This is a genomic window from Xanthobacter tagetidis, assembly GCF_003667445.1.
GTDB lineage: Bacteria > Pseudomonadota > Alphaproteobacteria > Rhizobiales > Xanthobacteraceae > Xanthobacter > Xanthobacter tagetidis.
In genome coordinates, this window is record NZ_RCTF01000006.1 from 55,536 (window position 1) to 112,772 (window position 57,237).

The window sequence follows — 57,237 nt, forward strand, 5'->3', positions numbered from 1 at the left end:
CCTTCTCCCACTGGATGGCACGGGCGCTGTAGTTCGCCGAGATCCAGATCTCCTCGGCCTTGAACGCCGCCGCGAGTGCCTGGTGGGAGGGATAGAGGCGGGGCTGAACCTGCTTCTTCATCTCCAGCAGGGCGGGAAAGGCCTTGCTCACGTCACCCATCGACCCGCCGTGGGCGAGCGCGGCCGCGTAGATATAGTTGAAGTAGAGCTGGTCGATGATGCCGACGCGGCCGGCATATTTGGGGTTCCAGAGGTCCGCGAAGCTTGTCGGCGCCTGCGGAATCCTGGCCGGATTGTAGAGCAGGACCACGCCGCCATAGGCTGCGGGGATGAAATAGGGCCGGCGCAGCTTCTCGATGATGTGGCCGGCGCTGGGAATGCGCGACATGTCGAGGGTTTCGAGCACGCCCTGGGCGCTCATCTCATAGGCGTCGGCATCGCTCAGCCAGGTCACGTCGACGCTGGAGCGGGGCAGGCGGCGCTCCGCCAGCATCTTCGCCTTGCGCTCCGGCACCGGGGCGAGGTCGTGGATGATGCGCATGGCCGAGGCGGCGAAGGCCGGTTCCTCGAACCCCTTGGCGATGCGCTCGTTCCAGTCGCCGCCCCAGTTGGAGACGACGAGCTCGCCGCTCTGCGCGCGCCCGGCGCCGGGCAGCAGGGAGGCGGCGCCGAGGGCGGCGGCGCCGGCGAGGAGGCGCCTGCGATCCAGCGCAGGGCCCAGGATGGTTTGATTGGTCACGAAGTTCCCCTCACTTCTTCTCTGGATTGTGGCAGGAGGCCGCGCGCGTGTCTCCGCGCTTCGGCCGGTTGTGGAAAGAACGCGCCGGTCCCGGCGCGGGTCATCAGGCCGGTTCTGCGGCCGCGGCCAGCAGTTGGGGCCGCAGCGAGGGCAGCATTCCGCCGGTGTCGGCCGGATAGCCCGCCGCCGCCATGGCCCGCGCCTTGGCCTCGAAATAGGCGCGCGACCAGATCGGCCGGGGGCCGCCATCCTGGCCCACCGTCCTGGCGATGGATTCCAGGCTGATGGGCTGGCCGCCGTCGCCCCAATTGCCCTCGGTCACCTCATTGATGACGGTGAGCAGGCTGCCGGCCGGATCGGAGCAGCCGGTCGCCCCGGCGATCTCTTCCGCCACCCAGGCATGAACCTCGTTCTTGTGCGCGACGTTCATGTAGCCTTCGGGGATGAACACATTGACCAGGAACTTGCCCGGACCGGTCACGTAGGTCCCATCGGTTCGGCCGCCGATCCACCAGTCGTCCGCGGCGAAGGCGGTGAAGAATACCCAGGCGAACGCCCGCCCGCCGGGCGTGTTGGCGCCGCCTTCCATTTTGATGAGCACGTCGGTGAGGCGGGCGGCAAGATCGGCTTTCGCCGCAGCATCGAGCGTCCCGGCGGCATAGCGCACGTCCATGATCGGCATTGTCGACTCCCTTGGGATGGATCGCCGGGCACGCCCTCAGTCGAGGAGGTCGGCTCCGTGGGCCTTTTCCCAGGCACGGATGCGGGCATCGTCGAGCATGGCGGTCTCGACGAAGAAGATGTCGGAGCTGTCGGCAGCCTCGATCGCGAGGGTCTCGACCCCGCTGATGCCCAAGCTGTCGCGACGCCCGAGCGCAACCTCGTTCACGGTGGCGCTGCCCTCCGCGACGAACACGTAGACGCCGTGCTCCGGCGTGCGCGGGGTGTAGGTGAAGCCGCCGGCGCGGTCGGTCACCAGACGCGAGACGCGCAGGTCCTGCGATACCGGCAGCGCGCCGTCCGCGTCACCCACGAGTTGAGCGATTCGGTTGCGCCGGGTGCGGATGTCGAAGTGGGCGCGATGGTAGCTCGGCGGCAGAAAGAGCTGGCCAGGCATGAGCCACAAATAAATGGCGTTCATGTTCTCCGGGCTGATCGAGAGCTCGCAGTGCTTTCCACCAGATCCGGCGGAGAAAACATAGTAATCGCCCTGCCGCAGCTGGTCCACCATGCCCTGGCCGGCCGTGTTGATATGGGTCAGCTCGCCTTCCAGCACAAACGCGCAGATGATGAAATTGTGATGCGGGTGCATGTTGTAGCCGCAGCCGGCACCGCTGAACACTTCATCACCGAACACGCGGACGGTGCCGAACCCGGGGCGCCCGCCCTGGTATTGATGGAAGTTGAAACTGGATTCGCGGGTAATATGACTTCCGGGATGGCCGGCCACGTAAGACGAGGCACTACCATCGGAATAGATCACGTCGTGGCCGCGCTCGCCCGCCCGGAGTACGAAAGATTTTGGCATGATTTATCTCCCGAGATTGTTGCGCGCTCAGGCGATTCGCGCCTGATCGACGCCGGCTTCGGCGTAGCCCATCTCCACCATCTCGAACTGGTTCTTGGGGGTGCCGCAATCGGGGCAGACCCAGTCGTCAGGGATATCAGCCCAGCGGGTGCCGGGCGCCAGCCCGTGTTCCGGAAGGCCGAGGGATTCGTCATACGAGAAGCCGCATCCGAGGCAGAGCCATCGCTTGAGAGGCGCATCCATGGTGAGTATCCTGCATTACAGTAGCGCGTCACACGTCACGTTTTAGATTGGCGCGCCACCAACGGCAAGCGCAAAGTTTGTGCAGGGTCCAAAGTGCCGACTTCCCTTGCCACTTGAGGCACCATCGCCGCTTGCGTTGCTTGCGCGGTGCGCAGTGCCGCATTATTGTAGAGCGCTACCAATTGTGCCTCAGGGGCACCAACTGCGGGCGGGTAATGGATCCGAATTTGCGTGAACAGGTGCTGCGGCAGGTGCGGTCGGAGATCATTTCGGGACAAAGCGGCCCGGGTAAGATGTACTCGGTGCCCACCCTGGCGGCCGACCTCGGCATGTCCACGACGCCCGTGCGGGAAGCGCTGCTGGAGCTGGCACGGACCGGCCTGATCGAGCCCATGCGCAATCGCGGGTTCAAGGTCGTGGAGCCGACCGTGGACGATCTGCGCAATCTGTTCGACATGCGCAGCCTGCTCGAGGTGCATGCCGCCGAACTGTTCGCCCTCAAGCCGCGGAAGAAAAAGAAGCTCATCGAGCAGCTCACCGGCCACGCCGACGCGATCCGCGCGGCTGTGGAGAATGACGATCTCTACGGCTACCTGGAGAACGACCGCAATTTCCACATGGCCTTCATTGGCGCGGCCGAGAATGCACTGCTCACGGAGATGGCCATGGGCCTGCGCGACAAGATGCGTCTCCACGGCATCTCGTCGCGCGCGGGCCTGGAGCGGCAGGCCGCATCTGTGGACGAGCATTACCAGCTGACCGCCCTCGCCGAGGCGGGCAACGTGGACGGCATCCGGGAGCTCATGCGGAACCACATCCTCACCTGGGAGCCGATCTTCATGGAAGCGCTGCTGAAGAGCAGGCGAGAGACGAGCGGGACGCGGGCCTGAGAACGGGCGCCGGACGGCCCGGCCAGGTCGATCGGCCATGAGCGGTTCGATCGCCGCGACAGCCCGAACAGGTCCCGCAGGCTCGGCCGGCCGGATAAAGCGCTCCCGCGTGTTCGTCCCCCGCTCGGTACGGCCCCGGGAATGGGCCGCGTCAGGGACGACGGGGCGCCATGGGAATGCGCGGCATCACCACTTGTGGCGATGCAGCCCGAAGGACATCCAGACAGACTGAGAGCCGTCGATCCTCGTCGGACGGTGCATCGGTCGCCTCGCAGGGAAACCGCCCGATCAAACCGCTTGATGAAGCGCGTCAAGAGGCGGAGCTTACCCAAGGGGGATGATTGCCATGGATGCCGCATTTCTCGACCTGACGGTTCCGGCGGGCAAGACCGCTGCGCGGGAGACCGCCGACGGCGATGCGACCCTGATCGCAGACCTTCGGGACATCGTCGGTCGCGCGCATGTCCTGACGAGCCCCGAGGCCACGCGCCGCTTTCGCACCGGCATAAGGTTCGGCAGCGGGCCGGTGGTGGCCGTGGTGCGGCCCGGTTCGCTGGTGGAGCAATGGCGCGTGCTGAAGGCCTGCGTCGCCGCCGACAAGATCGTCATCATGCAGTCGGCCAACACTGGGGTCACCGGCGGCTCGACCCCTGACGGGGACGACTATGACCGCGGCATCGTGCTCATCAACACCATGCGCATCGAAGGCCTGCACCTGATCAATGACGGGACGCAGGTGGTGTGCCTGCCGGGCACGACCCTGTTCCACCTGGAAAAGGCCTTGGCCAAGATCGGCCGCGCGCCGCACTCGGTGATCGGCTCGTCGTGCATCGGCGCGTCGGTGTTCGGCGGCGTGTGCAACAATTCCGGCGGCGCCCTGATCCATCGCGGCCCGGCCTTCACCCAGCTCGCGCTGTTCGCGCGGCTCGATGAGGCGGGCAGCCTGCATCTCGTCAATCATCTCGGGATCGCGCTGGGCAACGATCCGGAGACGATCCTCCGGCGGGTCGAGAGCGGCGATTTCACGCCCGCCGACATCGTCAACGACCCCGCCCGCGCCGCCTCGGACCACGACTATGCGGACCATGTGCGCGACATCGCGGCGCCAACCCCGTCCCGCTTCAATGCCGATCCGCGCCGCCTGTTCGAAGCCTCCGGCAGCGCCGGCAAGGTGATGCTCATGGCGGTGCGGCTCGACACCTTCCCGAAGGAGAAGGAACAGGTCGTCTTCTACATCGGCTCGAACGACACCGGCGAACTCGAAGGCATCCGCCGCCATATCCTCAGCACCTTCAAGGATCTGCCGATCGAAGGCGAGTACATGCACCGGGACTCCTTCGATTGCGCAGAGGTCTACGGCAAAGACACCTTTCTGGTGATCCATTATCTGGGCACCGACATGATCCCGCGGCTGTTCGCGCTGCAGGCGGCATTCGACAATTTCTGCCGGCGGATCGCGTTCCTGCCGAACAACCTCAGCGCCAAGATACTGCAGGCCCTGAGCCACCTCTTCCCGAAGCATCTGCCCCGGCGCATGATAGATTACCGCGACCGCTTCGAACACTATCTGCTGTTGAAGATGGGGGACGACGGCATCGCGGAGGCCCGCGCCCATCTGAAATCAATCTTCCCTTCGAAATCCGGCGACTATTTCGAGTGCACGCCCGATGAAGGCGACAAGGCCTTCCTGCACCGCTTCGCCGCCGCCGGCGCCGCGATCCGCTATCGCGCGGTCCACGACGAGGAGGTGGAGGATATCGTCGCGCTCGACATCGCGCTCCGCCGCAACGACGAGAACTGGTTCGAGACGCTGCCCGAAGAGATCGACAAGCACCTGATCCGCAAGCTCTATTGCGGCCACTTCTTCTGCCACGTCTTCCACCAGGACTACATCGTGGCGAAGGGCAGCAATTGCGAGGAGATCGAGCACGCCATATGGAAGCTGCTCGATGCGCGCGGCGCGGAATATCCCGCCGAGCACAATGTGGGGCATCTCTACTTCGCGAAGCCCGCCATGGTCGACCATTTCAAGGCGCTCGACCCCTGCAACACCTTCAATCCCGGAATTGGCCGCACCACCAAGTGCGCCCACTGGATGCCGCGCGGACAGGCCGGTGCACCCGGCGCCTTCCGGTGCGACCGCTGACCATTTGAAATACCACGTACGGCGCACGCCACTCGGCTGGCTCCGGCAAGATCATTGGAGCGAACATGACGACCCGGACCGGTGGCGAGCTCATCCAGGATTTCCTTGCGACGTATGACATTCCCTTCGTCTTCGGCAATCCCGGAACCACGGAGACGACCTTCCTCGCGGCCGTGGCCGCCTCGAAGGCCACCTATGTGCTGTCGCTGCATGAATCGAGCGCGGTGGGCATCGCCGCGGGCTATGCGCTGATCACCGGCAAGCCGTCCATCGTCAGCCTGCACACCTATCCGGGCCTCGCCAACGGCATGTTCAACATGCGCAACGCGCTGATGTCCGGGGTGCCGCTGCTGGTGATCAACGGGCAGCAGGATTCCCGCTTCCTCATCCACAATCCGGTGCTGGGCGCGCCCAATGTCCAGCTGGCGCAGACCGCCACCAAATATGCCTATGAGGTGACGCGCACGGACGATCTCGCCGTCGCCCTGCAACGCTGCTACCTGCACGCGCGGCTCCAGCCGACCGGTCCGGTCTTCCTCTCCATTCCCATGAACTTCATGCTGGAGGAAACCGGGCACACGACGTTCAAGAAGACGCGCATCGTCGAGGACGTGGTGCCGCACTCCATCGGCGAGGTGGCGGACACGCTCAAGGCGGTGCCGGCGGGCAGGCTCGCCATTGTCGCCGATTACGCGGTGGGCGCGGCGCATGGCATCGATGCCATCAGCCGCATCGCGAGCGCCCTCGGCGCCGACATCTATGCCGCGCCCTTCCATGTGCAGGGCACGGTCGATCCGCTGCATCCGAACTTCCGCGGCCAGCTTCCGCCCACCACGAAGGCGATCAACGAGGCGCTCGGCCGCTACCACACCATGCTGCTGATCGGCGAGAAGGTGGACAGCTTCACCTATGATGGCCTCCAGGCGCTGCCGCCGGAATTGCAGGTCATCCAGATCGCGCCGGCGGCCAGCCAGCTTGGCTTCGACTTTCCCTGCGACATGGCGGTGCTCGGCGACATCCAGGCGACCCTGGACGCGCTGGCGACCGCGCTCGGCGCCGACAGGGTACCTGTGGCGCGGACAGTCGACGAGGCGGCTCTCGATGCCAAATATCCCGCTTCGGGACCGCACGCGAGCGATGCGCTGATCCTGGCGGTGCTGCGCCATCTCGACCGCTCCACCCACGTCATCACGGAAGGCTCGTCCGAGGACGCCATCGTGCAGGACATGGCGGTGAGCCTCGGCTTCCGGAACGTGCATTTCTCGCCGCGCGGCGGCGGTCTGGGCTGGGCCCTGCCGCTGGGCGTCGGCATCGGCCTGGCGAGCGGCAAGCACGCCGCCTGCTTCGTCGGCGATGGAGGAAGCCTGTTCTCCATCCACGCGCTCTGGACGGCGGCGAAGTATGCCATCCCCTCCATCTTCATCTGCTTCGTAAACAACGAATACCGGCTGCTGAAAGACCTGTGGTGCAACGTGATGGGCACGACCATCGCGACCACGCACTTCGTCGGCCTGGACTTCAGCGATCCCGATGTGGACATGCGCAAGATCGCCGAGGGCTTCGGCGCCCGCGTCGAGACGATCGACGCTGCCGCAAGCGTCGGCGACGTGCTCGCCCGCGCGCTCGCGCATCAGGGTCCGAGTTTCCTGATCATCAATCGCGAGCCGTGAACCGGCGGCGGTGCGGCGCCGCCCGACGGATACCCATCGATGCAGAATAAGTGAGGCGGTCATGTCCGGAGACTTTGAGAAGGAATTGACACGGCGCGTGTGGACCGACGACGCGTTCGCCGCGCAGGTGGAGAGCGACCCGGTCGGGGCGCTCAAGACCATGGGCGTGAACGTGCCGGCCGGCGTCAAGGTGAAGGTGGTCGTGCAGCGGCGCGACCGGGTCTACTTCACCATCCCGCCCGCCCGCGCACCGCAATCGCCCCCGCCGCCGGCGCCGCTCAACCAGATGGACCTGTGGTCCAGCCAGGGCCTGTTCATCTGGCTCGTGCCCGTGGCCGCCAAATTCAAGCTGCTGGCCCTGCGCAACGCGGCTCGCACCGAGGGAGATGAGCCGTGAGCAATGCCGATTTCGTCGAGAAGAACTACGAGCGCATCGCCACCGATCACGATTACCGCGCCAAGCTCCTCGCCGACCCGGTCGGGGTGGTCTGCGCGGAGTTCGGCTACACGCCGGGCCCGGATTTCAGGATCGAGATCGTCGAGCAGGCGGACGACACCATCGTCATCATGGTTCCGCCGAAGCCCGAGGACGGGACGAATCTGGAGCAGGCGCTGACCGAGGTGACGGAGCGCGTCTTCGACCTGCTCTTTTCATCCGGCATCGGCGGCTTCTTCATTCCGGACGACAAGCAGAAATGGGTGGTGCGCGAGATGCGCCTGGCCGCGCAGAAGAAGACCGGCCTCGATATCTCGCAATTGTAGAACGACCCCGCGCCAAGATCTGGCGCGGCGACCTGAGACCCGGGGGAGAATGCACATGACGACCCAAGCCGGGAAGCCGGGCTTCTGGGACAATCTCATCGCGCCGAAGGGCGGCCTGTTCGGCCCGCAGCTCGCCGGCTGGACGCCGGGACCCGCCGCGAAGTCGGGGCTCGGCTGCCGCGTCCTCGCGGACCAGATGGTCGAGGTCGCTCCCTCCATCGCGCTCGCGGCCGATGTCTATGTGCCGAAGGCGCCGGGCCGCTATCCGGCGATCATCTGCTTCGCGGCCTATTCCAAGGAATTGCAGGCCGCCGGCGCGCCCGCCGGCAACAACGAGACCGGCAGTCCGCCGGTCTTCACCGACCGCGGCTATGCCCATGTCATCGTCACCCGCCGCGGCATGGGCCGCTCGGGCGGGGCGGATGCCGTCTATCTCAACGACACGGACGTGGAAGACCACGCCAAGGTCATCGCCTGGGCCGCCGCCCAGCCCTGGTGCGATGGGCAGGTGGTGCTGTTCGGCACCTCCTATTACGGGCTGACCCAGCCGCAGGTGGCGCGGCTTCGTCCGCCGGCCCTGAAGGGCTTCTTCACCAACGAGATGTGCACGGACTTCTTCCGCCACATCGCCATGTTCGGCGGCGCGCCGCAGCCGGATTTCTTCGCGCTCTGGATGGGCGCGAACTTCACGCCGCTGCAGTTCAGGCTGCACGTGCCGCCGTTGCTGCGCGCGGTGGTGAGCCACATCACCAATTCGCCCCTGAAGCACCTGTGGTGGCCGCAGCTGAAGAAGCGCATGTCGCGGATCATGAAGGGGTTTCAGCGCATGACGCCGACGGCGCCGACGCGCCGCCTGTTCGCCGGCCTCATGCTCGACGGCAAGACCCGGGCGACGAGCGTGCTGCCGTCCGGCCCGTCCGGCGCGCTGGGCGACATCGAGGTGCCGTTCGTCGTGGTGCAGAATGCCGGCTACCTCAACCTGCACCAGTTCGGCGCCTACGACCTGTTCGAGAATGCCGGCACGCCGAAGGATCGCCGCTGGCTGATCGTCGGCCCGGCGACCTACGACCTGCCGGTCTATGCCTGGCAGCTTGAGGCGCTCGCCTTCTTCGACCATCTCGTCTACGGCGCGGACAACGGCTATGCCGCGCAGCCGCGGGTGCGATACTGGACGGAGGGACCGAAGGACTATCGCAGCGCAACGGACTGGCCCCTTCCCGGCAGCACGGCGCTCCGGCTCTACCCGGCCTCCGGCGGCGCGGATGCCGACACGCACTGCCTTCATCGCGCCCCAGGGGTGGCCGGGTCCAACCGATGGGCGGCGGTGCCGCTCGGCGCCATCGTCACGGCGGGCTTCGACGAAGTGGAGACCCAGCGCCTCACCTTCGAGATGCCCGTGGACGAGGAGACGGAGCTGACCGGTCCGGTGACGCTGAGCCTCTCCTTCAGCTGCAACGAGATCGATTCCTACGTGGTGGCCCGCACCGGCCTCGTCTCGGCGGACGGCGGCTACCAGATCCTCTCCATGGGCGCGATCCGCCCTGCCTGTCGCAGGATCGACGCGGCGCGCTCCACCTTGACCGAGATCGCCATCGACATCGATCAGCCCGAGCCCCTGACACCCGGCGTGCCGGTGACGCTGCGCTTCAGCCTCACGCCGCAGCCCGTGGTGCTGAGGAAGGGCGAGCGGCTGCGCCTCGACATCGCCAGCCGCACCGATCTCCTGCGCAGCGACGTGAGCCACGGGCACGCTCAGTTCGACATGCAGGTGCCGCCCTATTACGCGCGCAACACCCTGCATTACGGACCTGACACCTTCATCGAACTGCGGCGCACCGGGCAGGGGTAGGAGAGATCTTCATGTCTGAGGCGACCGCATCAATGGCCACCGCGCTGAGCGGGTACGAACTGCTGGCCGACCCCCAGCTCAACAAGGGCACGGCCTTCTCCGAGGACGAGCGCGACGCCTTCCATCTGCACGGATTGCTGCCGCCGCACGTCTCGACCCTGGACGAGCAGATCTCCCGCGCGCTCCAGTCGCTGCGCCAGTTCGAGACCGATATCGAACGCTATGCCTTCCTGCGCGAGTTGCAGGACATCAACGAAACCCTGCTCTACGCGACGCTGGTCGGGAACCTGGAAGAGCTGCTGCCCATCGTCTACACCCCGACCGTCGGCGCCGGCTGCCAGCAGTTCAGCCGCCTCTATCACAAGCCGCGGGGCCTCTTCCTAAGCATTCCGCACCGCTCAAGGCTCGACCAGATCTTCGCGCAGCCCCGCTTCGACGCGGTGGAGGCAATCGTCGTGACCGATGGCGAGCGCATCCTGGGGCTGGGAGACCAGGGGGCGGGCGGCATGGGCATCCCCATCGGCAAGCTCGCGCTCTATTCCGGCTGCGGCGGCCTGCATCCGGCCACCACGCTGCCGATCCTGCTCGATGTCGGGACCGACAATGCCGACTGCCTCGCCGATCCGCTCTATGTGGGCTGGCGCCACGAGCGGGTGCGGGGGCAGGCGTATGACGACTTCATCGAGGCCTTCGTCTCGGCGGTCATCCGGCGCTGGCCTCAGGTTCTGCTGCAGTGGGAAGACTTCGCGAAGAACAATGCGACGCGCCTGCTGGAGCGCTATCGCGACCGGCTCTGCACCTTCAACGATGATGTCCAGGGCACGGCGGCGGTGGCAACCGGGACCTTGCTGGCGGCCATCAACGTCACCGGCGTGCCACTGACCGAGCAGCGGGTGGCGGTGTTCGGCGCCGGCTCGGCCGGCTGCGGGATCGCCGGCCTGATCCGCGCCGCCATGTGCGATGCCGGCCTGTCGGAAAGCGAGGCGGCACAACGCTTCTTCATGGTCGATCGGGACGGGCTGCTGATCGACGGCATGCCCGACCTCGCGCCGTTCCAGACCCCCTTCGTGCAGAGCAGGCGGGCGATCGAAGGCTGGACCCTCGACCATCCCGACCAGATTGGGCTCCTCGACGTGGTGCGCAATGCCCGACCGACCGTGCTGATCGGCGTCTCCGGCCAGGCCGGCGCCTTCGGCGAGCCGGTGGTCCGCGCCATGGCCGCGTGCAACGAGCGTCCGGTGATCTTTCCCCTGTCGAATCCGACCTCGCGCGCGGAAGCGACGCCGGCGGACATCGAGGCCTGGACCGACAAGCGGGCTCTGGTGGGCGTCGGCAGCCCGTTTCCCCCGCTCCTGCGCGACGGCACCCGCTTCAAGGTGGACCAGACCAACAATTCCTACATCTTTCCCGGCGTCGGCCTCGGCGCTCTGGCCGTCGGCGCGAGCCGCGTGACGGATGGGATGTTCATGGCGGCGGCGAAGGCGCTGGCGGAGGCGTCGCCGGCGCGCCTCAACCCGAAGCACAATCTCCTGCCCCCGGTGAGCGCCCTGCGCGAGGTCGCGGCGAAGGTCGCCCTCGCGGTCGCGATGCAGGCGCACCGGGAAGGCGCCGCACCCGACGTCGCGGTCGATCAGATCCAGCAGCGCCTGCGCGCCAAGGTCTGGACGCCGCGTTACGTGCCGCTCGCTGCGAAGTAGACGTAACCCCGCAGCCGCGCCCCGCGCCCCGCGCCCCGCGCGGGGGCGCAGGGCCTCTATTGTCCGCCGGCCGAATCGAGCCTCCTGACGAAGCCGTCCGAGATGGCGCGGATCGTTGCCGGAGTGGCGAACTCTTCCACATAGACGATGTTGGCGATCAGCGTGCCGTCATAGACCGACACGGAGACATTAGGGAATCTCTTGATCCAGCCCAAGGCATACTCGAAACCGGTCACGGCCAGCCGCTCGACCGGCCAGTGGAACTGCACCGTCTGGATGTCGGAGACATTGATGGCGACCGGCGCCTGCTGGGGGCTGCCGAAGGCCCGCGGATAATTGACGTAGTCGTGAAAGATGCTGCCGTTCGCCAGTCCCTGATGGATATCGTCGAAGATGAAGCGGGCGATCTCGATCATGGGCCGGCCGAGGTCGGGGACGGGCGTGATGTGCCCGGTGATGGCGGTGAAGACCAGTTCAGGGGAAACGTGGGGTTCGAGTCGCCGGCGCATGTCCACCGACGACCGCATGAGAATCCGGCGCGGACGTCCCTCCGCCACGTCGCCAATGGCGAGGGCGAACGCGGCCAGCAGCAGCGCATGCACGGAGGAGCCGCTTGCATGGCTCGCCGCCTTGATCCGATGCACCGCGTCCGCCCCGATCACGACGCGTTCGAGCCGATGGGTCACGGGGCCGCCATCATGAGGCGCGGGCATGGGAATCTCGGCGAACACTCCGGAATAGGAAGAAGCCGGCGCATCCGTGCCAAGCGCCGCCAGGCTGCGGCTCACGGCATCGTCGACCGGGGTCGGGAACGGCTGCACGCCGAGGGCCGGCGCCGCGCCGCGCACGACGCAGTCGCACATGTGGGCGAGACAGGAATGCAGCTCGATCAGCGAGGTCGCGTCCGTGATCGCATGGGACGTGAGCATGAAGACATCGAGCGCGTCATCGGCGGCGATGACGTGGATGGCATAGAGGGTCTTCGAAGTGTCGAGGTCGGCGTTCAGCAGCCGGGCGTAGAGGGTCTCGGCGGAGCAGCTGCCGGCGGGCAACCAGGCCTCGATCACCGACCGGTCATCCGACCGCTCCACGAAATGCCCGCCCTCGACCACCGAGCGCAGGATTCCATACCGCGCTTCGAGATGCGCGACGGCCGCCTCGAACTGCGCCCTGCCGATCGTTCCGGAGATGGTGCTGCGGCTGACCACGATCATGCGCGTGGCGATGTAGATCAATTCCGTTGGCGAGGCCTCGCGATACACGCGCCGATCCGCCGGGCCTGGCCCGTCCGGCTTCGCTTCACCGAGATCATTGTGCATGTGCGGTTCCTTTGAAGAGGTCGGATCGAAACACGCGGGACGAACACGGGGGCCGCTCGGGCGATCCAGGCGCCGGCGGCCAGCAGATCAAGCTCTGCCGCATCGAGGCGCCGCGGCATCGCAGGCCCTTCAGCTGTGAAGCGGACGGTCGTTGCGCCCGCCGCGGCCATTGGGGAGAAGCCTCACCCGAGGGGCTGTCCCCGCTCCGCCCCGATCCGCTGGAGATAGGGCACGAGGTCCTGCCAGTGCGCATCCGCCACCTGGGCGGCAAGGTAGCCGTCCGGCCGGACCAGCGAGATGAAAGCTCCGGCGTCGGACCGAGGCGCCGCCGCCGCCACGAGCCGGGGAAAGCGCGCGGCGAGTTCGGCCGCCCCGCTTCCGCCGCACGCGGTGAACAGCGGCGTGTCGCCCGCGCCGAACGGCCCCTCGCCCGCCACCGGCCGCACCCGCGCGCCGGCCTTCGCGTCGCCCTGGGACGGGCCGTTGAGCGGGCTGTCCGGATAGCCGATGGAGACTTCCGCCATCAGCCCCGTGATGGCCCGCTGCACCGGCGACAGCCCCATCAGGATATGGGCGGCGAAGTCGCGCACATGCTGCAGCGTGTGGTCGGCCAGCGTGCCGATCCGGGTCATGCGCCCAGAGGCCGCGATCACCTGTGCGCCCACCGGGCGGCGTTCCAGATCGTAGCTCTCCAAAAGCGCCGGCGCGCCGGCGATGCCGCGAATCACGAGGGCCAGCTTCCACGCCAGATTGATGGCGTCCTGCATGCCGGTGTTCATGCCCTGCCCGCCGGCCGGGCTGTGGATGTGGGCCGCATCGCCGGCGAGGAAGACCCGGCCGGACCGATAGTTCTCCACCTGCCGCTCGTTGATGCGGAAGGCGCTGACCCACTCCGTCCCGGTGAGGGTGATGCCTTGGGGGCCGCGGGCGTCAATCATCTTCTGGAACGCCTCCTGGTCCAGCGCGACGGGCGGCGTCGCGGTCGAGGGGCCGAGGCTGGTGATGACGCGCGCGCGGTCGGGCGCCATGGGGAAGAACAGCAGCGGCCCGTCCTCGTGCCAGAAGATGGCCAACTGCGAGGAGGGGAAGGGATATCCGCTCAGGTGAAAGTCACCCTGCGTCCAGTCGAGGCCGAGGGTGTCGCCCTCAAAGTCGAGGCCGAGGTGATGGCGCACCACGCTGTGCGCGCCGTCGCACGCCACCAGATAGGCATAGGGCTCGGTGCGCTCCGCGCCGTCGGGCTCCCGCAGGCGGGCGGAGAGGCCATCCTCGTCCTGCTCGAAACCGAGAAGCTCGACGCCGAGGTCGGGCGTGACGCCGTGGGCTGCGAGGTGGCGCCGCAACACGGCTTCGGTGTCGTATTGCGGCACCATCAGCGCGAACGGATGGGGCGAGGGGATCTGGTCCAGCGACAGCGAGGCCACCGGACGGCCACCCGACAGGATGTTGGCAACGGTGACCTTGTTGCCCATGGCGATGATGTCCGCCGCCGCCCCGGAGCGGTCGAGCAGCTCCAGCGTGCGCGGCCACACCGCAACGGCCCGCGACGTGTGGGTCGCCTCGGGGATCTTGTCGATGATCCGCACCGGGACGCCGTAGCGGGCCAGTTCCAGGGCCATTGTCAGGCCGACCGGCCCCGCGCCGGCGATGAGCACCTGATCGTTCATCCTCTCCTCCCCTCCCCCTGATGGCGTGCTTCTGTCTGCCCCGCGGGACGGACCTCTCGATCTTGCGTCGATGGCGGCTGCGCGGCGGCGCATTATTCCGTGGGCTGGTCCTTCCTGCTCACGGGCGGGCCCAGGAACTCGACGTGCCACTTCAGCCCGAAGGCATTGAGCGCCGTCTGGTCGGGGATGCCGTCGTGCATCACGCCGGCCAGCTCGGTGAAGAAGGCCGCCGCATCGAGCGCGGGAGCCATCAGGATGTACTGGCGCGCGGGCTTGTCGGTGACATTGCAGAAGCCGTGCTCGACGCCGCCGGGAATGCTCACCACGTCGCCGGCCTCGGCATAGAAGCGCTGGCCATCCGCCTCATAGAGATACCGGCCCTCGATGACGCGGAAGATCTCCGCTTCGCGGTGGCGATGCCGGGGGGGCCCCGCGCCCGGGGCATTGATGGTCTCGATGAAGCAGAACTCGCCCGAGCTCGCCGCCGGCGGCATGCGCACGAACAGGTCGAGCCCGATCGCGGGGATCTTGATGGGCGCTTCGGTGCCCTTGGAATGCAGGAAGGAGATGGGCATGCGAGCCTCCTCGGGACTGCGGTTGGCCAGAAGGTATTATATTGACCTTAGTTTTCTTCCTCGAACAGCCAGATCTCGGCGGTAGGCTGGGGCAGGCCGGCGGCGCCTTCGCGCAGCCCGAGGAAGGCGGGGATGCGCCGAACCTGCTCCGGCGTGAGAGACGCGACGAGCGGCTTCAGCGCGGCCGTCATTGTCTTCAGGTCGCGTGCCCGCACCGCCTCGGCATCGGCGATGCGCTCCAGGATGTCGACGAAATCAGCCGGCGGCGGCGCCTTGGCCCGCTCGGCCCGGCGCTCGGCGGACAGCTTCGCCACCTCGCGGATGGCGGCCTCCACCGGCGGCCAGAGCTTCTGCTGCTCCGGGGTGAGGGTCATCACCGTCTTGAGCGCGAGAAGGCGCGCGTCGAGCACGGCCTGGGCATCCGCCGCGCTGTAGAGCTCCACGGCGGGCGGCGCCGGCGGCGCGCCGGCGGGCGGTGCCGTCTGGGCCTGCGCTGCCGGCGCGGCGATGAGAAGCGCGCCCGTCAGGGCGGCCGCAAATGAGCGGTTCATGGTCGTGCGGGTCATGGTGAAGAGCTTTCTTACCATTGGATTTGAGAGGAGACGGCCGTCGTCGTCACTGCCATCCGCCGCCGGGCAGCCGGCCGTGATAGGGGGTGTCGCGGCAGTGCCCCCACGGCCCGTGCCAGTAGCCGGGCGGGCAGCCATTGCCGAAATAGCCGTAGGTGGGAGGCAGGTCGTAGACCCACCCGCCGCCCGGCACACGGCCGGAATAGGGGGTGTCGCGGCAATGGCCCCACGGCCCGCGCCACCAGCCCGGCCCGCAGCCCTGGGCGACGGGGATCACGACGGCAGGCTCTGGGACAGAAGGGGGCGCCAGCGGCCTCGCCCAAGCCGGGAGCGCCGAGGCCGGGAGCGCCGAAGCCGGCAGCACCGCCAGCGCACCGAGCCACAAGCCGGAAATCAGTCCGAAGGTGTTTCGCATGGGATCACTCGCAGTGAGACGTCCCGGGCCTCGAAGATCGCAGCCCGCACCGAGGGGCCCTTTGCAGGCCCGGGTGCCAAGGAGTTATCTCCGCCGCGATGGGGGCGCATCGACAGAACTGGTGATGCGCCATGCCATCCCCGACGCTGCGGCATCGAAACGGCCGCGACCGTCGGTGCCGCCGGGGCCGAGGCCGAACGGTGCAAGCGGGGCACAGATCCGTGGCCACCTCGATCTCACCGTGCCCCTGAAGCGCTCCGCGCCCGAGAAAAGAATTTCCGCCGCGGCCGACAGATGAGAGCCGGCTTCAAACCATGCTGGACGCTTTGGAATTCGGCCTGACATGCCATAAGGGCAGATATTCAACCGGTGCTGCCGTGTGACACCTGCGATGAAATCCGATCGCAACATGAGGCGAGGCGCAATTCGATGCCCGGCGCACGGCGCATTTAAAGTCGCCTCGCCCGGCCGGTTTTTGACCTGCAAGGGTATGACATCCGGCGTTGATGGTGCAGTCTTTTCCCAGCTGTGGAAGGGGGTGCCATGGGTCAGGCTCTTTTTGGGAGCGCTGCTTACGCGAATTGGGACGAGGGTCATACACGACGCGTAAAGGCCATCACCTTCGGCGCATCCTTGATCATGATCGTCCTGGGCGCGAGTTGGTGCACCGCGTTCGTGGTGGCCGCCCGCCCCATGCTGGCCTTGTTGGATCTCGCCGTCGCGCTCGCCGGCGGCGGCCTGCTGCTACTGGTCTTGCAGAACCGCCTGCGCGCGGCAGCCGTTCTGGAGGCCCACTTTCTGCCGCTCACGCTGGTGATATTCTGCCTGTTCGATACGGTTCCACCGGGCCTGCCGAGGGCCACGCACCTGCACTTCCTTCCCGTTGCCATCGGATGCTATTTTATATTTCGCCAGGACGGATTGTATCTCAAATTCATCATCCCCCTGTTCTGCTTGATCGCCTTCGTCGTGTTCGAGAATGTCAATCTCACCATCCAGGACGCCGCGCTCGTCATTCCGGAGCAAGTGGCATGGATCGGGGTGCTGACGAACACCGTGACGTCGGTGGCCGGCCTGGTCCTGACCGTCGTCATTATGAATGCCGACCTCACCGTTCGGCGGATGATGGAAGTGGAGCTGCGGCAGGCCATCGCACATGATGGTTTCCACCTGAATTACCAGCCTCAGGTGAATGAATTCGGGGAGGTCGTCGGCGCTGAAGCTCTGATCCGCTGGCAGCACGCCACGATGGGCGACATTCCTCCGGCCCGCTTTATCTCCCTTGCCGAAGAAACAGGCTTGATTGTTCCGATCGGAACCTGGGTTCTTCGCGCGGCCTGCGCGCAGCTCGCCTTGTGGCAGGCGCGGCCGGAGACCGAGCATCTCACCCTCGCGGTCAATGTGAGCGCATCCCAGTTCCGCCAGCCGGACTTTGTGCGCATCGTGTCGGAAATCATCAAGATCAGCGGGGCGGATCCGCGGCGCATGAAGCTGGAACTGACCGAAAGCATGTTCGTCGAGAACGTTACGTCGACCGTCGAGAAGATGAACCAATTGAAGGCGATCGGCCTGGTCTGGTCACTGGACGATTTCGGGACGGGATATTCATCCCTGAACATCCTGCACCGCGTCCCGCTTGGCCAGATCAAGATCGATAGATCTTTCGTGCATGACATGCAGTCAAACAAGAAAAAGATCGTGGTTATAGAAGCCATAATGGATATGGCCAATAAACTTAGCTTAAATGTTGTCGCCGAAGGCGTTGAGACGGAGATGCAGAAGAATATTCTTATTAGATTGGGCTGCCATTTGTTTCAGGGTTTTCTGTTTAGCCGAGCGCTGGATGTGGATGCGTTCGAAGGATACAGCCGCCACTCAAGGAAGGCGGCGCCGGGACCTGAACCTTTCGTGACTTGAACGCGACGGCAGCGTCCGGTGCCGTTTGGCGGCGGCGGGATGCCCCGGCGGACGATCGCGACGCGTCGAGTGCCATGTCTGGAGGACGCGCCGCATGTCCCCTCGACGGAGCGGCCGGCCGCCCCGCAGAGCTGCTACCGCCAGCGCCGCACATGCTCCACCAGCGCCCGCAGCTTCGGGGCGAGGTTCCGGCGGTTGGGGAAATAGAGGAAGAAGCCGGCGAACGGCGGACAGAAGTCCTCGAGCAGCGGCACCAGTTCCCCCGCGGCGATATAGGGCCGGAACGTCTCCTCCATGCCGAAGGTGATGCCGCCGCCGGCGCAGGCGGTGCGGATCATCAGCCACATGTCGTTGGTGGTGACCTGCGGATGGACCGCGACGTCGAACTCGCGCCCGTCCTCGCCGAACTCCCAGCGATACGGCGCGGCCCGCGGCGCCGGGCGCCAGCCGATGCAGCGATGGCCCGGCAGTTCGGTGGGATGCGACGGCCGGCCGAAGCGCTCGATGTAGGACGGCGCGGCCACCGCGGTCTGGCGCTGCGGGCCGGACACCGGGACCGCGATCATGTCCTGGTCGATCACCTCGCCGAGCCGCACGCCCGCATCATAGCCTTCGGCGACGATGTCGAATTCCTCGTCGGTGACGGTGACGTCGATCTGGACCGCGGGATTGGCCTCGGCGAAGGCCGCCAGCAGCGGGCCGGAGATGAACCGCTCGGCGATCGACGACACCGCGAGCCGCAGCAGCCCGCTGGGCGCCACGTCCCGGTCGGCGGCCGCATCGAGCGCCAGGCCCACCTCGGCGACGGCGGGGGCGAGGCGCTGGTAGAGCTGCGCGCCAGCCTCGGTGAGGGCGACGCTACGCGTCGTGCGCTGGACCAGGGCGATGCCGAGCCGGTCCTCCAGGCGCCGGATCGCCTGGCTCACCGCCGGCCGGGTCACGCCCAGGCGCTCGGCCGCGGCGCGGAAGCTGCGCGCTTCCGCGACCGCGAGGAACACCGCTATGCCCGTCAGGTCGGCCGTCATTGGTAATTTGAGATTACCAAGGTGGTCAACATTGGGCAAATTGTCGCTCCAGGCGGCGTCTCCTACCTTTTCGGAAACAGGAGATGTCAGCCCGATGAAACTCGACGAGTACAGGCTTTTGGGACGCTCTGGCGTGCGGGTTTCGCCCCTGAGCCTCGGCACCATGACGTTCGGCTCGGATTGGGGCTGGGGCGCCGACGCGGCGGAGGCCCGCCGCATCTTCGATCTCTATGTCGATCGGGGCGGCAACTTCATCGACACCGCCGTAAACTACACCAACGGGGAGGCCGAACGCCTTCTCGGCACCTTCATCGCCGGCACGCGCGAGACGATCGTCCTCGCCACCAAGTTCACCATGTCGCGCGCACCCGGCAACCCGAATGCGGGCGGCAATCATCGGCTCAACCTCGTGCGCTCGGTGGAACAGAGCCTGCGGCAGCTCGGCACCGACCGCATCGACCTGCTCTATCTGCACGCCTGGGACGGGACGACCCGGCCTGACGAGGTGATGCGCGCGCTCGACGATCTCGTGCGCTCGGGCAAGGTGCTCTATCTCGGCATCTGCAACACGTCCGCCTGGCGCATCGCGCAGATGCAGACGCTCGCCGACCTGCGCGGCTGGTCCGCCTTCGCGGCGCTACAGATCGAATACAGCCTGGTGGAGCGCACGGTCGAGCACGAGCTGATGCCCATGGCGGCGGCGCTCGGGCTCGGCGTCCTGCCCTGGTCGCCGCTGGGCGGCGGCGTGCTGGCGGGCAAGTATTCCCGCGCCGACGTCGCGGACAGCCGCGATGCCGCCGTCTCCGACAGCCGCAGGGGCGTCATCGCCGCGTCGGGGCATCTCACCGAGCGCGCCATCGACATCGCGCAGGCGGTGGGCGCCATCGCCGCCGAGCTGGGCGCGACGCCCTCCCAGGTGGCGCTCGCCTGGACGCTGGCCCATCCCGCGGTCGTCTCGCCGGTGATGGGCGCGCGCACCCTTGCCCAGGCGCAGGAGAACCTCTCGGCGCTCGATGTCGCGCTGTCCGCCGCGCATCTGGAGCGCCTGGACCGGGCCAGCGCCCCCGCCCCCGTCTTCCCGGCGCGCTTCGTCGATCGCCCGCTGGTGCAGCAGCTCATCTTCGGCGGCGCGCGCGTGACGCGGGCCGCCTGAACCCGGCGCGATGCCGCGCCTTCCGGGGCCCTCCCGGCCTCCCATCACGGAAAGGACGACACCATGAGCCTCACCCCACCGACCTTCTCCCTGCCCGGCCCGCTGCGCCGGCCGCCGGCCGCCCGTCTCGCCCGCGCATTGCTGGTCGCGGCGGCCGCCCTGCTGGTCGCGGCGCCGGCGAGCCGGGCCGAGCCCACGCCGGGCGCCGCGCCGGAGACCCGGGACGCTGCGGCCGAAACCCGCAACGCGGCCATCGTGCGCGCCGCGTTCGAGGCCTGGCGCAAGGGCGGCAACGTCTTCGCGGAGCTGCTCGCGCCCGACTTCGTGTGGATCATCCACGGCTCCAGCTCGGTCGCCGGCACCTATCGCGGCATGGACGACTTCGTCGGCCGGGCGTCCTCGCCCCTCACCAGCCGCCTGACGGGGCCGGTGGTGCCCGAGGTCCGGCACATCTGGGCGAGCGGCGACCGGGTCATCGTCCGCTTCGACGGGTCGGCCACCACCACCTCCGGCGCGCCCTACCGCAACCAGTTCGTCTGGATCTTCCGGATGAAGGACGGCGCAGCCGTGGAGGTGGAGGCCTTCCTCGATCTCGTCGCCTACGACCGCGTGGTGGCCAACAACGCGCCGCGCGCGCAGTAGGCCACCCTCAGCCGGCCTCAGGCGCTGAGGCGCTCGCCCTGCGGGCGGAACATGCGCTCCATCTCGCGCCTGAGGCGCACCGCCTCGCCGTCGGCGATCTCCACATCCGCCCAGCAGACGGCGGCGCCGGCCTTCACCGGGTTCCTGAGCGTGACATGGTGCGCGAGCCCGATGGGCAGCGCGCCGAGGGCAAGCGAATCCTCGGCGCGCATGATGCGGCCATAGACCGTGTAGCCGCCCTCCCCGTCCAGCACCGTGCCGGCCGGCAGGTCGCGCTTGGCGGTGGCGGCGACGTCCGAATAGAAGCCGATGGCCGAGCCCGTCGCCTCGCCCCGCAGCGCCGCCGCCGCCACCGAGATGCCGAGTTCCAGGCCGATCAGGTGATAGGGCCGGTAGAGCGCGGTGTAGCGGCCCGAGGGGTCCGTCACCATGCCGTATTCCTTGAAGCAGCGCCGGGCATAGTCCCCGCGCTGCGAGGGATCCGCCTCCAGCACCACATAGACGCCCCACCTCAAATCGCGGAACACCGGGCGGCCGTCCAGCTCCAGCGACGAGACCACCTCCACCATGCCGGCCTCCTCCAGGACGCCGCCGTCCGCGCGCGGACGCAGGACGCGCGCCAGGTCATCCACGCCGCAGGGCGGGAACAGCAGGCCGTCGCGCGGCGCCTTGAGGCCGGTCATGTTGGAGATGGCGGCCATCTCGATGGCGGACTTGGTGCCGTCCACGAACGAATTGAACATCTGCGGGTTCATGCCGCCCGCCTGCGCCATCTCCGGCGCGATGGCGAGGTTGTCCCACACCGTCTCCGGGGTGGAGCCGTGGAACGCCGGCAGATGCCGCGTGCCCTTGCCCGCCGCCACCACGCGGAAGCCGCAGGCCTCGGCCCAGTCCACCATGTCGCACACCAGCGCCGGCTGGTCGCCATAGGCCGCGGCATAGACCACGCCGGCCCGGCGCGCGCGCTCGGCCACCAGCGGGCCGGCGAGCACGTCCGCCTCCACCGTCACCATCACCACGTGGCGGCCGTGCTCGATGGCCGACAAGGCGTGGTGGAGCCCGGCGGCGGGACTGCCGGTGGCGTCGACGATCACCTCCAGCCCGTCCGCGGCGATGAGGGCGGCGGCGTCCTCGGTCACCACCGTTCGCCCGGTGCGGCGCGCCTCGTCGAAGTCGCGGGCCAGCGCCGAGCCCGTATCCCAGCCGGTGGCGTCGAGCGCGGCGACCGCCCGTTCGCGGGAGAGGTCGGCGATGCCGATGAGGTGCATGCCCGGCGTGGTACGCACCTGCGACAGGAACATGGAGCCGAACTTGCCGGCGCCGATCAGGCCGACGCGGACGGGTCGGCCTTCGGCGGCGCGCGCCTTGAGCTTGCGGGCGAGATTCATGAGGCGTCCTCTCCTGTGGCGGGCGGGCCGTCCGTGCGGCCCGTTCGGGTTCCGGTGACCGGATCGCCCCAAGGGCGCCGGCCCGGCGGCGGGCGCGCCCGGTCTTCGGGATGCGCCGCACGCCGCCTTTTCCAAGGTGGGCGCGCCAAGCATAAGTTCATGCAGCCGCCCTTGTCTTGCGCGCATCATGGTGCGACGCATCATGGGCGCCTGCGCGCCTCTTCCGGATCCCCCCTCGCCCCAGGGTTCTCTGCCGTGCCAGCCTTCCGCCTCAGCCCCGCCGCCCTCATTGTCCTCGCCCCGCTCGCTTTCCTGCCGGCGACCGCCGGCGCCTCGCAGGTCGCCGTCCATGGCCGCGACATTCTGGTGGATGGGCGCGCCTTCCTGCCGCGCGGCGCCAGCGGACAGACGCGATTCGCCGACCTCAAGGGCCTCGGCGCCAATGTGGTGCGCACCTATGGCGAGGACCCCGGCGAGACGCTGGACGCAGCCCAGCGCAACGGCCTCAAGGTGATCGTCGGCTTCTGGATGGGCCATCCGCGGCTCGGCTTCGACTATGGCAACCGGGCGGCGGTGGAGAGCCAGCTCGCCGCGCTCCGGCGCATGGTGGAGCGCTATCGCAGCCACCCGGCGCTGCTCATGTGGGGCATCGGCAACGAGGTCGAGGTGGAGGCCGACGCCGAGAGCGCGCGCGCCGCCTTCGCGGCAGTTGGCGAGGCGGCCCAGCTCGTGAAGACGCTGGACGGCCAGCACCCCACCATGGCGGTCGTGGCCGAGGTGGGCGGCACCAAGGTCGCCGATCTGATGCGGGTGGCGCCCGCCATCGACGTGCTCGGCATCAACACCTATGGCGACGGCGCCCTCTCGGCGCCGGGCCGCGCGCGTGCGCAGGGCTGGACCGGGCCCATCTTGCTCACCGAGATGGGCGCGCTGGGCCATTGGGACGCGCCGGCCGCCCCCTGGGGCGCGCGCATGGAGCCCACCTCCACCCAGAAGGCGGAGCGCCTGCGGCGCTATCTCGCCGCGTCGGAGCACGCCGCCGTGGGCGTCCTGCCGTTCCTGTGGGGCCAGAAGCAGGAGGTGACGCCCACCTGGTATTCGCTGCTGACGCCCGCCGGCGACTGGACCGAGCAGGTGGAAGTGATGGCCGAGGCCTGGGGCGGCAAGGTGCCGGGCGCAGCGGGCAACCGCGCGCCTCGCGTCCTCGCCTTCCGCCTTGCAGGGGCGCAGAGCGCGCCGGCGGGCACAGACTTTCGCGCCGTGCTGGCCGCCAGCGATCCCGACGGCGATCCCTTGAAGGTGGACTGGCAGGTGATGGCCGAGACCACGGCGCGCAGCGTCGGCGGCGATCCGGAGTCCGTACCGCCCGCCTTTCCGGAATCGCTGACGGACGGCTCGGCCACGGGCGCCCGCATCCATGGGCTGCCGGCCGGCCGCTACCGGGTGTTCGCCTATGTGCGCGACGGCCGCGGCGGCGCGGCCACGGCCAACCTGCCGTTCGAGGTGCGCTAGCAGCGCGCGCCGATCGCATTGAACCAATGGGATCGGTGGAACGCCCGCTGGATTATCGGCAGGGAACGCCGCGCGCCGTCACCGGCGCAGCGTCTCCATGAGGTCGCGCGCGAACCACACGGCGCCTCCGGCGAACACCGCGCCGAAGACAAAGGAGAGGCCCTTCAAGGGCGCGACGGCGAGGCACAGGCCCATCAGCAGCCCGGACAAGCCGCAGGCGAAGGCCACCACCAGGATGGCGGCCGCATTCACGTTCTCGGCGTCCTCGCGGCGCAAGCCGGCAGGCCGAACCACCGGACGCATCCCGCCTTCAGGATGAAGAAGGGGCAATCGTTCCTCCAAGAGCAGCTGGTTCGGGACCACTCAACCCGCCATTGAAGAACTCTACGAAGCGGCCAGCAGAGTGCACGCCCACCGCGAAGGTTTGTCGACTGAATTTTACTTCATGTCGCCATGCCGGCCGGAGAATCCAAAACGTCCAACCAGTTGCGAAGAATGCGTTTGGTGCCGGTCCAGGCCGCGGGGGACCGGCTGGCGCGCAGGGCAATGGCCGATCACATCCGCGCGAGCAGGATTTGAAATCGTTTTCAGCCCCCTCGCCGGGGACGCCGGCGCGACGCGCGCCCCGCAAAAGGAAAGGGCCGCCTCGCGGCGGCCCCTCCAGATGCTGATGCGACCTGCGCGGCGGATCACTCCGCCACGGGCGCCGGGCCCTCGACCAGAGGCTGGCCCTCGGTCTGCTCGTCGCGGGTCGCGACGATGAGGTCGTCGCGGCTGTTGGCGATGGAGCGCAACCGCGCCATCTGGGCGCCGGTGCCGGCCGGGATGAGGCGGCCGACGATGACGTTTTCCTTCAGGCCTTCCAGCGGGTCCACCTTGCCGTTGACGGCGGCTTCGGTGAGCACACGGGTGGTCTCCTGGAAGGAGGCCGCCGAGAAGAAGGAGCGCGTCTGCAGCGACGCCTTGGTGATGCCCAGGAGCACGGGATGGCCGGTGGCGGGCTTCTTGCCCTCCTCGGCGGCCTTCTCGTTCGCCTCCAGGAACTCGAGCCGGTCGACCTGCTCGTTGTCGAGGAAGTCGGTCTCGCCCGAGTCGTCGATCTCCACCTTCTGGAGCATGTTCCGGACAATCACCTCGATGTGCTTGTCGTTGATGTGCACGCCCTGGAGCCGGTAGACCTCCTGGATCTCGTTGACGAGGAAGGCGGCAAGCTCCTCCACGCCCTTGATCGCCAGGATGTCGTGCGGCGCCGGGTTGCCGTCGACGATGAAGTCGCCCTTCTCCACCACGTCGCCGTCCTGGAGATGGATGTGCTTGCCCTTCGGGATCAGGTACTCGACCGGATCCCCGCCGTCCGTCGGCTCGATGGAGAGCCGGCGCTTGTTCTTGTAGTCGCGGCCGAACCGGATGGTGCCGGAGATCTCCGCGATGATCGCCGCGTCCTTCGGACGGCGGGCCTCGAACAGCTCCGCCACGCGCGGCAGACCGCCCGTGATGTCGCGCGTCTTGGCGCTTTCCATGGGCACGCGGGCCACCGCGTCGCCGGCCTTGAGGGTCTGGTTGGGGTCCACCGAGATGATGGCCTCCACCGGCAGCGCGTAGCGGGCATCGCCGCCGCGCGCCACCTTGATGATCTTGCCGTCCTTGCCCTTGATGAGGATGGCGGGACGCAGTTCCGGTCCACGACCGGAGCGCGAATCCGTCACCACGCGCTTGGCGATGCCGGTCGATTCGTCGACCTGCTCGTTCATCGAGGCGCCTTCCACCAGGTCCTCGAAGGCCACCGTGCCGTCGACCTCGGAGAGGATGGGACGGGTGTAGGGATCCCACTCGGCGATGCGCTGGCCGCGCTTGATGGTGTCGCCCTCGTCGACCTTGAGGCGGGCGCCGTACTGGATGCGGTTCACCGCGCGCTCGGAGCCGTCGACGTCGACGATCACCACCGCGAGGTTGCGGGCCATCACCACGAGGTCGCCATCCGAGTTCCGCGCCACGTTGCGGTTGCGGATCCTGATGGTGCCCTCGAAATTGCTTTCCACGAACGAACTGTCGGCGAGGGTCGCCGCGCCGCCGATGTGGAAGGTGCGCATGGTGAGCTGGGTGCCCGGCTCGCCGATGGACTGGGCGGCGATGACGCCCACCGCCTCGCCCATGTTGACGGGCGTTCCGCGGGCGAGGTCGCGCCCGTAGCAGGTGCCGCACACGCCGTTGCGGGTCTCGCAGGTCAGCACCGAGCGGATCCGGATCTCCTGGATGCCGGACTTGGTGATGCGCTCGATGTGCGGCTCCTCGATCATCTGGCCCTTGGGCACGATGACGACGCCGGTGGCCGGCTCGACCACGTCCTCCACCGCGGTGCGGCCGAGCACGCGCGAGGCGAGCGAGGCCACCACCTGGCCCGCGTCGACGATGGCGCGCATGGCGATTCCCTTCTCCGAGCCGCAATCGCGCTCGGTGATGATGGAATCCTGCGCCACGTCCACGAGGCGGCGGGTGAGGTAGCCCGAGTTCGCGGTCTTCAAGGCGGTGTCGGCCAGGCCCTTGCGGGCGCCGTGGGTGGAGTTGAAGTACTCCATCACGGTCAGGCCTTCCTTGAAGTTCGAGATGATCGGGCTCTCGATGATCTCGCCCGACGGCTTGGCCATGAGGCCGCGCATGCCGGCAAGCTGCTTCATCTGAGCGGGCGACCCACGCGCTCCGGAGTGGCTCATCATGTAGATCGAGTTGATCTGCTTCTCGCGCCCGGTCTTCGGATCCTTCTTCACGGACGAGATTTCCTTCATCATCTCGTCGGCGATGCGGTCCGTGCACTTGCCCCAGGCGTCGACCACCTTGTTGTACTTCTCGCCCTGGGTGATCAGGCCGTCATTGTACTGCTGCTCGTATTCCTTGGTGAGCGCGCGGGTCTCCTCCACGAGGTCCCACTTCTTCTTCGGCACGACCATGTCGTCCTTGCCGAAGGAGATGCCCGCCTTGAAGGCGTTGTAGAAGCCGAGCGACATGATGCGGTCGCAGAAGATGACCGATTCCTTCTGCCCGCAATGGCGGTAGACGGTGTCGATCATGTTGGAGATTTCCTTCTTCGTCATCAGCTTGTTGACGACGTCGTAGGGAACCTTCGGGTGCTTCGGCAGAAGCTCGCCGATCTTCATGCGGCCGGGGGTGGTCTCGTAGATCTTCGAATAGGTCTTGCCGTTCGCGTCCACGCCCACATAGCGGCCGCGGATCTTGGTCGCGAGCGTGATCGACTTGGCGTTCAGCGCGTGGTCGATCTCGCTCATGGTGGCGAACATCATGCCCTCGCCCGGCTCGTTCTCCCGCATGATGGAGAGGTAATAGAGCCCGAGCACGATGTCCTGCGACGGCACGATGATCGGCTGGCCGTTCGCCGGGTGCAGGATGTTGTTGGTGGACATCATGAGCACGCGCGCTTCCAGCTGGGCTTCCAGCGAGAGCGGGACGTGCACGGCCATCTGGTCGCCGTCGAAGTCGGCGTTGAAGGCCGAGCAGACCAGCGGGTGAAGCTGGATCGCCTTGCCCTCGATCAGCACCGGCTCGAACGCCTGGATGCCGAGGCGGTGGAGCGTCGGCGCGCGGTTCAGCATCACCGGATGCTCGCGGATCACCTCGTCGAGGATGTCCCACACCTCGGGACGCTCCTTCTCGACGAGCTTCTTCGCCTGCTTCACGGTGGCGGAGTGGCCCTTGGCGTCGAGGCGCGAATAGATGAAGGGCTTGAACAGCTCCAGCGCCATCTTCTTGGGCAGGCCGCACTGGTGCAGCTTCAGCTCCGGGCCCACCACGATCACCGAGCGGCCGGAATAGTCCACGCGCTTGCCGAGCAGGTTCTGGCGGAACCGGCCCTGCTTGCCCTTCAGCATGTCGGCGAGCGACTTGAGGGGCCGCTTGTTGGCGCCCGTGATGACGCGGCCGCGGCGGCCGTTGTCGAACAGCGCGTCAACCGCCTCCTGAAGCATGCGCTTCTCGTTGCGGATGATGATGTCCGGCGCGCGCAGCTCGATCAGCCGCTTGAGGCGGTTGTTGCGGTTGATGACGCGGCGGTACAGGTCGTTGAGGTCGGAGGTCGCGAACCGGCCGCCGTCCAGCGGGACAAGCGGGCGCAGGTCCGGCGGGATCACCGGAACGTGGGTGAGGATCATCCACTCCGGCTTGTTGCCGGAGAGCTGGAAGGCCTCGACGATCTTCAGGCGCTTGGCGAGCTTCTTGGGCTTCAGCTCGGTGGTGGCCTCGGCGATCTCGACGCGCAGGTCCGCGGCGATCTTTTCGAGGTCCATGGAGCGCAGCAGCTCGCGGATGGCCTCGGCGCCGATCATGGCGGTGAACGAGTCCTCGCCATACTCGTCCTGGGCGCGCAGATAGTCGTCCTCGGACAGAAGCTGGCGATACTTGAGCGGCGTGAGGCCCGGCTCAAGCACCACGAAATACTCGAAGTACAGGATGCGCTCGAGGTCCTTGAGCGTCATGTCCAGCAGCAGGCCGATGCGCGAGGGCAGCGACTTCAGGAACCAGATATGGGCCACCGGGGCGGCCAGCTCGATGTGGCCCATGCGCTCGCGGCGCACGCGCGAGAGGGTGACCTCGACGCCGCACTTCTCGCAGATGATGCCCTTGTACTTCATGCGCTTGTACTTGCCGCACAAGCACTCGTAGTCCTTGATCGGGCCGAAGATGCGCGCGCAGAACAGGCCGTCGCGCTCGGGCTTGAACGTGCGGTAGTTGATGGTCTCGGGCTTCTTGATCTCGCCGTAGGACCAGGACTGGATCTTCTCCGGGCTGGCGATCGAGATGCGGATCTGGTTGAAGCTCGGCGCCGGAACGGTCGGGTTGAAGACGTTCAGGACTTCCTGATTCATAAGCTGGCTCCCAAACCAAGTGGGCCTTGTCTCGCAATGCCCGGCCGGCCGAAGCGCCGGTCGGGCTCACCGCTCAGCGAGCGGCAGGACGGGGCGACGCCCGTCAGGTGTTTTCCAGGTCGACGTTGAGGCCGAGCGAGCGCATTTCCTTCACGAGCACGTTGAAGCTCTCGGGAATGCCGCTCTCGAACGTGTCCTCGCCGCGCACGATGGCCTCGTAGACCTTGGTGCGGCCGGCGACGTCGTCCGACTTCACGGTCAGCATCTCCTGCAGCGTGTAGGCGGCGCCATAGGCCTCCAGCGCCCACACCTCCATTTCGCCGAAGCGCTGGCCGCCGAACTGCGCCTTGCCGCCCAGCGGCTGCTGGGTGACGAGCGAGTAGGGGCCGATGGAGCGGGCATGGATCTTGTCGTCGACCAGATGATGCAACTTGAGCATGTAGATATAGCCCACGGTCACCTTTCGGTCGAACGGCTCGCCGGTGCGCCCGTCGAACAAGGTGGACTGGCCGGAGGCGTCGAGCCCCGCCCGTTCCAGCTCCTTCTCGATGTCCGCCTCGTGGGCCCCGTCGAACACCGGGGTCGCCATGGGCACGCCCTTGCGCAGGTTCTCGCCCAGCTCCGGCAGTTCTTCGTCCTTGAGCTGGGTGATCTCCGGCTTGCCGTAGACGTTCTCCAGCGCCGAGCGCAGGGGCTTGAGGTCATGCTTGGCGTAGTAGGCGTCCACCGCCTGCGCCACCTGCCGGCCGAGGCCCGCGCAGGCCCAGCCGAGGTGGGTCTCCAGGATCTGGCCGACATTCATGCGCGAGGGCACGCCCAGCGGGTTGAGCACGATGTCCACGTTGGTGCCGTCCTCGAGGAACGGCATGTCCTCCACCGGCACGATGCGCGAGACCACGCCCTTGTTGCCGTGGCGGCCGGCCATCTTGTCGCCGGGCTGGATCTTGCGCTTCACCGCCACGAAGACCTTGACCATCTTCATGACGCCGGGGGGCAGCTCGTCGCCGCGCTGCAGCTTCTCGACCTTGTCGAGGAAGCGCTGCTCAAGGCGCTTCTTCGATTCGTCGTACTGGGCGCGGATCGCCTCGATCTCGGCCATCAGGGCATCGTCCGCCACCGCGAACAGCCACCACTGCGAACGCGGATACTCCGTGAGGATGTCGCGCGTGACGTTGGTGTCCTTCTTGAAGCCCTTCGGGCCGGCGATGGCGCTCTTGCCGTCGAGCAGCTCGGTCAGGCGGCCGTAGACGTTGCGGTCGAGGATCGCCTGCTCGTCGTCGCGGTCCTTGGCGAGACGCTCGATCTCCTCGCGCTCGATGGCGAGCGCGCGCTCGTCCTTGTCGACGCCGTGGCGGTTGAACACGCGCACCTCGACGACCGTGCCCTGCACGCCCGGCGGCAGGCGCAGCGAGGTGTCGCGCACGTCGGCGGCCTTCTCGCCGAAGATGGCGCGCAGCAGCTTTTCTTCCGGCGTCATCGGGCTCTCGCCCTTGGGGGTGATCTTGCCCACCAGGATGTCGCCGGCGCGCACCTCCGCGCCGATATAGACGATGCCCGCCTCGTCGAGGTTCTTCAGCGCTTCTTCCGAGACGTTCGGAATGTCGCGCGTGATCTCCTCCGGCCCGAGCTTGGTGTCGCGGGCCATGGCCTCGAATTCCTCGATGTGGATCGAGGTGAACACGTCCTCCTTGACGATGTTCTCCGAGAGCAGGATCGAATCTTCGAAGTTGTAGCCGTTCCACGGCATGAAGGCGACGAGCACGTTGCGGCCGAGCGCCAGCTCGCCCAGCTCCGTGGACGGGCCGTCAGCGATGATGTCGCCCTTCTTCACCTGGTCGCCCACGCGCACCAGCGGACGCTGGTTGATGCAGGTGGACTGGTTGGAGCGCTGGAACTTCATCAGCCGGTAGATGTCGACGCCCGACTTGGACGGGTCGGCCTCTTCCGTGGCGCGGATGACGATACGGGTCGCGTCCACCTGGTCGATCACGCCGGTGCGGCGGGCGGCGATGGCGGCGCCGGAGTCGCGGGCCACCACGGCCTCCATGCCGGTGCCCACCAGCGGCGCCTGCGAGCGCACCAGCGGCACCGCCTGGCGCTGCATGTTGGAGCCCATGAGCGCGCGGTTGGCGTCGTCGTTCTCAAGGAACGGGATCAGCGCCGCGGCCACCGAGACCAGCTGCTTCGGCGAGACGTCCATGAAGTCGACGCGGTCGGGCGTGACCAGGAGCACGTCGCCCGCATGGCGGCAGACGATCAGGTCCTCCTCGAAGCGGCCGTCCTTGTCGAGCGGGATGTTCGCCTGCGCGACGTAGTACTTGCCCTCCTCCATGGCGGAGAGATAGGCGACCTCGTCCGTCACCTTGCCGTCCACCACCTTGCGGTAGGGCGTCTCGATGAAGCCGTACTTGTTGACGCGGGCGAAGGTGGCCAGCGAGTTGATGAGGCCGATGTTCGGGCCTTCCGGCGTCTCGATCGGGCAGATGCGGCCGTAGTGCGTCGGGTGCACGTCGCGCACCTCGAAGCCGGCGCGCTCGCGCGTCAGACCGCCCGGGCCGAGCGCCGAGAGACGCCGCTTGTGCGTGATCTCGGAGAGCGGGTTGGTCTGGTCCATGAACTGCGAGAGCTGGGACGAACCGAAGAATTCGCGCACCGCCGCCGCCACAGGCTTGGCGTTGATCAGGTCCTGCGGCATCACAGTGTCGATGTCGACCGACGACATGCGCTCCTTGATGGCGCGCTCCATGCGCAGCAGGCCGACGCGGTACTGGTTCTCCATCAGCTCGCCGACGGAGCGGACGCGGCGGTTGCCGAGATGGTCGATGTCGTCGATCTCGCCCTTGCCGTCGCGCAGCTCCACCAGCGTCTTGATGACCGCGAGGATGTCCTCGCGGCGCAGCACCCGCACGGTGTCGGGGCAGTCGAGGTCAAGGCGCATGTTCATCTTCACGCGGCCGACCGCAGAGAGGTCGTAGCGCTCCGGATCGAAGAACAGCGAGTGGAACATGGCCTGCGCCGAATCGAGCGTCGGCGGCTCGCCCGGGCGCATCACGCGGTAGATGTCGAACAGGGCATCCTCGCGCGTGACGTTCTTGTCCGCGGCGAGCGTGTTGCGGATGTAGGCGCCGGTGTTGACGTGGTCGATGTCGAGCACCGGGATCTCGTTGTACCCGGCCTCCTCCAGCGTCTTCAGCAGCTTGTCGGTGATCTCGTCGCCCGCCTCGGCGTGGATCTCGCCGCTCGCCGTGTCCACGAGGTCCTCGGCGATGTACTGGCCGACCATCTCCTCGTCCGAGATCTTCAGGGCCTTGAGGCCCTTCTCGGCGAGCTGGCGGGCGGCGCGCACGGTGAGCTTCTTGCCGGCCTCGACGACGATCTCGCCGGTGTCGGCGTCGACCATGTCGGAGACCGCCTTGTAGCCCTTCATGCGCTTGGGATCGAACGGCATGCGCCAGCCGTCCTTCGCCCGCGAGAAGGCGATCTTCTCGTAGAAGGTGTCGAGGATCTCCTCGCTGTCGAGGCCCAGCGCGAACAGCAGGCTCGTCACCGGCACCTTGCGGCGGCGGTCGATGCGCGCATAGACGATGTCCTTGGCGTCGAACTCGATGTCGAGCCAGGAGCCGCGATAGGGGATGATGCGGGCCGCGAACAGGAGCTTGCCCGAGGAGTGGGTCTTGCCCTTGTCATGGTCGAAGAAGACGCCCGGCGAGCGGTGCATCTGCGAGACGATGACGCGCTCCGTGCCGTTGACGATGAACGTGCCGTTCATGGTCATCAGCGGGATGTCGCCGGTATAGACGTCCTGCTCCTTGATGTCCTTGACGGACTTCGCGCCGGTGTCCGGGTCCACATCGAACACGATGAGGCGCAGCGTCACCTTGAGCGGGGCGGCGAACGTCATGCCGCGCTGGCGGCACTCGTCCACGTCATACTTCGGCGGCTCGAACTCGTAGCGCACGAATTCGAGCATGGCGGCGCCGGAGAAGTCCGAGATCGGGAAGACCGACTTGAACACGGCCTGCAGGCCGTCGTCGTCGCGTCCGCCCTTGGGCTCCTCGATCTGGAGGAACTGGTCATAGGACGCCTTCTGAACCTCGATGAGGTTCGGCATCTCAGCCACTTCCTTGATCTTGCCGAAGAACTTGCGGATCCGCTTACGACCGGTGAACGTTTGCGCCATCTCGATCCTCGTCCGTCCTGGTCCAATCGGGCCGGCTCCCTTGTGCCTCATGAGAGAGGCGGGCTCGCCGCGCCGGCTCCGGAACCTTCATCTGCCATCGGTGCCGGAACGGGGTGAGGGCGAAGCGCCATCCCCTTCCAGCACCATGACGGCTCTCCCGGGAGCCGCGAGGCTTTCGCCTCGGCCGGCTGCCGGGAGAACCGTCTCTAACCGCGCCGCCGCGCCTTCCGGCCGGCGGTGGAAAGGGTCCCGGCCAAAGCCGGGACCCCAAAGCTCACTTGAGCTCGACCTTGGCGCCAGCCTTCTCGAGCTGGGCCTTGAGCTTCTCGGCCTCGTCCTTGGAGACGGCCTCCTTGACGGGCTTCGGAGCGCCTTCGACCAGGTCCTTGGCTTCCTTGAGGCCCAGGCCGGTGATGGCGCGCACTTCCTTGATGACCTCGATCTTCTTGTCGCCGGCGGCGGCAAGCATCACGGTGAACTCGGTCTGCTCCTCCACCGGAGCGGCAGCGGCGGCAGCGCCCGGAGCGGCGGCAACGGCCACGGCGGCGGCGGCGGAGACGCCCCACTTCTCCTCGAGGAGCTTCGCCAGCTCGGCGGCCTCGAGAACGGTCAGGGAGCTGAGCTCGTCGACGAGCTTGGTCAGGTCAGCCATTTTCGTTTGTCCTTAAGATAGGTTCGAATTTGAGATTTGCGAGATCGGGCCGCGCGATGCGCGGCCGCTGCCTCACGCCGCTTCGTCCTGCTTGGCATACGCCCCGAACACGCGCGCGAGCTTGGCAGCCGGCGCGGTGGTGAGCTGAGCGATCTTGGTCGCCGGGGCCTGGATGAGGCCGACGAGCTTGGCGCGCAGTTCATCAAGGGACGGCATGGTGGCAAGCGCCTTCACACCGTCCGCGTTCAGGGGCGTGGTGCCCATCGCACCGCCGAGAATCACGAACTTGTCGTTGGTCTTGGCGAAGTCGACGGCCACCTTCGGCGCCGCCACCGGATCGCTGGAATAGGCGATCAGGGTGGGTCCCTTCAGGAGGGACGCCACATGGGCGACGTCTGAGCCTTCCAGAGCGATCTTGGCGAGGCGGTTCTTGGCCACCTTCACGGTCGCACCCTGGGCCTTCATCTGCCGGCGAAGCGCCTGCATCTGGGCCACGGTGAGGCCGGAATAGTGGGCCACCACGACGACGGACGTGTTCTTGAACACGTCCGAAAGCGTCGTGACGAGCTCTTGCTTTTCCGCTCGATCCACGTCTGGCTCTCTTTAAGCCTATGGCGGTATCATCAGGGAGATACCGCCGGTTGCGCCTTGCCGCTTCCGCGGCCGGGTTGCCTGTCGCGGGAGCTTGCCCCCGCTTGAAGCATGCCGGCCGCATTCCGCGACGCTCACATGCCCTGTCCCCCCGGCTCCAGGCCGGACGGAACGTCCGGAGCGGAACGCAAGGCGCTGGTTCGAACCGATCTTCCACGCCCCCGCCACGGCGGAGGCGCACAAAAATTCCGGTCTTCCCCGTCTATGCTGGCTCCCCAGGGTCCGCCTCGGGCGAGGCGGGTGGCGAGAATTAAGCCTTGGCAAATCGCCGCGGCGCCTGCAGTCTCGGACAGGACTTTCATCTGCTTCGGCACCCCATCGACCGCAAAACGGCCGACGAAACAGGCGCTTGACAGACGATAAGGCCGGGCGGGCGAACCCTCCCAGCCCTTCCGCCCGGTCAAAGGCGGAAGCTCAAAATCCAAAATCCCATGTGGCCGGAGCCGCGTGGGAAACAGCCCATATAAAGCCTCGCGCGCCGCTTGTCACGACTCGCGGCGCATTTTTTGCTTTAGCGGCCCGTCCGGTCCCCATCGCGCGGCAGCAGCCCGGCGGCGCCCGGCGTCCTACCGCCCGTTCGCCCGCCCGTCTCCCCCGTCTTGCCCCGCGCCCTGCCATCCCGGCGGGAACAGGAAGGCCGCGAGCTTCGGCCCCATGGCCCGCGCCGCCGCGCCCGAGAGATGGTCCGGGTCGATCAGCAGCAGGTCCTCCCGCGCATAGGGACTGCACGGGGCCTGGCCGATGGCGCAGAAGGCCTGCTGTGTGTCGAAGACGCGGGCCGCTCCCGCGCCGTCGACCATGGCGAGGCGCGACGCTTCAGCCGCCGCGTTCGCGAAGGGGTAGGCCCCGCTCAACGGATTGTCTCCGCTTTGCGCCCGCGCCGCCATCTCATCCCGGATCCGGGGAAAGGCCGGCATGGGCGAGGCCCACAGGACGGAATGTCCGGCGGCGGCGAAGAAGGCGCCGGCGGCGGCGATGTCGTCGGGGCTGAGGGCGCCGGCGGAGACCGACTGGGCGAGGAGGACGCGCAGGCCCGGACGTCCCTTCAGCTTCTCCAGCGCCATGACGAAGAACGCCCGGCATTCCGGCCTCATGAGCCGCGGCACCACGGAGCAGCCGGCGCCCGTCGCCTGGGCCGGCTCGATGCCCGCGGCGCGCAGCGCGAATGCCTTGTCCGCCGCGTGGCTGTCCCCGGCGACGAGGACAGTCGCGCCGGGTCCCTCCCCCAGGCAGTTCCACTGCGCCAGGAACGGCTCGGGCGCCCCGCGATTGGCCCTGAGGTGGCAGGCGTCCGTGCGGATGCCGTCGGCGCGGCTGCTGGCCTCGCGCTCGAACTGAGCCGTGACGGCCACATAGGCCGGCCGCACCAGGAAGGAGAGCCCGTTGGTCCCCGCGACCAGAACCGCAAATGCCAGGGTCGCGGCGCTGGCCGATCCGATCGCGGCAAGGAAGGGCCTCAAGGGCATGCGCCGCCGGTCGCGGGCCGGCTGCTCGATGAAGCGCCATGTGGCCCAGGCGAGCGGGAAGCAGGCGGCGACGAGGGCGCCGGCCAAAGTCGGGGACAGGTCGTCGGTCGTGGCGAGGCGGGCAAGCGCGAGAACGGGCTGGTGCCAGAGATAGAGCGCATAGGAGATGAGCCCGACCGCCACCAGAGGCCGCCACGCCATCGCCGACGCCACCGGCTCGCCACGGTCGGGCGCATAGAGCACCAGCGCGGCGCCGACCACCGGCACCAGCATGGCGAGCCCGGGCAGGCGCATGGCCTCATGATAGGTTGTGACCGCCAGCGCGATGAGCAGAAGCCCGACGACGCGCATGGCCGTCGGCGTCCATGATCCCGGCACCGGGGGCAGGCGGGACCGCGCCAGCGTGACCAGCACGCCCGCCAGAAGCTCCCAGCCGCGCGACTGCAGCAGGTAATAGGCCGAGGCCTTGTCCCATCGCGTCAGCGCCTGGCTGTAGAGGAGCGAGAGCACCGCGAGGACCGCCACGACGAGCGGAAGCTTCAATCTTGAGCCGCCCGCGAGGGCGATCACCAGCAGGGGAAAGAGGATGTAGAACTGCTCCTCGATCCCCAGCGTCCAGGTATGGATCAGCGGCTGGAGCTTCGCGGCGGTGGCGAAATAGTCGGTGGCGGCCCAGAAATAGATATTCGCGGTGAACGTGAGGGCCGCGATGCTGGACTTGGCGATCTCCGCGAGCCGAAACGGCGCGACGATGAAGGCCGCGGCCACGCAGGTGGCGATGATCACCGTGAGCAGCGAAGGCAGGAGGCGGCGCGCCCGCCGCTCATAAAAGCGCGCAAGGGAGAATTCGCCCTGCGCGCGCTGCTCGATGATGATGCCGGAAATCAGGTAGCCGCTGATGACGAAGAAGACGTCGACGCCCACGAATCCGCCCGAGAATGCCGGCACCCCCGCGTGGAAGAACACGACCGGCAGCACGGCGATCGCGCGCAGACCATCGATTTCCGGGCGGTAGCGCGCGCTCATCTCAAGGGATTACCCGACGGCTTCCAGCGGGCCGCTGAGAAACGGAGTCACAAACAGGGCCGCGCCCTTGTCGCCTTGGAAGCGGCCCTGAAGGAAATGGCCGGGTCGAGCCCGGCCATTCCAGAACGTGCCTCAGGCGCCGCCGGCGCCCAGAACCGACGCGGGCTCGATCTTGAGGCCCGGGCCCATGGTGGACGACACCGCCACGCGCTGGACATAGGTGCCCTTGGCGCCGGTCGGCTTGGCCTTCACCACCGCGTCCACGAAGGCGCGGATGTTCTCGGCCAGCTTGTCGGCCGGGAACGAGGCCTTGCCGACGCCGCCATGGATGATGCCGGCCTTCTCGACGCGGAACTCCACCGCGCCGCCCTTGGCGGCGGCGACGGCGCCCTTCACGTCCATGGTCACGGTGCCGACCTTCGGGTTCGGCATCAGGCCGCGCGGGCCGAGCACCTTGCCGAGGCGGCCGACCAGCGGCATCAGGTCCGGGGTGGCGATGCAGCGATCGAACTCGATCTTGCCGCCCTGGATGGTCTCCAGCAGGTCCTCTGCGCCGACGATGTCGGCACCCGCCGCCTTGGCCTCGTCGGCCTTGGCGCCGCGGGCGAACACCGCCACGCGCACGGTGCGGCCGGAGCCGTTCGGCAGGTTGCACACGCCGCGGACCATCTGGTCCGCATGGCGCGGGTCGACGCCGAGATTGAGCGCCACCTCGATGGTCTCGTCGAACTTGGCGGTCGCGCGCTCCTTCAGGAGCGTGAGCGCCTCGTCGAGGCCGTAGAGCTTGGTGCGGTCGATGCCCTCGTGGGCGGCGCGGATGCGCTTGCCTTCCTTCGCCATGACGCTCACTCCTGAACCTGGAGGCCCATGGAGCGGGCCGAGCCTTCGATCATCTGGACGGCGGCCTCAACGGAGTCGCAGTTCAGATCCTTCATCTTCTTCTCGGCGATCTCCGCGAGCTGGGCGCGCGTGACCTTGCCGACGAAGGTGCCCTTGCCGGGCGTCTTCGAGCCGGAGCCGGGCTTCTTCTTGGTCTCAAGGCCTGCGGCCTTCTTGAGGAAGTAGGAGACCGGCGGGGTCTTCAGCTCGAAGGTGAAGGAACGGTCCTGGAAGGCCGTGATCACCACCGGGATCGGCATGCCCTTTTCGAGCTGCGCGGTCTGGGCGTTGAACGCCTTGCAGAATTCCATGATGTTCAGGCCGCGCTGGCCGAGCGCGGGGCCGATCGGCGGAGCCGGATTGGCGCTGCCGGCGGGCACCTGCAGCTTGACGTAGCCTGCGATTTTCTTCGCCATGGAAGAACTCCCCGGCGTTCCGGCTGCCGGCCGGAAACGCCAAAGCACGCCGCCGCGACGGCTGATCGCGGTTCGGCGCTGTCCGAGGATCGCGGTAGCGGCGCGTTACTTCCGGCTGGCGAACCGGACACGCCTCCCGCGTATGGTGCACCGACGCGCGGCGCGGGCGATCCGATACAGGAATTCCGCCGGCGAGGGAAGCCCCGGCGGTGCCGGGCGCCCCCGGCTCGAAGTCCGGACGCCAGCGACCGGTGCGGCGACATGTCTCCCGTTCGCAAGCCGGGCGTGGTAGACGGGCGGATCGAGGAGTGCGCCATGTCCGACAATCGCGAACTGAGCAGCCGTCCCGGCACCGGTGCCGACCTGAAGCGCTTCTTCGGCGGCTCGCCCGCCTGGGTCATCGCCCGCCTCATCCTCCTGTCCGTGGTGGTGGGCGTGATCATGGCGGCGCTCGGCCTCGACCCCGCCAACATCCTCCAGAGCCTCGTGGATCTGGTACGGAACCTGTTCAATTTCGGCTTCGAGGCGGTGGAGCGCCTGTGGCGCTACTTCCTGCTGGGGGCGGTGATCGTCGTCCCGCTGTGGCTGATCCTGCGCATCTCCCGCGCCGGCCGCTGACCGATCCGGCCTCGCAAGCGCGCCTGAGACGGCGCGCTTGGGGGCGCCCGGCCGGGCGCCCGGGCGAGCACTTGGCGGGCGCCTAGGGAATGTGGTCCGGGAAGATGTGGACCCCGTCCGCCCCGAGCGGCAGGTCATCGACCCGGCGCACCGCCGCAAGCGGCAGCGGGCCGTAGAGATGGGGGAACAGGTCCCCGCCGCGCGAGGGCTCCCATTTGAGCGCCGGCCCCAGCGCTTCAGTCGCCACCGCGACAAGCTTGAGTTCCGCGAGGCCCGAGAAGTGCCGCCGCGCGGTTTCGCGCACCTGTTCCGCAGTGGAAAAATGGATGAAGCCGTCCGTCACGTCCACCGGCGCGCCGAAGAACACGCCGTTCGCCTCCGCCTTGCGCCAGAGCGGGGCCGGGCAGATCTTGAACACGAGAGCGGCAGCGGGCGGGGTCAAATCGAGGCTCCGGGAAGGCGGGACCTTCCAGCTAGCCCGTCCGCACCGCCGACGCCAGCCCTTCCTGCTCCGCACGCCGACGCGGATTGAAATCCTGGACAAATCAGGAACAAATTCTTATCGTGCCCGGGCAGTCAGCGAGGGAACGCGCACGCATGCTCACGCACGGGCAAATCTGGCGGGCGCTGGATCGCCTCGCTGAACGCCATGGCCTCTCCACCTCAGGGCTCGCCAAAAGGGCCGGGCTCGACCCCACCACCTTCAACCGCTCCAAGCGGGTGACGGGGGACGGACGACCGCGCTGGCCCTCCACCGAGAGCATCGCCAAGGCGCTGTCCGCGACCGGGGCGGGCGTCGAGGATTTCGTCGCTCTGCTCGACGCCGGGGGCCGCGCCGACGGCTTCGCCGAGGGCGCGACGCCGATCGAGGGCGAACTCGCCCCCGAGGCCGCCGGCGCCGGCCGGGTCATCCCGATGATCGAGCTCGCCGATGCGGGCGCGGCCGACGCGTTCGACGACGGCGGGCTGCCGGCCGGCCCCGCCTGGGACGACATCGTCTTCCCCGAGCTTGCGGACGGACAGGCCTATGCGCTGGAGATCTGCGGCCCGGCGTTCGCGCCGGTCTATCGCGACCGGGACGTGCTGGTGGTCTCCCCCGCCGCCGCCGTGCGGCGCGGCGACCGGGTGGTGGTGAAGGCGCGCGACGGCGCGCTTCTGGTGCGCGAATTCCTGCGCCGGACCGCCCGGCAGGTGGAGGTGCGCGCGCTCGGCGCCCCGCACGAGACGCAACATCTGCCGCTCAAGGACATCGCCTTCATCGCCCGGATCGTCTGGGCGAGCCAGTAATGCGTGCGCCGCGCCTCAGCGGATCAGCGCCTCCAGCGTCTCCAGCCGGTCCGCCTCGCGCGGCGGCTTGTCCCACCTCAGGCGCGCGACGCGGGGAAAGCGCATGGCGACGCCCGAGCGGTGGCGCGCCGAGCGGGCGAGGCCCTCGAAGGCGATCTCCAGCACCAGGCCCGCGTCCGGCTCGTGCACCACCTCGCGCACCGGGCCGAAGCGGTTGACGGTGAAGCGCCGCACGAACGCGTCGATCTTCTTCAGCTCCTCGTCGGTGAAGCCGAAATAGGCCTTTCCCACCGGCACCAGCACGTCGCCGGCCTCGCCCTTCGTCCACACCCCGAAGGTGTAGTCGGAATAGAAGGACGAGCGCTTGCCGTGCCCGCGCTGGGCATACATCAGCACGGCATCCACCGTGTGCGGGTCGCGCTTCCACTTCCACCACGGGCCTTTCGGCCGGCCCGGCAGATAGGGGCTGTCGGCGCGCTTCATCATCACGCCCTCCACCGCCGCGGCATCGATGCCGGCCCCGAACGCGCCGGGGGCGGCGCGCGCCGCCGTCAGCTCCGCCCAGGAGGCGAACGGCACCAGCGGCGAGAGGTCGAGCCGCCCGCCGCTCGGATGGGCGGCGACGAAGGCCGCGAGGCGCTCGCGCCGCGTCCGGAACGGCATCTCGCGCAAGTCCGCCCCGCCTTCGGCCAGGAGGTCGTAGGCGCGGATATGGGCCGGGAACTCCGCCAGCATCTTGCCGGTGACGGCCTTCCGGTTGAGCCGCTGCTGCAGCACGTTGAACGGCTCCACCCGGCCGGCGCGCACCACCAGCAGCTCGCCGTCGATGGCGCCCTCGAAGTCGAGCGCCTCCAGGAGGTCGGGAAAGGCCGGGGAGATGTCTTCCCCGGTGCGGGAATAGAGCCGCAGCACAAGCGCGCCCGCCGCGTCGCGCGCCGCCACCGCCTGCACGCGGATGCCGTCCCACTTCCATTCGGCCATGAAGTCGCCGGGCGAAAGCTGGGAGAAGTCCGCCTCCTCGATGGCATGGGCGAGCATCACGGGCCGGAACGGCACGGGATCGGTGGTCTCAGGCCGTTCGCCGCGCCCTTCCGCCCAGGCGAACAGCTCCGGATACGGCGGCTTGAGGCCCGGCCACACCAGTTCCACGTCGTCGGGCGCGAGGCCGCCGAGGCTCGCCACCGCGGTCTTGGCGAGCCGGGCCGAGGCGCCGACGCGCAGCGCGCCGGTGATGAGCTTCAGCAGCGCCCAGCGGCCGGTCTCGTCCAGGCCGTCGAGCCAGCCGGCGAGGGCGCCGGGCAGGGCGGACTTGGGCAGGCTCGCGAGCCCGGCGACGATCTCCGACAAAGGCGGCGCGTGGGCCAGCGCCCCCTCCGGACGCGGCCACATGAGGGCGACGGTCTCGGAGAGGTCGCCCACATAGTCGTAGGACATCTCGAACAGGACCGGGTCGGCCCGCTCCATGATGAGGGCGCGCACCAGCCCCGGCTTGGCATTGGCGAAGGACAGCGCGCCGGTCAGCGCCGCCAGCGCCCACCCCCGCTCGGGATCGGGCGTGGACGCGAAATAGTCCGCCATGAGCCGAACCTTGGCATTGCGCCCGGCCTCGTAGGCCATGCGGTCGAGCAGCGCGGCGAACCGGTTCATGGCGGCGGCCCTCCCGCCGCCGTCGCGCCCGGCACGTCGTCTTGTCCGACCGCCACAGCCATGTCCCCAACCGTCATGCCCCGGCTCGTCCGGGGCATCCACCCGGCCATTTGCCCGACGGGCGACGAATTCGCGCCCGGCCGCCCCGCCGGAAATTGGAGGCAGAAGACGCGGCTCACCTTTGCCCCTCCGGCCGTCCCTGCACGACGGTGGATGCCCCGGACAAGCCGGGGCATGACGGCGGTGTGCGATTGCCCTGCACCGTCTTCTCTCCCGTCATCGCCATTTTCCCAGCCGTCGCCCTTTCCCCAACCGTCATGCCCCGGCTCGTCCGGGGCATCCACCCAGCCGCTCCTCCTGCGCTGGGGGCATTGGCGCTGCGTGCTTTCATGGCTGGGCGATCCCATCATAGAGATCACGCCAATGGGGGTTCTCCCGCTCGATCAGGTTCATCTTCCAGTCGCGCGGCCATTTCTTGAGGCGCTTTTCGCGGGTGATGGCCCCCAGGGCCGTATCATGCTGCTCGTAATAGACCAGCCGCATCACGGAATGGCGCTTGGTGAAGCTTCTTCCCTCGCCTTCACGATGCTCGAAGGCGCGCCGGACAAGATCGTTGGTTACGCCCACATAGAGCGTGCCATTGGGCGCGCTCGCCAGAATATAGACGTAGAAGACGCGGCTCACCTTCGCCCCTCCGTTCGTCCCTGCACGACGGTGGATGCCCCGGACAAGCCGGGGCATGACGGCGGTGTGATGGTGGTGTGGAAGCCGCCCCTCATCCTTCCGCCTCACCGGACGACGTGCCGTCCTCCTCCTCCTCCTCGCCGTAGCCCACCATGTGGAGCGGGCGGGCGCGGAGCTGGCGGGTGTGGGCCCAGTGGACCAGGGCGTCCTCGGCGCCGTGCGTCACCCACACCTCCTCGCAGCCGGTGGCGCGGATGGTGGCGGTCAGCCCGTCCCAGTCCGCATGGTCGGAGATGACCAGCGGCAGCTCGACGCCGCGCTGGCGCGCCCGCGCGCGCACCCGCATCCAGCCCGAGGCGAGGCAGGCGACGGGATCGGCGAAGCGCCGCGCCCACAGGTCGGTCATGGCATGGGGCGGGGCGATGACGACGGCGCCCGGGAACGCCTTCCTGTCGGTGCCCTTCACCGGGCGGATGTCGCCGAAGTCGGCGCCGCGCGCCTGATAATATCCGGTGACCGCCTCCAGCGCGCCGTGGATGTAGATCGGCCCCGCATGGCCGGCGCGGCGGATCAGCGCCATCATGCGCTGCGCCTTGCCGAGCGAATAGGCGCCGACGATGTGGGTGCGCTCCGGGAACAGCCGCACCGAGGCGACGAGCTTCGCCGCCTCCGCGTCCGGGTCCGGATGGCGGAACACCGGCAGGCCAAAGGTCGCCTCGCTGACGAAGACGTGGCAGCGCTGCACCGCGAGCGGCGCGCAGGTGGGGTCGGCAGCGTCCTTGTAGTCACCCGAGGCGACGATGGTGAGGCCGCGCCAGTCGAGCCGCACCTGCGCCGAGCCCAGCACGTGCCCCGCCGGATGCAGGCTGACCGCGACGCCGCCGACCTCGATCCGCGCCCCGAGCGCGAGCGCCTGGGTCGTCCCGGCGAAGCCCGCGCCGAGGCGCAGGGCCATGATGTCCAGCGTCTCGCGGGTGGCCAGCACCTGCCCGTGGCCGGCGCGGGCATGGTCGGAATGGGCGTGGGTGATGACCGCGCGCGGCACCGCGCGCACGGGATCGATGTGGAAGTCGCCCGCCGGGCAATAGAGGCCCTGGGGCGAGGGGCAGAGCAGGTCTTCGGGTCGCATGGCTGGATCGGGGGGCAATCGGAGTTATATGGGGCGCGAGACGGGCGTTTCGAGCCCCGCGCATCACCGGAGGTTTCCGTGGCATCCCCAACGCTTCCCGGCACGACCTCCGGCGACGCCGCGCTCGACCGGCGGCTCGACTGGGCGCGGTCTTATGCCGAGGGCGGCGACAGGGAGGCCGCCGCCGGCATGCTGGCCGACCTCGTGATCGAGGCGCCGCAATTCGTCGCCGCCTGGTTCCTCCTGGGCGAGACGCTGGAGGCGGCCGGCGACCTGGAGGGCGCCGCCGACGCCTTCCGCGAGGCGCGCGAGCGGGCGCCGGACGACATGATGGGGGCGGGCCTGCGCCTCGCCCGGCTCGGGGCGGTTCCCGCCACGGGCGCCATGTCGCCAGCCTATGTGCGCACCCTATTCGACCAGTATGCCGGGCGCTTCGACGCCGCGCTGCGCACCCGCCTCGCCTATCGCGGGCCGGAGGTGCTGGCCGGCGCGCTCGAAGCGGCCTGTGCCGCCTTGGGCCGGCCGCTCGCCTTCGCCCGCGCGCTCGACCTCGGCTGCGGCACCGGCCTCGCCGCCCCGCTTATCGCGCCCTGGGTGGCGCGGCTGGAGGGCGTCGACCTCTCGCCCGCCATGCTGGCGCAGGCGGAGCGGCTCGGCCTTTATGGGGGCCTGCGCGCGGCGGAGATGGGCGCCGACCTTGAGGCGGCCGAGCCGGGCATCTACGACCTGATCCTGGCGGCGGACGCCTTGTGCTACGTGGCCGAGCTGGGCCCGCTGCTCGGCGCCGCGCGGCGTGCGCTGGCGCCGGGCGGGCTTGTGGCGGCGACGCTGGAGACCCATGAGGGCGCAGGCGTGATCCTGCGCGACACCCTGCGCTACGCCCACGGCCGCGCGCACCTTGTGGCGGCGGCCGAGGCGGCGGGGCTTGCGATCATTTCGCTGGACACGGTCTCCACCCGCACCGAGAAGGGCATCCCGGTTCCGGGCCTCGTGGCGGTGCTGGGCGGGTAGCTTTGGCGATCACCGGCACGGCCTCCGGCCTGTCGCTCCCAGGCGCTGCGCCTTTGGCGTCGGCCGGCACGCCGCCCGAAAGCCGACCGGCGCGCCGATGCCGGACGCCAAAAGCGCGGCGGTAGCACAGCCAAAGGAGAGCCGGGCCGCAAGGGGTTGGCCATGCCGGGGGGCCGGCAGTCCGGGGCTAAGAAAATCCGCCGGGAAGCGGCGGGGATGCAGCCCCCACGGCCCTCCCGCACGAGACATTCCCGTCCCTTGGCGTTCCTTGACAGCCAATCGCCCGCTCCCCTATATGCGGGCCTTCCCGCGCGGCCCTTGGGCCGGCGGCGTGGCAGCGTAGCTCAGTTGGTGAGAGCGCCGGATTCATAACCCGGAGGTCGGCGGTTCAAGTCCGCCCGCTGCTACCACTCGCATCTCCCGTCCGATCCTCCTCCAGAAGACCGTGCGCCGCCAGGAAGCCGCGCGTCGCCGCGCGCGCCTCGCCCGTGCGGCCGACCAGCAGATGGCCGCCGCTCTCGAACACCATGAGGCGCGCCCCCCTGATGCCGGCCGCCGCCCGGGACGCGGCGGGCAGGGTGTTGAAATGATCGTCGCGCGCGGTGATGACCAGGGTCGGCGCTGCGATCCGCTCCACGGGCATGTCGTGTGGAACATAGGCGCTGTCGATGCGGATACCCTCGGCGCGTGCCGAAAGGGGGGCGACGGCGGCGATGGTGGCCGCGATGCGGGCGCGCTCCGCGCCATCCGCCGCCGCGAGCACATCCGGCGGCACGCCGACGAACCGCACCACCAGGGACGGGGCAAGCCCGCGCAGCGCCCACCAGAAGAAATCGCCGCCCGCCTTCACCACGGCGAAGGCGAGCCGGCTGCCGCCCGTCGGGTCGACCGCCACCGGGCTTTCCGGCGCGTGGAGCGCCGGGACCGCGAGGATCAGCGCCGCCACCCGCTGGGGATGGCGCACGGCGAACGCGACGGCGGAGCGCGCTCCCGCCGACAGGCCGAGCACGATCGCGCGGTCGATGCCGAGATGGTCGAGCAAGGCGGCATGGGCATCGGCCTGGGCGTCGACCTGCGCGCGCGGATCGCCCGCCGCCGGCACGGGTGTCCGCAGATAGCCGAAGCGCGAGGGAGCGACCACGCGAACGCCCTCGCCCACCAGCTGGGCGGCGATGGCGAGGCCCTGGTCGAAGCCGCCGCCGGCGCCGTGGATCGACAGCAGCGCCGGACCGCTGCCCGCCTCGGCATATTCCACCGGCCCGGCGTCCAGCGGGGCGACGCGGCTGCCGTCGGCCACTGCCGCTCGCGCGGCCGCCATGGCGGCGCCGTAGCGCCGCGCGACGAGGACGGCGCCGGTTATGGCGGCCAGGCCGGCGATCGCGGCAGCGGCGAGGGGCAAGGCAGACGGCATGCGCGCTCCTGTGGCCGGCCGGCGCTCCCGCCAGGGCCGCGCGGCTCCCAACCGCAGGAGCCTGGGGCAAAGCGGGTGCGATCCGCCGGGTGGCGGCGGAGCCGCGCGATCGGCGGTCGCATCTTCCCCCGGTCCGGCATCCGCGGCCAGCCGTATCCGGCGCCACCGGCGACCGACCAAATGTCGCAGATGCGTCTGCATACGATTTTATGAATTGTATGTATATAGACGGAAGGAGATGCGCCCGTTCTGCCCCTCGTGCAGCTCGGTCCGGTTCCCGGCGCCCATGCGGCCCGCGATCGGCGGCCGGGATTTGGCGGGACTTCGCGGGAGACTTGGGACCGCGGCGGGAGACTTGGCGAGACCGCGGTGGATTCTGCGGAACCAAGGCGCGGGACTGTGCGGGACTTGTGCGGGACTCGCCCGTGGTCCCGCCGGCGGACGCGAGACGAGGTGATGAGATGATGTCGAGATCCTGGCCGCGGCTGTCACCCCTGAAGACCGGCCTGCGGGGGCGCTGCCCGCGCTGCGGCGAGGGGCACCTCTTCGCCGGCTTCCTGACGCTCGCGCCGCGCTGCGAGGTGTGCGGGCTCGACTACAGCTTCGCCGACCCGGCGGACGGCCCGGCCTTCTTCGTCATCACCTTCGGCTGCCTGCCCTCCACCCTCTTCGCCATCTGGCTGGAGGTGGCCCATCAGGCGCCCTATTGGGTGCACCTCGTCACCACCCTGCCGCTCCTCCTCGCCACCTGCATCCCGCCCTTGCGGCCGCTCAAGGGGTGGCTGGTGGCGGAGCAGTATGTCCACAAGGCCGAGGAGGGCCGACTCGCCGGGCCGGTGTCGAAATAATCCTTTTTCAGCAGCGTCTTGCGGCCGATCAGACGAGATCGTAGGGCGCCCCTCCGGTGCCGGCGATGAGCTGCGCCAGCTGGCCCAGCGCGGTCGCGAGGCGCGCTTTGTCCGGCAGGCTGCCGAGCGAGAGGCGCACCGCGTCCGGCACCGGCCCGCTCACATGGAAGGCGTCCGCGGGCGCGAGGCCGAGCCCGGCAAGCCGGGCCGCCTCCGCCAGTCGCAGCCGGTCCCACCGCGCCGGCAGCGGCAGCCAGACATGCAGCCCGAAAGGGTGGGCGAACCCTTCCGGCAAAAGGGTGCGCGCCACCTCCTGCCGGGCCGCCGCTTCGCGGCGCACCCCGGCCAGCAAGGCGGCGGCGGAGCCGTCGCGGATCCAGGTGGTGACGAGCGCGCCCATCAGCGGCGCCGGCATCTGGTTGAGCGCCCGCAGCGCCCGCGCAAGACGCCCCGCCCCCTCGGCCGAGGGGGCCACCAGGAAGGCGGTGCGCAGCCCCGGCGACAGGGCCTTGGACAGGGTGGCGACGTGCCAGACCCCCTGCGGCCGGAGCACCGCCAGCGGCGGCGGAGCGTCGCCCGCGAGGGGCCAGTAGGGATCGTCCTCGATCACCGGAACGCCCTGGGCCGCCGCGGTTTCCGCCAGCGCCCGGCGGCGCGATTCGGACAGGGTGCGGGCGGTGGGATTGGCGATGGTCGGCACCAGATAGAGCGCCTTCGGCGACAGGCGCCGGCAGGCGGCGGCGAGGGCCTCCGGGTCCATGCCCGCGCCATCGCCGGGAACCCCCTCCAGCGTCAGGCCGAGCTGGGCCGCGGCATTGCGCAGGCCGGGATAGGTCAGCGCCTCGCAGAGCACGACGTCGCCCGGCCGGGCGAGGCTGGTCAGCAGCGCCGCAAGGCCCGCCTGGGCGCCGGGGGCGACGACGATGCGGGCCGGGTCGAGGGCGCCGAAGGCGGGGGCGAGCCAGGACGCCGCGGCGGCCCGCTCCGCCAGCGCGCCCGGGCCGGCGTGATAGGACATCAGCCGATCGACGCTGGCGCGGCGGATCACCTCGGCGAGGCCATGGCCGATGAGGTCTGCGAGCCGCAGGCCGGCGGGCGGCGGCGGGATGTTCATACTGAGGTCCACCGGCGGCCCCGAGCGGTCGCCGGCGGCGGAAACGAAGGAGCCGCGGCCGGTCACGGCCTCCAGCAGATGGCGCTGGCGCGCCTCGGCATAGGCGCGGGTGACGGTGGTGAGGTCGATGCCGAGCGCCTTGGCGAGGCTGCGCTGCGGCGGCAGCCGGTCGCCCGGCCGCAGCGCCCCGGCGGCGAGCCCCGCCTCGATGGCGCCGACGATCTGGAGATAGACCGGCCCGCCGGCGGCATCGAGCGCCGGCAGCCAGGCCGGGACGGACCCCTGAGTCCGCCCAAATCCCGCGTCGTCGGTCTCGCCGGCGTCGATCGCCCCCAGTATGGACCCAACCCGTTGTTTCATTTCCAGTTCCCGCCCTGCCGGCGACACCGCGGCGGCGCGGACCGGTCCGGAAGACCACGCCGGTCCCGCGCCTGCAGTCCCCGTGGTCTCCCGGCCAGGCCTGCGCCGCCCGCCCGGGCGGTTCCCCCCACCGGCTTCCGCCGAAGTCCCGCTCACCCTCCTGGTCGGACGATGCCGGAGCGGCCTCCGGATGATGCGCAACATTGTATGGATCGGCGCCGCCGCGCAACCGGGCGCGAATGCCGACCTTCGCCGGCGCGCTCCGCCGTCAGCCCTTCCCGGCCGCCAGCAGGGCCTCGACCGCCAGCAGGTCGCGCCAGGCGAGGCGCTTTCCGGCGGGGGTGCGCAGCAGATAGGCCGGGTGGAAGGTGGCGATGGCCCGGATGGTCCGCGTCCCGGTGTCGTAGTCCATCACCCGGCCGCGCAGGCGGGTGATGCCCTCGGTGGTGGCGAGCAGCGCCTGGGCCGAGGGGCCGCCGAGGCACACCAGCACGTCCGGGTCGGCCAGCTCGATCTGCCGGGTGATGAAGGGCAGGCAGATGGCGGTCTCCTGCGGCGTCGGCGTGCGGTTGCCGGGCGGCCGCCAGGGAATGACGTTGGCGATGTAGGCGCCGGTGCGGTCGATCCCGATGGCGCCGAGCATCAGGTCCAGCAGCCGCCCCGAGCGGCCGACGAAGGGCAGGCCCTGCTCGTCCTCCTCGCGGCCCGGCGCCTCGCCCACGAACATCACCTTGGCCGCGGGATTGCCGTCGGCGAACACGAGGCGGCTCGCGGTCTTCTTCAGCGCGCAGCCGTCGAAGCCGTCCATGATGGCGCGCAGCGCCTCCAGGCTGCCGGCTTCGCGCGCCGCCTCCCGCGCCGCCATGGCGGCGGCGTCGGGCGCGTGGGGCGCGGCTGCGGGGGCGACGGCCGGCGGGGCCGCCGTGCGCGGCGCAGGCCGGGGCGCGGCGCGCGCCGGCTCGGACCGTAGGACGTCGCGGCGCGCCGGCTCCTCTGTCGGCGCCGCAGCGCTCGCCCGCCGCGCGGCGAGGCGCGCGGCCTCGGCCGCGCTCTCGGCGAAGCGGTCCACCGGCGCCTCGCCCACGGCCACATCAACGCCCGCTTCCAGGTGGAAGGCGAGGATGTCGTGCCAGTCCTCGTGCGATCGCTCGGCCATGGGTTCCGCGGCAGATGGGGGTCCTGGGGGTCTTCTAGCACGGCTGGCGCGGGAAGGCCCGGGGCCGGACAAGGCAGAGCGGCGGACCTCGATCACGCCGGACGCCGGTCATGCCTCATTGCGTGCGGGCCCCTCCCCACCCCTCCCCCGCATGCGGGAGAGGGAGCTGGTCCGGGCTCCATTCGAACGGAGACGCGACACGATGCGGGGCCTTCCCCGCCCCGCCCGGCGCCCCCGCCTCAGGCCCGCGCGGCGCGGCGCGGGGCTTCCTCGTCGTCGCTGGCGCCTTCGAACACCGCCACCAGCGCGCGGCGGATGGCCGACTGGCGCGCGGCGCCGGTGATCTTCGCGCCCATCAGGTCGGTGACGTAGAACACGTCCACCGCCCGCTCGCCGAAGGTCGCCACATGGGCCGAAGCGATGTTGAGGTTCAGCCGCGACAGCGTGGTGGTGAGCTCGAACAAGAGGCCCGGCCGGTCGAGGCCGGAGACCTCCACCACGGTGTGGCGGTTCGACCAGGAATTGTTCACCGTCACCTCCGGCTCCACCGAGAAGGTGCGCCGGCCCTTCGGCAGCTTGCGGGCGATCACCTCCGGCAGCCGCACCTCGCCGGCCAGCGCCTTCTCGATGGCGTCCTTCACCTTGTCGGCGCGCCGCCGCTCGTCCTCGTCGCGCTCGAAGGCGCGGCGGATGGAGATGGTGTCGAGCGCGAGCCCATCCGTGGTGGTGGAGATGTGGGCGTCGACGATGTTCGCCCCCGCGGAGGCGCAGGCGCCGGCGATCACCGAGAGCAGCTTGGGATGGTCCGGCGCCAGCACCATCAGCGTGGTGATGCCGCGGGCCGGGTCCAGCTCCGCATGCACGGCGAGCGGCTTGCCCGCCGCCTCGGTGGCGTCCACGAAGCGGGCATGGATCAGCTTGGTGTCGAGGTCCACCCGCAGCCAGTAGGGCGGATAGTGGCGCGCGGCATAGGCGGCCACCTTGTCGTCCGACCAGTCGGCGAGCGCGTGGCGGAACTGGGCCTGGGCCACGGCGACGCGCTTGCCGCGGTCCACCTCGGAGAAGCCGCCGGTGAGCACCGGCTCGGTCTCGTAATAGAGCGTGCGCAGGAGCTGCGCCTTCCAGCCGTTCCAGGTGCCCGGCCCCACCGCGCGGATGTCCGCCGTGGTGATGATGGTGAGCAGCTTCATGCGCTCGAGATTCTGCACCACGGCGGCGAAGTTCTCGATGGTCTTGCGGTCCGAGAGGTCGCGCGACTGGGCGACGGTGGACATCACGAGATGCTGCTCCACCAGCCAGGCGACCGTCTCGGTCTCCACCGCCGAGAGGCCGAAGCGCGGGCACAGGCGCCGGGCGATGCGGGCGCCGGCGACGGAATGGTCCTCGGGCCGGCCCTTGGCGATGTCGTGCAGCAGCAGCGCCACATAGAGCAGCGCCCGGTTCTTCACGGTCGCCATGAGGTCGTTGGCGAGGCCGTTCTCGGGGTTCGACTTGCGCTCGATCTCGGAGAGGATGCCGATGCAGCGCAGCAGGTGCTCGTCCACCGTGTAGTGGTGGTACATGTTGAACTGCATCATGGCGACGACCTTGCCGAACTCCGGCACGAAGCGCCCGAGCACGCCGGCCTCGTTCATGCGCCGCAGCACCGTCTCCGGCGCATTGCGCGAGGCGAGCACCTCCAGGAACAGGCGGTTGGCTTCCTCGTTCTCGCGCAGGTCCGCGTCGATCAGCGCCAGCGAGCGGGCGGCGAGCCGCATGGCATCGGGATGCAGCGCGAGGTCGCGCTTGTCGGCGATGTGGAACAGGCGGATGAGGTTGACCGGATCGCGCTTGAACGCCTCCTCGTCGGCCACGTTCAGGCGGTCATGGTCGACGATGAAGTCGGCGCTCTCCTTCAGCGCCACCGTGCGCGAGCGGCCGGACAGGCGCTGCACCATGCCCTTGAGGCCGGGCACCGGCTTGTCGTGGCGCTCCTCCAGCGCAGCGGAGAGGATGGCGGTGAGGTCGCCCACGTCCTTCGCCACCAGGAAATAGTGCTTCATGAAGCGCTCGACGTCGCGCTGGCCGGGATGCTCGGTGTAGCCGAGGCGCTCGGCCATATCCCGCTGCAGGTCGAACGACAGGCGCTCCTCGGCGCGGCCGGTGAGGAAGTGCAGGTGGCAGCGCACCGACCACAGGAAGTCCTCGCAGCGGGTGAACAGCCGCGCCTCCTCGCGGGTGAACACGCCCTTCGCCACCAACTGGCCGGTGGCGCGCACGCGGTAGACGTATTTCGCGATCCAGAACAGCGTGTGCAGGTCGCGAAGGCCGCCCTTGCCGTCCTTGACGTTGGGCTCCACCAGATAGCGCGACTGGCCGGCGCGGCGCAGGCGCTCCTCGCGCTCGGCCATCTTGGCGGCGACGAACTCGGCGGCGGTGCCCTCCACCACCTCCTTGTCGAAGCGGCGCTCCAGGTCCTCGAACAGCGCCTTGTCGCCCACCAGGAAGCGCGCCTCCAGGATCGAGGTGCGGATGGTGACGTCGGCGCGCGCCTGGCGCAGCGATTCGTCCACCGAGCGGGTGGCGTGGCCCACCTTCAGGCCGAGGTCCCACAGCATGTAGAGCATGGCCTCGGCCACGCTCTCGCCCCAGGCGGTCTGCTTGTAAGGCAGAACGAACAGGATGTCGGTGTCCGAGCCCGGCGCCAGCATGCCGCGCCCGTAGCCGCCCACCGCCGCCACCGCCATGCGCTCGGAGCGCGAGGGGTTGTCCATGGGGTAGAGCAGCGTGGTCGCGACCTCGAAGGCGGCCTGGATGATGGCATCCTGGAGCGCGGACAGGCGCTGGGCGCAGCAGCGGCCGCACCCCTCTTCCATCAGCAGCCGCTCGGCCTCGGCCCGGCCTTCCGCCAGCGCACTCTTCATGCGCGCCACCACCGCCTGCCGCAATTCCAGGTCGCGACCCTGATGGGCGCGGGCGATTTCGAGAATCTCGGCCTTGAGCGCCTTGCCCTCGAAACGCTCGCCGATGGTCCGGGTGGCCCGCGGGGTGCGGGGGGCGGTGGTGCGCAGGATGTTCATGGACCAAGTTATGCGCGAGATGGCGCAGGGCGTCGAGGGGCGCGGCGCCGCGCGGCACATGCCTTTGTGCTGCATTGCGGCAATGTTAGCCTCAGGTATCGCAATGCCGGAAACCCTACGATGGCCGCTCCCCTCCTCGTCGCCTTCACGGCCGGTCCGGCCGGTGCCTGGCGCATCGATCGCATCGCGCCGGTGATCGGCCCCACGCTGGCGGACGCCGATCGCCTGGACGTCGCCGAGGGCCGGCGGCCGGACCTGGCCCATGCCGCATGGCAGCTCACCGGCACCACCAGCCATCCGCGCTACGCCGAGCGCGCGGAGCTTGCCGCGCTGCGCGCGCGGCAGGAGGGCCTGGCGCGACCCGGCGCGACCTGCGCCGCGCTGATCCCGGTGCGCAAGACCGAGGCCTGGTGGGACCTCGCCCAGGACGAGCGGCGGGCCGTGATCGAGGAGCGCTCGCGGCACATCGCGATCGGGCTCGACTATCTTCCTCAGGTGGCGCGCCGGCTGCACCACAGCCGGGAGATTGGCGGCGAGCCGTTCGATTTCCTGACCTGGTTCGAATACGCGCCCGCCGACGCCGCGGCGTTCGAGGACCTGGTCGGCCGCCTGCGGGCGACCGAGGAATGGCGCTATGTGGACCGGGAGGTGGACATCCGCCTCAGCCGCGACGTAGGCACCTTGGGCACCTTGGGCGCGGTCGCCTGAAGCATTGGCAAGCGGGGTGGAGCCGGTCCGCGCGATGCGGGCGCGCCGGACCGCCGGCTCCAGCGCGGCTCAGCGCTTGTTGCCGCTCAGCCAGGCGAGCAGCGGATTGGCCGGCGCCGGCGGGTTGGCGAGCTCGGCCACCACGATGAGCTGCTTGACCTCGCCCCGCTTGAAGGCGGCGAGGAACTTCTCGTAGTCGCGGAACGAGACGCAGCCGTTGGAATCGCCGCGCGGCCCCAGCAGGTAGCTGTGGGTGAGGATGCCGTCGCGCCCGAACATCTTGTCCTTCTCGACCGGATGCATGCGGATCGCCTCGACGCCGTGGAACAGCGCCTCGCGCATCACGAGATTGTAGGTGTTGGGCGGGGTCGGGCCGACCATGCGCTTGGAGACGTGGCGCGGGTCGTCGAACATCTTGCCGTAGCCCGAATGGGCCTCCAGCCGGTCGCCGTTCGGCATGTAGACGGTCTGGCCGACGATGTCATAGACCGCATAGCCGCTGCCGGGCGTGGGCAGTGCCACGTCCGCCTTGGCCCACGGCACGTGGTCCTTGTCCGCGTCCCGCGTGGCGAGGTCGCCATAGGCGTCGCGTTCGCGCGCCATGGGATAGTCGCGCTCGCGCGAGAGCGGGTTGGGCGTCGGCAGGGGCGCGACGCCGGCCTGGCGGCCGGGATTGCTGGGCGGCAGCGGGGCGGGCGAGGTGTTGCTCGTCACCACATTGGTGCTGGGCGCCTCGGCGGAGGAGGTGAAGCCGCGCGCGCCGGTGACGACGCCGGGCGCGAACATCCAGTTCTCGCCCTGGGAGAGCGTTCCGGCGGAGGGAATGCCGCCGTCGCTGCCGGGCAGCGGGCCGGAATGGGTGCGCAGCACCACGGGCGGCAGGGCCGGGCCGGCGCTCGCGATCGCCTGGCGGTCCTGCTTGCCGCTGCCGGAGCCGGCCATGAACCAGACCCCGCCGCCGACCGCGCCGGCCAGCGCCAGCGCGCCGACGCCCACCAGCAGCGCCAGGGGCGCGCGGCGGCGCGGCTCCTCATGGGGCTCCTCGTAGAGGTCGTAGCCGGACTCGTCGTCCCAGTCGAAGTCGTAGGCGGTCATGGTCCTCGCTGCTCGACGCGGAAGGCCCGCCCCCGAAGGATGCGGACCGCCCTTTCCCGAAGCCGGAAGCCGGCCTCAAACCCACGAACGCGGCTCCGCGATCGTATCGTCGTCCGATCGCACCGCCTGCGCCAGCCCCGCGAACCGCTGCGGGATGCCTGAACGGCACGCCCCAACAATAAAGCAGCCGGCGCCGATCTCAAGTCCGACGGCCGCCGCGGCGCCGCAAGCCCAATTCTGCGCCCGAGCATGCCCGAGCACGGTGAGCAAATCCTTAAGACCGCCTTCCACCAGAGCGGCATGGCGAGAACATGGCCGCCCGGTGCGGCCTCGTCCCGCGCCCCTGCGCCATTGGACAGGCCGGAGGAACTGCGCTAGCGCTTGGGCCGATTGCCGATACCGTCAGGGAGACGCGCCATGGATGCCAAGGCCGCCATCGTGGGCTGGGCCCACTCGCCGTTCGGAAAGCTCGAGGACGCCGACACCGAGGCGCTCATGGGCCGGGTCGCCGGAGCCGCCATCGAGCATGCCGGCCTTGCCCCTGCGGACGTCGATTCGATCCATGTGGGCGTGTTCAACGCCGGCTTCCAGAAGCAGGACTTCCAGGGCGCCATGCCGGCGCTGTCGGTGCCGGAACTGGCCCACGTGCCGGCCATGCGGCTGGAGAACGCCTGCGCCACCGGCTCGGCCGCCATCCATTCGGCGCTGAACTATGTGGAGGCCGGGCGCGGCCGCATCGCGCTGGTGATCGGCGCCGAGAAGATGACCGCCAAGCCCACCGCCGAGGTGGGCGACATCCTGCTGAACGCCTCCTACCGCAAGGAGGAGGCGGACATCGACGGGGGCTTCGCCGGCGTGTTCGGGCGCATCGCCCAGGCCTATTTCCAGCGCTACGGCGACCGTTCCGAGGAACTCGCCCGCATCGCCGCCAAAAACCACAAGAATGGCGTGTCGAACCCCTATGCGCAGATGCGCAAGGACTTCGGCTTCGAGTTCTGCAACACCATCTCCGAGAAGAACCCCTACGTGGCCGGCCCGCTGCGGCGCACCGACTGCTCGCTGGTGTCGGACGGCGCCGCGGCGCTGGTGATCGCCTCCGCGGACGTGGCCGAGGGCCTCGCCCGCGCCGTGGCGTTCCGCGCCCGCGCGCAGGCCAACGACATCCTGCCGCTCTCGCGCCGCGACCCCATCGCCTTCGAGGGCGCGCGCCGCGCCTGGGCGCAGGGGCTGGCGGAGGCCGGCCTCAGCCTTGACGACCTGGACCTGGTGGAGACCCACGACTGCTTCACCATCGCTGAGCTGATCGAATACGAGGCCATGGGCCTCGCCAAGCCCGGCGACGGCTACAAGGTGGTGCGCGAGGGGCTGACCCAGAAGGACGGCAGGCTGCCGGTGAACCCTTCGGGCGGCCTGAAGTCGAAGGGCCACCCGATCGGCGCCACGGGCGTGTCCATGCACGTGCTCTCGGCCATGCAGCTCATGGGCGAGGCGGGCGACATGCAGATCGACGGCGCCAAGGTCGCCGGCGTGTTCAACATGGGTGGCGCGGCGGTCGCCAACTACGTGTCGATCCTGGAGCGCGTGAAGTAGCCGACGGCGGAGCCGCTGTTCCCCGGCCCAGCGACGGCGCAGCCGTCTTTCCTCCAAGCGACGGCGGAGCCGTCGTGCCCCGGCCAAGCGACGGCGTGAGCCGGAGCGCCGAGCCGGGGTCCAGGGGAGGGATCGGCGAAGCCGTCAAATCCTCCGATGCCGCGCCTGGAAAGGATAAGGCCGCCTTCGGCGCAGCCTTGCGCTGGGTCCCGGCTCTCCTCCCGCTGCGCTCCGCTTCGCTCCCGTCGGCCGGGACGCGAGGGCGGTCCCCGGCCCAGCGACGGCGCAGCCGTCTTTCCTCCAAGCGACGGCGGAGCCGTCGTGCCCCGGCCAATCGACGGCACAGCCGGAGCGCCGAGCCGGGGTCCAGGGAAGGGATCGGCGAAGCCGGCAGACTCCCGCCCCGCTGCCGATGACGCGCCGCACCCTTCCCGCCGTCATGCTCCGACTTGATCGGAGCATCCATGCAACCCGGCGGCGTCGCGCCCGGCCCCGCATGGGCCCTCCGGTCAAGCCGGAGGGCGACGGTGGAGAATGGGGAAACGGTGGGGAAGAGAGGCGCCAGGGGAGAAGGTGACGGAGCCCCCAACTGCCCTCGGGCTCAGCCGCCGGCCTTCTCGATGGCCGCGAGGTCGATGGCGTTGAGGAAAGCGCGCTTGTCGGCCTCGCTGCCCGAGCCCTCGATCATGACCAGCGTGCCGCCGGACATGAGCTGGATCGTGCCCTCCTTGGTGAGCACGGCGGTGCGGCCCTGGTGGCGGAACACCTTGCCCATGGCGCCCAGCATCTGCGCGCTGGAGAACATGGCGCCCATCTGGGCGATGATGGGCGACTGGGTGATGATCTGCACCGTCACCTCCGCGCTTCCCTTGGAATATTCGCGCCGGGCGATCAGCCCGCCGCCGAACATGGCTGCCGCCGCCGCATCGGTCTCGGTCTCGCCCGCGGTCCAGCCGGGCGGCACCGGCGGCAGGAATTTTGCGAGCCCGTCGGCGCTGCGCTGGGCCAGGAGCTGGGAGGCGACGTCCAGAGACTGCTTGGCGCCGGAGAGGTCGCCGGCCGCATAGGCCTTCTGGGCCTCGGCGATGGCATCGGCGATGTCGTCGGCGCGCGCGGGCTGGGCGACCAGGATCAGTCCTGCGGCGAGAATCGGCGCGAAGGCTCGGATCACGGGGATTTCCTTTTTCCGGAGGGCGCGGCCCCGCCTCGGAAGGGAAGCGGGGCGGCGGCGGTGCCCTGCGCCGGCCGGATGGCTCCCGCCCCGCACGGGATCCGACCCGGCGCATCGGATCGCTCTGCCACACTGCCGCAGCGGCAGGTGCGGCGCAACCCTGCAAGGCTTCCGCTTCCGCCGCCTCAGCGCGGCAGCGCGCTCATCTGCACCACCAGCTTCATGATCTGCTGCTGGATCGCGGCGTTGACCTCCGGCGACTTCGCCTCCTCCACCTTCACCAGCTTCAGGCCCAGCGGGCTCTTGAAGAAGGCGAGCAGGTCGTTCAGCTCGGCCGGCGTGAAGGCGGTGGCATATTGCTCGGCGATGGCGGCGAGGATTTCCTCGCGGGCGTCCGCCGCGGCCTTCTGGAGATCGGCCCGGGCGGCCGCCTGCCGGTCGGCGGGGAGCTTCGCCACCGCCTCGCCGATCATGCGGTTGAAGCGCCCCTCGAAGCCGG

Annotated in this window: 47 protein-coding genes and 1 tRNA gene (2 of these 48 running past the window's edge); 18 read left to right on the top strand and 30 right to left on the bottom strand. The window is 69.2% G+C overall.

Annotation, left to right across the window (positions count from 1 at the left end):
- From D9R14_RS09035 to D9R14_RS09050, 4 genes are all read right to left on the bottom strand, one after another.
- Positions 1–739, bottom strand: partial view of an ABC transporter substrate-binding protein gene (locus tag D9R14_RS09035; RefSeq protein ID WP_121623001.1) — the 5' portion only. Its footprint begins 323 nt before the window's first position; the window shows 739 of its 1,062 coding nt (coding positions 1–739); its start codon is at positions 737–739; the stop codon falls past the left edge of the window.
- A gap of 103 nt (positions 740–842) precedes the next feature.
- A complete protein-coding gene (locus D9R14_RS09040; protein ID WP_121623002.1) occupies positions 843–1,421 on the bottom strand; it encodes a tautomerase family protein in 579 nt (192 codons plus the stop codon).
- Positions 1,422–1,457: 36 nt separating this feature from the next.
- Positions 1,458–2,267, bottom strand: coding sequence for a pirin family protein (locus D9R14_RS09045; RefSeq protein ID WP_121623003.1), 810 nt, complete (start codon positions 2,265–2,267; stop codon positions 1,458–1,460).
- A gap of 27 nt (positions 2,268–2,294) precedes the next feature.
- Positions 2,295–2,510, bottom strand: a complete 216-nt coding sequence (locus tag D9R14_RS09050) for a rubredoxin (protein ID WP_121623004.1) — start codon at positions 2,508–2,510, stop codon at positions 2,295–2,297.
- Positions 2,511–2,725: 215 nt separating this feature from the next.
- On the opposite strand from D9R14_RS09050, the gene D9R14_RS09055 reads away from it, so the two are divergent.
- The 7 genes from D9R14_RS09055 (at position 2,726) to D9R14_RS09085 (ending at position 11,524) form a co-directional block, all read left to right on the top strand.
- Positions 2,726–3,400 carry a GntR family transcriptional regulator gene (locus tag D9R14_RS09055; RefSeq protein WP_121623005.1) on the top strand — a complete coding sequence of 225 codons (675 nt, stop codon included), beginning with the start codon at positions 2,726–2,728 and terminating at the stop codon, positions 3,398–3,400.
- 346 nt (positions 3,401–3,746) lie between these two features.
- Positions 3,747–5,546, top strand: a complete 1,800-nt coding sequence (gene dld, locus D9R14_RS09060; protein WP_121623006.1) for a D-lactate dehydrogenase — start codon at positions 3,747–3,749, stop codon at positions 5,544–5,546.
- A gap of 65 nt (positions 5,547–5,611) precedes the next feature.
- Entirely contained in the window at positions 5,612–7,216 is a 1,605-nt protein-coding gene (locus D9R14_RS09065; protein WP_121623007.1) for a thiamine pyrophosphate-binding protein, read from the top strand.
- A 61-nt stretch (positions 7,217–7,277) separates the two neighbouring features.
- On the top strand, positions 7,278–7,613 hold the full coding sequence (locus D9R14_RS09070; protein ID WP_121623008.1) for a hypothetical protein: 336 nt from the start codon (positions 7,278–7,280) through the stop codon (positions 7,611–7,613).
- A complete protein-coding gene (locus D9R14_RS09075) occupies positions 7,610–7,978 on the top strand; it encodes a hypothetical protein (protein WP_121623009.1) in 369 nt (122 codons plus the stop codon). Before D9R14_RS09070 ends, D9R14_RS09075 begins: the two co-directional genes overlap by 4 nt.
- A gap of 55 nt (positions 7,979–8,033) precedes the next feature.
- A complete protein-coding gene (locus D9R14_RS09080; protein WP_121623010.1) occupies positions 8,034–9,827 on the top strand; it encodes a CocE/NonD family hydrolase in 1,794 nt (597 codons plus the stop codon).
- Positions 9,828–9,838: 11 nt separating this feature from the next.
- Positions 9,839–11,524 (top strand): NAD-dependent malic enzyme, encoded by a 1,686-nt coding sequence (locus D9R14_RS09085; protein ID WP_121623011.1) that lies wholly within the window; start codon positions 9,839–9,841, stop codon positions 11,522–11,524.
- 56 nt (positions 11,525–11,580) lie between these two features.
- Here D9R14_RS09085 and D9R14_RS09090 read toward each other — a convergent pair whose 3' ends face one another.
- The 5 genes from D9R14_RS09090 to D9R14_RS23640 all read right to left on the bottom strand — a co-directional run bounded on the left by D9R14_RS09090 (position 11,581) and on the right by D9R14_RS23640 (position 16,069).
- On the bottom strand, positions 11,581–12,843 hold the full coding sequence (locus D9R14_RS09090) for a phthiocerol/phthiodiolone dimycocerosyl transferase family protein (RefSeq protein ID WP_121623012.1): 1,263 nt from the start codon (positions 12,841–12,843) through the stop codon (positions 11,581–11,583).
- Positions 12,844–13,025: 182 nt separating this feature from the next.
- Positions 13,026–14,510 carry an FAD-dependent monooxygenase gene (locus D9R14_RS09095; RefSeq protein WP_121623013.1) on the bottom strand — a complete coding sequence of 495 codons (1,485 nt, stop codon included), beginning with the start codon at positions 14,508–14,510 and terminating at the stop codon, positions 13,026–13,028.
- A 92-nt stretch (positions 14,511–14,602) separates the two neighbouring features.
- On the bottom strand, positions 14,603–15,085 hold the full coding sequence (locus D9R14_RS09100) for a cupin domain-containing protein (RefSeq protein ID WP_121623014.1): 483 nt from the start codon (positions 15,083–15,085) through the stop codon (positions 14,603–14,605).
- A 47-nt stretch (positions 15,086–15,132) separates the two neighbouring features.
- Complete coding sequence (locus tag D9R14_RS09105) at positions 15,133–15,651, bottom strand: Spy/CpxP family protein refolding chaperone (RefSeq protein ID WP_245420660.1); 519 nt, start codon at positions 15,649–15,651, stop codon at positions 15,133–15,135.
- Positions 15,652–15,700: 49 nt separating this feature from the next.
- Positions 15,701–16,069: a GCG_CRPN prefix-to-repeats domain-containing protein gene (locus D9R14_RS23640; RefSeq protein ID WP_394010877.1), complete on the bottom strand. Its 369-nt coding sequence runs from the start codon at positions 16,067–16,069 to the stop codon at positions 15,701–15,703.
- 543 nt (positions 16,070–16,612) lie between these two features.
- Between D9R14_RS23640 and D9R14_RS09115 the strand changes: the two genes are divergently transcribed.
- On the top strand, positions 16,613–17,986 hold the full coding sequence (locus tag D9R14_RS09115; protein WP_121623015.1) for a putative bifunctional diguanylate cyclase/phosphodiesterase: 1,374 nt from the start codon (positions 16,613–16,615) through the stop codon (positions 17,984–17,986).
- 134 nt (positions 17,987–18,120) lie between these two features.
- Here the strand turns inward: D9R14_RS09115 and D9R14_RS09120 are convergent, their stop codons facing one another.
- The gene (locus tag D9R14_RS09120) at positions 18,121–19,011 is read right to left on the bottom strand and encodes a LysR family transcriptional regulator (protein WP_121623016.1); all 891 of its coding nucleotides are present in this window, start codon (positions 19,009–19,011) and stop codon (positions 18,121–18,123) included.
- Between the two features lie 94 nt (positions 19,012–19,105).
- Between D9R14_RS09120 and D9R14_RS09125 the strand changes: the two genes are divergently transcribed.
- The gene (locus D9R14_RS09125) at positions 19,106–20,164 is read left to right on the top strand and encodes an aldo/keto reductase (RefSeq protein WP_121623017.1); all 1,059 of its coding nucleotides are present in this window, start codon (positions 19,106–19,108) and stop codon (positions 20,162–20,164) included.
- A gap of 63 nt (positions 20,165–20,227) precedes the next feature.
- The gene (locus D9R14_RS09130; RefSeq protein WP_121623018.1) at positions 20,228–20,806 is read left to right on the top strand and encodes a nuclear transport factor 2 family protein; all 579 of its coding nucleotides are present in this window, start codon (positions 20,228–20,230) and stop codon (positions 20,804–20,806) included.
- A gap of 17 nt (positions 20,807–20,823) precedes the next feature.
- Here the strand turns inward: D9R14_RS09130 and D9R14_RS09135 are convergent, their stop codons facing one another.
- Positions 20,824–22,194: an NAD(P)H-dependent oxidoreductase gene (locus D9R14_RS09135; protein WP_121623019.1), complete on the bottom strand. Its 1,371-nt coding sequence runs from the start codon at positions 22,192–22,194 to the stop codon at positions 20,824–20,826.
- A gap of 255 nt (positions 22,195–22,449) precedes the next feature.
- On the opposite strand from D9R14_RS09135, the gene D9R14_RS09140 reads away from it, so the two are divergent.
- Positions 22,450–23,706, top strand: coding sequence for a glycoside hydrolase 5 family protein (locus tag D9R14_RS09140; protein WP_121623020.1), 1,257 nt, complete (start codon positions 22,450–22,452; stop codon positions 23,704–23,706).
- Between the two features lie 78 nt (positions 23,707–23,784).
- Here D9R14_RS09140 and D9R14_RS09145 read toward each other — a convergent pair whose 3' ends face one another.
- The 8 genes from D9R14_RS09145 to rplK all read right to left on the bottom strand — a co-directional run bounded on the left by D9R14_RS09145 (position 23,785) and on the right by rplK (position 37,850).
- Positions 23,785–24,000, bottom strand: coding sequence for a hypothetical protein (locus D9R14_RS09145; protein WP_170168561.1), 216 nt, complete (start codon positions 23,998–24,000; stop codon positions 23,785–23,787).
- 395 nt (positions 24,001–24,395) lie between these two features.
- Entirely contained in the window at positions 24,396–28,580 is a 4,185-nt protein-coding gene (gene rpoC / locus D9R14_RS09150) for a DNA-directed RNA polymerase subunit beta' (protein ID WP_121623022.1), read from the bottom strand.
- A 103-nt stretch (positions 28,581–28,683) separates the two neighbouring features.
- Positions 28,684–32,760, bottom strand: coding sequence for a DNA-directed RNA polymerase subunit beta (gene rpoB / locus D9R14_RS09155; protein ID WP_121623023.1), 4,077 nt, complete (start codon positions 32,758–32,760; stop codon positions 28,684–28,686).
- Between the two features lie 274 nt (positions 32,761–33,034).
- The gene (rplL, locus tag D9R14_RS09160; RefSeq protein WP_121623024.1) at positions 33,035–33,412 is read right to left on the bottom strand and encodes a 50S ribosomal protein L7/L12; all 378 of its coding nucleotides are present in this window, start codon (positions 33,410–33,412) and stop codon (positions 33,035–33,037) included.
- 72 nt (positions 33,413–33,484) lie between these two features.
- Positions 33,485–34,003, bottom strand: coding sequence for a 50S ribosomal protein L10 (gene rplJ / locus D9R14_RS09165; RefSeq protein ID WP_121623025.1), 519 nt, complete (start codon positions 34,001–34,003; stop codon positions 33,485–33,487).
- Positions 34,004–34,629: 626 nt separating this feature from the next.
- A complete protein-coding gene (locus D9R14_RS09170; RefSeq protein WP_121623026.1) occupies positions 34,630–36,555 on the bottom strand; it encodes an acyltransferase family protein in 1,926 nt (641 codons plus the stop codon).
- 132 nt (positions 36,556–36,687) lie between these two features.
- A complete protein-coding gene (gene rplA, locus D9R14_RS09175) occupies positions 36,688–37,395 on the bottom strand; it encodes a 50S ribosomal protein L1 (RefSeq protein WP_121623027.1) in 708 nt (235 codons plus the stop codon).
- A gap of 5 nt (positions 37,396–37,400) precedes the next feature.
- Positions 37,401–37,850, bottom strand: coding sequence for a 50S ribosomal protein L11 (gene rplK, locus D9R14_RS09180; protein WP_121623028.1), 450 nt, complete (start codon positions 37,848–37,850; stop codon positions 37,401–37,403).
- 315 nt (positions 37,851–38,165) lie between these two features.
- On the opposite strand from rplK, the gene D9R14_RS09185 reads away from it, so the two are divergent.
- Positions 38,166–38,468 (top strand): DUF6460 domain-containing protein, encoded by a 303-nt coding sequence (locus D9R14_RS09185; RefSeq protein ID WP_121623029.1) that lies wholly within the window; start codon positions 38,166–38,168, stop codon positions 38,466–38,468.
- Positions 38,469–38,550: 82 nt separating this feature from the next.
- Here the strand turns inward: D9R14_RS09185 and D9R14_RS09190 are convergent, their stop codons facing one another.
- Positions 38,551–38,910: a DUF952 domain-containing protein gene (locus tag D9R14_RS09190; RefSeq protein ID WP_121623030.1), complete on the bottom strand. Its 360-nt coding sequence runs from the start codon at positions 38,908–38,910 to the stop codon at positions 38,551–38,553.
- A 155-nt stretch (positions 38,911–39,065) separates the two neighbouring features.
- Between D9R14_RS09190 and D9R14_RS09195 the strand changes: the two genes are divergently transcribed.
- On the top strand, positions 39,066–39,755 hold the full coding sequence (locus D9R14_RS09195) for a S24 family peptidase (RefSeq protein WP_121623031.1): 690 nt from the start codon (positions 39,066–39,068) through the stop codon (positions 39,753–39,755).
- Between the two features lie 15 nt (positions 39,756–39,770).
- Here the strand turns inward: D9R14_RS09195 and D9R14_RS09200 are convergent, their stop codons facing one another.
- The 3 genes from D9R14_RS09200 to D9R14_RS09210 all read right to left on the bottom strand — a co-directional run bounded on the left by D9R14_RS09200 (position 39,771) and on the right by D9R14_RS09210 (position 43,215).
- Positions 39,771–41,402 (bottom strand): cisplatin damage response ATP-dependent DNA ligase, encoded by a 1,632-nt coding sequence (locus tag D9R14_RS09200; RefSeq protein ID WP_121623032.1) that lies wholly within the window; start codon positions 41,400–41,402, stop codon positions 39,771–39,773.
- A 387-nt stretch (positions 41,403–41,789) separates the two neighbouring features.
- Positions 41,790–42,086, bottom strand: coding sequence for a GIY-YIG nuclease family protein (locus D9R14_RS09205; protein WP_245420662.1), 297 nt, complete (start codon positions 42,084–42,086; stop codon positions 41,790–41,792).
- Between the two features lie 91 nt (positions 42,087–42,177).
- Complete coding sequence (locus tag D9R14_RS09210; RefSeq protein ID WP_121623034.1) at positions 42,178–43,215, bottom strand: ligase-associated DNA damage response exonuclease; 1,038 nt, start codon at positions 43,213–43,215, stop codon at positions 42,178–42,180.
- Positions 43,216–43,293: 78 nt separating this feature from the next.
- Here D9R14_RS09210 and D9R14_RS09215 point away from each other — a divergent pair, with 78 nt between their 5' ends.
- Both D9R14_RS09215 and D9R14_RS09220 read left to right on the top strand, forming a co-directional pair.
- Complete coding sequence (locus D9R14_RS09215; RefSeq protein ID WP_245420664.1) at positions 43,294–44,226, top strand: class I SAM-dependent DNA methyltransferase; 933 nt, start codon at positions 43,294–43,296, stop codon at positions 44,224–44,226.
- A 333-nt stretch (positions 44,227–44,559) separates the two neighbouring features.
- A tRNA-Met gene (locus tag D9R14_RS09220) sits at positions 44,560–44,636 on the top strand.
- Here D9R14_RS09220 and D9R14_RS09225 read toward each other — a convergent pair.
- Positions 44,615–45,637, bottom strand: a complete 1,023-nt coding sequence (locus D9R14_RS09225; protein ID WP_184759499.1) for an alpha/beta fold hydrolase — start codon at positions 45,635–45,637, stop codon at positions 44,615–44,617. The two genes, D9R14_RS09220 and D9R14_RS09225, sit on opposite strands and share 22 nt — an antisense overlap.
- 461 nt (positions 45,638–46,098) lie before the next feature.
- On the opposite strand from D9R14_RS09225, the gene D9R14_RS09230 reads away from it, so the two are divergent.
- Positions 46,099–46,485: a DUF983 domain-containing protein gene (locus D9R14_RS09230; protein ID WP_245420666.1), complete on the top strand. Its 387-nt coding sequence runs from the start codon at positions 46,099–46,101 to the stop codon at positions 46,483–46,485.
- 28 nt (positions 46,486–46,513) lie between these two features.
- Here the strand turns inward: D9R14_RS09230 and D9R14_RS09235 are convergent, their stop codons facing one another.
- The 3 genes from D9R14_RS09235 to D9R14_RS09245 all read right to left on the bottom strand — a co-directional run bounded on the left by D9R14_RS09235 (position 46,514) and on the right by D9R14_RS09245 (position 52,174).
- Positions 46,514–47,959, bottom strand: a complete 1,446-nt coding sequence (locus D9R14_RS09235; RefSeq protein WP_121623035.1) for an aminotransferase-like domain-containing protein — start codon at positions 47,957–47,959, stop codon at positions 46,514–46,516.
- 268 nt (positions 47,960–48,227) lie between these two features.
- Positions 48,228–49,115 carry a uracil-DNA glycosylase gene (locus D9R14_RS09240; protein ID WP_121623036.1) on the bottom strand — a complete coding sequence of 296 codons (888 nt, stop codon included), beginning with the start codon at positions 49,113–49,115 and terminating at the stop codon, positions 48,228–48,230.
- 239 nt (positions 49,116–49,354) lie between these two features.
- On the bottom strand, positions 49,355–52,174 hold the full coding sequence (locus tag D9R14_RS09245) for a [protein-PII] uridylyltransferase (protein ID WP_121623037.1): 2,820 nt from the start codon (positions 52,172–52,174) through the stop codon (positions 49,355–49,357).
- A gap of 120 nt (positions 52,175–52,294) precedes the next feature.
- Between D9R14_RS09245 and D9R14_RS09250 the strand changes: the two genes are divergently transcribed.
- Complete coding sequence (locus D9R14_RS09250) at positions 52,295–52,882, top strand: chlorite dismutase family protein (protein ID WP_121623038.1); 588 nt, start codon at positions 52,295–52,297, stop codon at positions 52,880–52,882.
- 69 nt (positions 52,883–52,951) lie between these two features.
- On the opposite strand, the gene D9R14_RS23280 is transcribed toward D9R14_RS09250, so the two are convergent.
- On the bottom strand, positions 52,952–53,977 hold the full coding sequence (locus D9R14_RS23280) for a DUF2778 domain-containing protein (protein WP_210210831.1): 1,026 nt from the start codon (positions 53,975–53,977) through the stop codon (positions 52,952–52,954).
- A gap of 417 nt (positions 53,978–54,394) precedes the next feature.
- Here D9R14_RS23280 and D9R14_RS09260 point away from each other — a divergent pair, with 417 nt between their 5' ends.
- Positions 54,395–55,567 carry an acetyl-CoA acetyltransferase gene (locus D9R14_RS09260; RefSeq protein WP_121623039.1) on the top strand — a complete coding sequence of 391 codons (1,173 nt, stop codon included), beginning with the start codon at positions 54,395–54,397 and terminating at the stop codon, positions 55,565–55,567.
- A gap of 601 nt (positions 55,568–56,168) precedes the next feature.
- Here the strand turns inward: D9R14_RS09260 and D9R14_RS09265 are convergent.
- Complete coding sequence (locus tag D9R14_RS09265; protein ID WP_121623040.1) at positions 56,169–56,738, bottom strand: hypothetical protein; 570 nt, start codon at positions 56,736–56,738, stop codon at positions 56,169–56,171.
- Positions 56,739–56,923: 185 nt separating this feature from the next.
- Positions 56,924–57,237 carry the 3' portion of a DUF2059 domain-containing protein gene (locus D9R14_RS09270; protein WP_121623041.1) on the bottom strand. Its footprint extends 145 nt past the window's final position, so the window shows 314 of its 459 coding nt (coding positions 146–459); its start codon lies off the right edge, out of view; it ends in the stop codon at positions 56,924–56,926.

Excerpts from the sequence above, each read along its gene's own strand:
- D9R14_RS09135 (WP_121623019.1), bottom strand. The coding sequence starts at position 22,194 with ATGAATCTCGCCCGCAAGCTCAAGGCGCGCGCCGCCGAAGGCCGACCC.
- rpoB (WP_121623023.1), bottom strand. The coding sequence starts at position 32,760 with ATGGCGCAAACGTTCACCGGTCGTAAGCGGATCCGCAAGTTCTTCGGC.
- D9R14_RS09225 (WP_184759499.1), bottom strand. The coding sequence starts at position 45,637 with ATGCCGTCTGCCTTGCCCCTCGCCGCTGCCGCGATCGCCGGCCTGGCC.
- rplK (WP_121623028.1), bottom strand. The coding sequence starts at position 37,850 with ATGGCGAAGAAAATCGCAGGCTACGTCAAGCTGCAGGTGCCCGCCGGC.
- D9R14_RS09070 (WP_121623008.1), top strand. The coding sequence starts at position 7,278 with ATGTCCGGAGACTTTGAGAAGGAATTGACACGGCGCGTGTGGACCGAC.
- D9R14_RS09040 (WP_121623002.1), bottom strand. The coding sequence starts at position 1,421 with ATGCCGATCATGGACGTGCGCTATGCCGCCGGGACGCTCGATGCTGCG.
- D9R14_RS09115 (WP_121623015.1), top strand. The coding sequence starts at position 16,613 with ATGGGTCAGGCTCTTTTTGGGAGCGCTGCTTACGCGAATTGGGACGAG.
- D9R14_RS09105 (WP_245420660.1), bottom strand. The coding sequence starts at position 15,651 with ATGACCCGCACGACCATGAACCGCTCATTTGCGGCCGCCCTGACGGGC.
- D9R14_RS09125 (WP_121623017.1), top strand. The coding sequence starts at position 19,106 with ATGAAACTCGACGAGTACAGGCTTTTGGGACGCTCTGGCGTGCGGGTT.
- D9R14_RS09250 (WP_121623038.1), top strand. The coding sequence starts at position 52,295 with ATGGCCGCTCCCCTCCTCGTCGCCTTCACGGCCGGTCCGGCCGGTGCC.
- D9R14_RS09185 (WP_121623029.1), top strand. The coding sequence starts at position 38,166 with ATGTCCGACAATCGCGAACTGAGCAGCCGTCCCGGCACCGGTGCCGAC.
- D9R14_RS09210 (WP_121623034.1), bottom strand. The coding sequence starts at position 43,215 with ATGCGACCCGAAGACCTGCTCTGCCCCTCGCCCCAGGGCCTCTATTGC.
- D9R14_RS09085 (WP_121623011.1), top strand. The coding sequence starts at position 9,839 with ATGTCTGAGGCGACCGCATCAATGGCCACCGCGCTGAGCGGGTACGAA.
- dld (WP_121623006.1), top strand. The coding sequence starts at position 3,747 with ATGGATGCCGCATTTCTCGACCTGACGGTTCCGGCGGGCAAGACCGCT.
- D9R14_RS09195 (WP_121623031.1), top strand. The coding sequence starts at position 39,066 with ATGCTCACGCACGGGCAAATCTGGCGGGCGCTGGATCGCCTCGCTGAA.
- D9R14_RS23640 (WP_394010877.1), bottom strand. The coding sequence starts at position 16,069 with ATGCGAAACACCTTCGGACTGATTTCCGGCTTGTGGCTCGGTGCGCTG.
- D9R14_RS09120 (WP_121623016.1), bottom strand. The coding sequence starts at position 19,011 with ATGACGGCCGACCTGACGGGCATAGCGGTGTTCCTCGCGGTCGCGGAA.
- D9R14_RS09230 (WP_245420666.1), top strand. The coding sequence starts at position 46,099 with ATGATGTCGAGATCCTGGCCGCGGCTGTCACCCCTGAAGACCGGCCTG.
- D9R14_RS09170 (WP_121623026.1), bottom strand. The coding sequence starts at position 36,555 with ATGAGCGCGCGCTACCGCCCGGAAATCGATGGTCTGCGCGCGATCGCC.
- D9R14_RS09090 (WP_121623012.1), bottom strand. The coding sequence starts at position 12,843 with ATGCACAATGATCTCGGTGAAGCGAAGCCGGACGGGCCAGGCCCGGCG.
- rplA (WP_121623027.1), bottom strand. The coding sequence starts at position 37,395 with ATGGCGAAGGAAGGCAAGCGCATCCGCGCCGCCCACGAGGGCATCGAC.
- D9R14_RS09055 (WP_121623005.1), top strand. The coding sequence starts at position 2,726 with ATGGATCCGAATTTGCGTGAACAGGTGCTGCGGCAGGTGCGGTCGGAG.
- D9R14_RS09050 (WP_121623004.1), bottom strand. The coding sequence starts at position 2,510 with ATGGATGCGCCTCTCAAGCGATGGCTCTGCCTCGGATGCGGCTTCTCG.
- D9R14_RS09045 (WP_121623003.1), bottom strand. The coding sequence starts at position 2,267 with ATGCCAAAATCTTTCGTACTCCGGGCGGGCGAGCGCGGCCACGACGTG.
- D9R14_RS09260 (WP_121623039.1), top strand. The coding sequence starts at position 54,395 with ATGGATGCCAAGGCCGCCATCGTGGGCTGGGCCCACTCGCCGTTCGGA.
- D9R14_RS09080 (WP_121623010.1), top strand. The coding sequence starts at position 8,034 with ATGACGACCCAAGCCGGGAAGCCGGGCTTCTGGGACAATCTCATCGCG.
- rpoC (WP_121623022.1), bottom strand. The coding sequence starts at position 28,580 with ATGAATCAGGAAGTCCTGAACGTCTTCAACCCGACCGTTCCGGCGCCG.
- D9R14_RS09235 (WP_121623035.1), bottom strand. The coding sequence starts at position 47,959 with ATGAAACAACGGGTTGGGTCCATACTGGGGGCGATCGACGCCGGCGAG.
- rplL (WP_121623024.1), bottom strand. The coding sequence starts at position 33,412 with ATGGCTGACCTGACCAAGCTCGTCGACGAGCTCAGCTCCCTGACCGTT.
- D9R14_RS09095 (WP_121623013.1), bottom strand. The coding sequence starts at position 14,510 with ATGAACGATCAGGTGCTCATCGCCGGCGCGGGGCCGGTCGGCCTGACA.
- D9R14_RS09130 (WP_121623018.1), top strand. The coding sequence starts at position 20,228 with ATGAGCCTCACCCCACCGACCTTCTCCCTGCCCGGCCCGCTGCGCCGG.
- D9R14_RS09065 (WP_121623007.1), top strand. The coding sequence starts at position 5,612 with ATGACGACCCGGACCGGTGGCGAGCTCATCCAGGATTTCCTTGCGACG.
- D9R14_RS09100 (WP_121623014.1), bottom strand. The coding sequence starts at position 15,085 with ATGCCCATCTCCTTCCTGCATTCCAAGGGCACCGAAGCGCCCATCAAG.
- D9R14_RS09240 (WP_121623036.1), bottom strand. The coding sequence starts at position 49,115 with ATGGCCGAGCGATCGCACGAGGACTGGCACGACATCCTCGCCTTCCAC.
- D9R14_RS23280 (WP_210210831.1), bottom strand. The coding sequence starts at position 53,977 with ATGACCGCCTACGACTTCGACTGGGACGACGAGTCCGGCTACGACCTC.
- D9R14_RS09245 (WP_121623037.1), bottom strand. The coding sequence starts at position 52,174 with ATGAACATCCTGCGCACCACCGCCCCCCGCACCCCGCGGGCCACCCGG.
- D9R14_RS09200 (WP_121623032.1), bottom strand. The coding sequence starts at position 41,402 with ATGAACCGGTTCGCCGCGCTGCTCGACCGCATGGCCTACGAGGCCGGG.